Origin of the sequence: Pandoraea commovens, assembly GCF_902459615.1 — a bacterium.
Classification (GTDB): Bacteria; Pseudomonadota; Gammaproteobacteria; order Burkholderiales; family Burkholderiaceae; genus Pandoraea; species Pandoraea commovens.
Map to the genome: position 1 here is coordinate 230,687 of NZ_CABPSA010000002.1, position 57,671 is coordinate 288,357.

The window sequence follows — 57,671 nt, forward strand, 5'->3', positions numbered from 1 at the left end:
TCGATGAGCACCTTGATTTCCTTCGCGGCGGCCGCGCTACGCTGTGCCAGCGTGCGCACTTCGCCTGCGACCACAGCGAAGCCACGTCCCTGCTCGCCCGCACGCGCCGCTTCCACGGCGGCGTTCAGCGCCAAAATGTTCGTCTGGAACGCAATGCCTTCGATCACGCTGATGATGTCGACGATCTTGTGCGAGCTCGTCGAGATGCCTTGCATCGTGTCGACGACGTTGCCCACCACCTGACCGCCACGTGCAGCGATCTCCGAGGCGTTCACGGCCATCGCGCTGGCCTGACGGGCGTTGTCGGCGTTCTGCTTGACGGTGGCCGTCAGCTGCTCCATCGACGACGCCGTCTGCTCCAGCGACGCCGCCTGTTGTTCGGTACGCGCCGACAGATCCGTGTTGCCTGCGGCGATTTCACGCGAGGCGATGTTGATCGATTCGATGCCTTCGCGCACATCGGAGACGATGGACAGCAGGCTGTTCTTCATGACCGACAGGCCGAACAGCAACTGGCCGATTTCGTCGCGGCCCACGCCTTCGGCCTTGCCGGTGAGGTCGCCCGCCGCGATCTGCTTCGACATACCGAGTGCGACGCGCAGCGGATGGTTGATCGCACGACGCAGGATGCTGCCCAGCAAGAACAGCACGACGATGCCGCCCAGCACTGCGACGACCGTCGCCGCACGCACGATCGTGTGTTCTTTCTGCGACTGCTGATACAGATCGGTCGCCTGCGTGAGTTCGAGACGCGTCAGCGCGTTCAGCTCGTCGCGCATCGGCCCGTAGGCCGGTTTCACTTTTTCGAGGTACGTCTGTTGTGCGCCTTCGGCCGAACCGACGCGCAGCATCTCGACCGTCTGCAACAAGCCGTCGGACGTAAAGCGCTGACGAATCACGTCGAAGCGCTCGGCTTGCGCACGCGTGCTGTCGTCGACCGTCTTCATGTACTCCGCCCACTGGCGGTTGATTTCGTCGAGGCTGCCCGCGATTTCGTCACCGGCGCGCTTCATCGCGTCGAGATTCGGACTGCCGACGGCTTCGGCGACCAGCAACACGTCGCGGTCGAGCTTCTGACCGATGACGCCGAGCGTGCTCACCGGCACCATGCCGTTGCGGTACACCTTCAACAGCTTGTCGTTGCTGCTCGACACGCCCCACAGCCCCAGGCCACCGACGATGGCGAGCAGGATCGCACCGAGCACGATGATGCCGGTCAGGCGTGCGCGCAGCGTGTCGAGACGCACACGGCGCGCGAGCGCTGCAATGCCGCCGCGCTCGACCTGACCGCCGCGAATGCGCAGATTGCCCGCCTGTCCGTTACGGAAGCGGGCGTAGATCGCTTCGGCCTGTGCCGTAGCACCCGCAGCCGGGCGCACGCGCACGGACGTGTAGCCGACGACGGCGTTGTTTTCGAGCGTCGGCGTGACGGTGGCCAGCACCCAGTAGAAGTCGCCGTTCTTGCGGCGGTTCTTGACCAGCCCGGTCCACGTGTCGCCGCGCTTGATCGTCTCCCACAGATCGCCGAACGCCTCGGAGGGCATGTCGGGATGTCGAACGATGTTGTGCGGCGCCCCCAGCAGTTCATCACGCGAATAGCCACTCACCTCCACGAAGGCGGGATTGGCATACGTGATCCGCCCCTTGAGATCCGTCCGAGAGATCAGATACTGATGCTCGCCGATGACGAATTCGTTTTGGGTGACGGGCTGGTTATCGCGCACGTGCTCGGTCTCCGTGGACTGGGTGAGTGGGTTATGTCTGTAAGGGTGACGCGGCGGGTGTCTCGGCCCCGCCTGCGGTTAGTACATGAGCAACTCTGCCGACATGGGCGACGTCGGCAATGTCGCAGCCGGGCTTAGCTCCCCAGACGCTCGATGAGCGCCATGTCGTCGCTGGTCATCAGCTTTTCGATGTCCATCAGGATCAGCATGCGGCCTTCGACCGTGCCCAGACCCGTGATGTATTCGGTCGCCAGTTGTGCGCCGAACTCCGGTGCGGGCTTGATCTCGCCGCGTGCGAGCGTAAGCACGTCCGACACGCCGTCGACCACCATGCCGACCACGCGGCCCGCTACGTTCAGAATGATCACGACCGTCTGCGTGTCGTACTCGACGCGGCCCAGACGGAACTTGATGCGCATGTCCACGATCGGCACGATGATGCCGCGCAGGTTGATCACGCCCTTGATGAACTCGGGCGCGTTCGCGATGCGGGTGACGGCGTCGTAGCCGCGAATTTCCTGCACCTTCAGGATGTCGATGCCGTATTCCTCTTCACCCAGCGTGAAGACGAGAAATTCCTGACCGTCGCCATCGGTCTGCATGGCGCCTGCGTGGCGCGACACGGCCTGCTCTTGCGAAAGGTTGTCCATCTAACGCGTCTCCGACTTCAGTTGAAGATGGTGGCAGCGGCCGAGCGCTGGCCGCGCTGGAGCGCCGCCACATCGACGATCAATGCCACACTGCCGTCACCCATGATGGTGGCGGCGGAAATACCGTGAATACGGCGGTAATTGGTTTCGAGGTTCTTCACCACGACTTGCTGCTGACCGACCAACTCGTCGACGAGCAGCGCGAAGCGGCGGCCTTCGGCCTGGAGGATCACGATGATGCCCTGCGTCGGATCGAGGCGCGCCTCGGGCACTTCGAACGCGCGGTACAGCTCGACGAGCGGCAGATACTCGCCGCGCACCAGCACGACCTGGCCTTCGCCCGTCACCGCGCGGATATCGTCGCGACGCGGTTGCAGCGACTCCATCACAAAGTTCAGCGGCAGGATGAAGATCTCCGGGCCGACCTTGACGGACATGCCGTCGAGAATCGCGAGCGTGAGCGGCAGCACGATGCGGATCGTGGTGCCCTTGCCGCGCGTGGACAGAATCTCCACGTGGCCGCCCATCTGCTGGATGTTTCGCTTCACGACGTCCATGCCCACGCCACGGCCCGACACGTCGGTCACGGCTTCGGCGGTAGAGAAGCCCGGCGCAAAGATCAGTTGCCACACTTCCTCGTCCGCCATCGACTCGGACACGTTCATGCCTTGCTGCTGCGCCTTGGCGAGAATCTTCTCGCGGCGCAGGCCTGCGCCGTCGTCGCTCACTTCGATCACGATGTTGCCGCCCTGATGCGCAGCCGACAGCACCAGCTGACCGACCGGGTCTTTGCCCGAAGCCAGACGCTGTTCCGTCGTTTCGATGCCGTGATCGAGACTGTTACGCACCAGGTGCGTGAGCGGATCGATGATGCGCTCGATCAGGCTCTTGTCGAGTTCGGTCGCCTGACCGAACGTCACGAGTTCGATCTGCTTGCCGAGCTTGGTCGCGAGATCGCGCACCAGACGCGGGAAGCGCGAGAACACGTAGTCCATCGGCATCATGCGGATGGACATCACCGCTTCTTGCAGGTCGCGCGCGTTGCGCTCCAGCTGACCCATGCCGTTGAACAGGCGGTCGTGGAGCATCGGGTCGAGGCTGCTTGCGGTCTGCGCGAGCATGGCCTGCGTAATCACCAGTTCGCCCACGAGGTTGATGAGCTGGTCGACCTTCTCCACGCCCACGCGAATCGAGCTGTTCTCGTGACCGGCAGCGCCGCCTGCGGCGGGTGCTGCGGCACGCTTCTCCGGCGGATGCTGCGCACCACCACCGCCCGAGGCGGCTTGCGGGACAGCAGGCGGAACGACGATCGGTTCGGCGGCGGCCGGCGGCACGACGGCTTGCGGTGCTGCCGGTGCGGCTGCGGCCGGGACTTCGATGGGTGCCGAAGCCGCCGGGGCCGGAGCGGGTGCCGGTTCGAAGATTTCGACGGTTTGAACTGGCGCGGCCGGAGCAGCCGGTGCAACCGCTGGCGCAGCTGGTGCGGCGGGTGCGGCAGCAACGGCGGACGCGTCCTGCACGTCGATCTGCGACGGTTCGATCACGAAGCAGCACACGGCGAGGATGTCGTCGGCGTCGCAGGTGGTGTCGAGCCACAGGTGCAGTGCGTCGCCCACGGTATTGCGACCGGCAACGGCGCCGAGGTTGCCCAGTTCTTCCGCGAGCAACGCCTGATCTTTTTCGCCCACACCGGAGAGCGTGACTTTCAAGCGCTTCTGACCCGGCGGGATGTCGCTGGTCGGCGCACCGCTGGCGTCGACGGCCGGGGCCGCTTCCGCTGTCGGCGCCGCAGGTGCGGGCGCAGGCGCCGCCGCCGGGGGCGGTGCGAAGGGCGAGGTCGGCGCGGCGGACACCGGCGCACCGTCGCCTTCGGCGGCGAGTTGCTGGAGCACGGCGCAGATGCGCTTCATGGCCTCGGCATCGGGTTCACTGGAGGCGCGGTAGGCATTCAACTGTTGATGCAACACGTCTTTGGTTTCCAGGAAGGTGTCGACCATCTCGGTGCGCAACTGCAATTCGCCGCGACGGGCGCGGTCGAGCAGGTTCTCCAGCAGGTGCGTGGTCTCGGTGAGCGCGGTGAAGCCGAACGTCGCGGCGCCGCCCTTGATCGAATGTGCGGCCCGGAAGATCGCGTTGAGTTGCTCGTTATCGGGCGCGCTTACATCGAGCGCAAGCAGGAGGTGCTCCATCTCTGCGAGCAACTCTTCCGCTTCATCGAAAAAGGTCTGGTAGAACTGGGTGATATCCACCGGTTTCCTCGTCCTAACTTGGTTGTGCCATCGACGCCATCGACTTCATCGTCATGCGCCTTCGCCGACGAGCGATGCGACCACGTCGACCAGTGCTTCGGGGTCGACCGGCTTGATCAGCCAGCCGCTGGCGCCCGCTTCGCGGGCCGCCGTCTTGTATGCGCCGTCGACTTCCGTCGTCAGCACCAGAATGGGGGTCTCGGCAAACGCGTCGAGCTCGCGCAGCGCGCGAATGAGCGACAAGCCGTCCATGCCGGGCATGTGCTGATCGGTCAGCACCAGATCGAAGACCGCGTTCGTGGCGAGCGTCAGCGCTTCCTGCCCGTCGCGGGCGGTCGTCACGGCGTAGCCGGCTTCATCGAGCGTGGCCGCCAGGATCTGACGCATCGACGCGGAATCGTCGACGGCGAGAATCGTGTTGCGAAGGGCCTGCATGCGTCTCCTCTTGTCGGTTATCGCGACGCGCCGGGCGCCGTCGGGGCCGCCGGAGGTGCTGGCAGCGGGGGCAATCCCGGCATGGCCGGCCCGCCAGACATCTCGCCACTCATGGCGGCACTCACCGCGTTGCTGCCTGCGCCGCGCGCGTTTGCGGCGTCGATCGTCGGCTGATCCACCTCGTGCTTGACCGACTGCTCTGCGCGGCGGTTGAGCACGACGATGCTGATGCGACGGTTGATCGGGTTGTAGGCGTCGTCGCGATCGAGCGGCACCGTGGAGGCCAGGCCCACCACGCGCAGCACCTTCTCGCCATCGAGCCCGCCTGCGATCAGTTCGCGACGCGACGCGTTCGCGCGGTCCGCCGACAGTTCCCAGTTGCTGTAGCTCTTGTCGCCCTGCGCGTACGCCGTAGCGTCGGTGTGGCCGGACAAGCTGATGCTGTTGGGCACACCGTTGAGCGACTTGCCGATTTCACGCAGGATGTCGCGCATATACGGCTGCACCTGCGCACTCGCATTGGCGAACATCGGCCGGTTCTGATCGTCCACGATCTGGATGCGCAGCCCCTCGGTCGTCACGTCGATCAGCAGTTGCTTGCGGAACTGTTTGAGCGTGGGGTTACTTTCGATCGCTTTCTCGATACGCGCTTTGAGATCGCGCAAACGTTGTGCATCGGCACGCTCGGCCATCTCGGCGGTGGTCGCCTGACGCGAGCGCGTCTGGTCGCCGCGCGACTTCTGACCGTCGGTGCGTGTGGTGTCGGTGCCGCCGCCGGGAATCACGCCGCTGTTGTCGGCGGCGTTACGCCCCCCCGTGAGCGCCACCTTGAGCGGCGTGCGGAAGTATTCGGCGATCCCCGTCAGTTCCTTGCTGGTCACCGAACTCAGCAACCACATCAGCAGGAAGAACGCCATCATGGCCGTCATGAAGTCGGCATAGGCAATCTTCCACGCACCGCCGTGGTGGCCGTGCCCGCCGGCTTTGCGGCGCTTGACGATAATGGGCCGCTCGTCTTTCTCGCTCATTTCTCGCGCCCGTCAACGTGCCTTGACCTGTCGCACGTGCTCTTCGAGCTCGGCGAACGACGGACGTACGGTGGAATAAAGCACCTTGCGGCCGAACTCGACCGACAGGGCCGGTGCGTAACCGTTCAGGCTGGCGAGCAGCGTGACCTTGATGCACTCGTAGAGCTTCACCGATTCGTTGATCCGGTGTTCGATGAGCTGCGCCAGCGGCGAGATAAAACCGTAGGCGAGCAGAATGCCGAGGAAGGTCCCTACGAGGGCCTGTGCGATCAGGGCACCGAGCACGGCCGGCGGCTGGTCGGCCGAAGCCATCGTGTGCACCACGCCCATCACGGCCGCCACGATACCGAAGGCCGGCATGGCGTCACCCGTTTTTTGCAGACAGTGCGCGGGCACTTCGCCCTCGTGACGGTACGTTTCGATTTCGTGATCCATCAGGTTCTCGATCTCGAATGCATTCATGTTGCCGCTGACCATCAGTCGCAGATAGTCAGTGAGGAATTCCATGATGCGCGGCTCGCCGAGAATGCGCGGGTATTGCGAGAACACCGGGCTCGATGCCGGATCTTCGACGTCTCCCTCGATGGCAAGCATGCCGTCCTTACGCGCTTTCGCGAGCAGCACGTACAGGAGCGCCATCAGCTCCATGTACAGCTCTTTGGTGTATTTCGAGCCCTTGAACAGCATCGGCAGCGCTTTCATCGTCGCTTTGATCGCCTTGCTGTTGTTGCCCACCACGAACGAGCCGACGCCCGCGCCACCGATGATCAGCAGCTCGGTCGGCTGAAACAGCGCGCCCAAGTGGCCCCCGCCAATGACGAAGCCGCCAAAGACCGATGCCAGAACGATGATGTAACCAATGACGACAAGCACTGCCGGATACCTCTCGCAAAAATACGTCTACGGAAAATTGTCCTTCCTGTTCAGAGGGCTTAACGGCAGACACGCAGGGAAACTGTAGGGGCGGGATTACCTCGATACGCTCGGTGAGGAAGGCTCCGTTCAGGCGGCTAACGGCGAAATCGCGGCATCCGGCTCACCCGACGCCACGGCGGGCGCGAGATCGGCGGCATGTGCGTGCTTCGCTTTCCGGGTCTTTCCGGCGCGCGACGGCGGCGCGCACAGTCCGCAAACGTACTGGCCATGCGGCTCGTGCGCGTGCGTGACGAAGTGGCCGCCGCAGCGGGTGCACGGCGTCATCTGCAGCATCTTGCTGTCGAAGAAGCGAACGAGCGTCCACGCGCGCGTGAATCCGAGCACCGCTTCCCAACCGTGCAACTCCACATGCTCCAGGTACAGGCGGTAAGCCTTGACGATGGCTTCGATGCCCTGGCATCCGCCGTATTGCACGAGGTGGCGGTAGATGTTGTGGAAAAGCGACGAGTGGATGTTCGGCAGCCACGTCACGAACCAGTCGGTCGAGAACGGCAGCATGCCCTTGGGCGGCGAAGCGCCTTTGAGCTCTTTGTAGAGTTTGATGAGTCGATCACGGCTCAGGCTCGTCTCCGCTTCCAGCAACTGGAGGCGGGCGCCGAGTTCGATCAGCTCGATGGCCAGCTGAATTTCGCGGGCCTCGAGGACGACGCTTTTGGTACGCATATACAGGCTTCCTGGCAAATCACGCCAAGCGCGGCCCCGATGACATCAGGCTGCGCGAGGCGTGCGTCGCGTATGTCGTACGCTCAGCCGATCTGCTCGACGGGCTGACCCGCGAGCAAAATCGAAGCGTGTGACTGCTGCATACCCACGTCTTTCGCACCGTGCGTAAGGGTCGAAAGAATCACGTGGTCGTCGAATCGAAATCGGCACAGAAGCTGGTTCGACCCCGCGAACTTTACGAGCTGAGCCAGTGTGAGACTGCCGAGCACGTCGGCAAGCTGGTCGCTGATGCCCAGGCGGAACATTGCCGCCGCGCGATCCTCACGGATCAGGCGCTGAGCCAGGACTAGGTAGGAGAGATTCAACTCACGAATCTCGTTCAGTGTTTCGCTGTTTCGCATGCGGCCCCCCGGCGCAATGGATGAATCTGGCGGTACTACTGTCTATTCCCTCGCATTGTGGACAAGGGCGAAAGATAAAGAAATCGGAGAAAAACTACAGAAAGGGGCGAGAAAAGCGGAAGTTTATTGTAGGAATTTTTCCTACATGAGCGGCGCGCAGGGATCCTACGACGCGCTCGGGGGGAACGTTCGATGACAGAGTGTGACGGCTTCATGAAGATGTCACGAAGCTGCGCTCTACTACTTGACTGTATTTCGGCGGACTTTTGCCGAACTTTAGGCATCCTTGCAAAAAATTTCAGGGGACTTATGCAAGGGATGTCTGGATCGTACTTTGCCTATCGAGCGGGCACCGGAACAGAGCAATTACAAAGTGTTACAGATGTAGTGCCGCTCGCCGAATCTCAGGTTTGGAAGCATTGTTCTGCTGCCGGTTCCCGTCGTCTCGCCGGAATCGGGAAGCGACATCTTACAAATCCTTCCCGAGGGGACTGTCCCGTTATCCCCAATTCCGTCGTTTCGACAGCCAATCTCAAACAGACGTCAGAAACCGCGCAACGTTCCCGACACTGCGAGAAATGTTACGCGTGATGCGTTTGGACGGCGTTCAGAAGGTGTTCGGGATGTCTTTGGCGCGTGTCGCTCAGGCCGCGTCTGCTGCGGGCGGCAGTGCGGGTTTAGCGCGTCGGATCAGCACCGTGTGGAAGCCCCACGACAGCACACCGCATATCGCCATGACGGCCGCCATCGGCACCGCCGAGCGGGCGTGCAGCAGGCCAACCGCCGCACCGGCGCTGGCGGCCGCGAGGAATTGCAGCGCGCCCAACAAGGCAGACGCCGCACCGGCACGCTGGTGCTGCCGGTTGAGTGCTTCGGCGATAGCGTTCGGCTGCGAGAAGCCGAGGCTCGTGACGAAAGCGAACAACGGCACCATCAATCCGATCAGCCCGCCAAGCCTGAGCGCCGCCACGGCAAGCATCAGCAGACCGAGAATCGCGACCAGATTGTTGGTACGACGCAACACGTCGGCCGGACGCCGCGTACGTAACAGATACGCGTTGATCTGCGAACCGCCGATGATCCCGCAGGCGTTCAGCCCGAACAGCCAGCCGTAATGGGCCGGATCAACGCCGTACAGATTGATGAAGACGAACGGCGAGCCCGTGATGTACGCGAACATGCCCGCCTGCGACACGCCGCCGGCCAGCGCATTGCCCATGAATTCGCGGTCGCGCAGCAAAGTGCCGTAGTTGTGCCACGCCGTCATCAGCCAGTTGCGCGCCTGCTTCGCGGCCTGACGCGTCTCCGGCAGCCAGTAGGCCGCCATGCCGAAGCACATCGCACCGAAGACCGTCAGCCCCCAGAAGATCCAGCGCCAGCCCACGAACATCAGCACCTGCCCGCCGATCAACGGGGCGAGGATAGGCGCGGCACCCATGATGAGCGTCATGCGCGACAGCACACGCGCCACCGTCGACGTATCGAACAGGTCGCGCGCCATGGCCCGGGCGATCACGAAACAGGCACATCCGCCAACCGCCTGGATGAAGCGGCTGACGATCAGCGTTTCGATGTTGGGGGCGAGCGCGCATCCGGCAGACGCGAGCGTGTAGAGCGCCAGTCCGGCGTAGAGCGGACGCTTGCGTCCGTACCGGTCGGCGAGCGGGCCGTGCAGCAACTGGCCGAGGCCGAGCCCGATGAAGAACGATGCGAGGGAGAATTGCGCCGCTGCATCCGTCGTGTTCAGTTCGCGCGCGATGCTCGGCAGCGCAGGCAGATACATGTCGATCGACAGCGAGCCGATGGCCGACAGAATGCCGAGGATGAAAACGGTACGGAAGGTGTGGGAGGGCGCGGACGCCGTGGCAGCGGACATTGGGCGAGGCCTAGGGTAATCCCGAATGATACGGCATTCGCCCCGAGTTCGCTTAAAAATTGGGCAGGGATATCGTCCGATCGATCCCCTGCCCTGATGCCTTCATTCGGCAGCGATGCCGTCAGGCCGTCTTCTCTTCGCGCAACCCAAGCGATTCGACCATCTTCTCGCGCATGATGAACTTCTGCACTTTGCCCGTCACCGTCATCGGCATTTCGTCGACAAAACGGATGTAACGCGGGATTTTGTAGTGCGCGATCTGATCTTTGCAGAAGGCGCGGATGTCGTCCTCCGTCGCGCTCTGCCCCGGTTTGAGCACGATCCAGGCGCAGACTTCCTCACCGTACTTCGCGTCGGGCACACCGAACACCTGCACCGCCTGCACCTTCGGGTGACGGAACAGAAACTCCTCAATTTCGCGCGGGTAGATGTTTTCGCCGCCACGAATGAGCATGTCCTTCACGCGGCCGACGATGTTGCAATAGCCGTCCTCGTCGAGCGTCGCTAGGTCGCCCGTGTGCATCCAGCCGTCGCGAATCGCTTCGCGCGTGCGTGGCTCATCGTCCCAGTAGCCCTGCATCACCGAGTAGCCCTTCGTGCACAGCTCGCCCTTCTCGCCGACCGGCACGATCTCGCCCGCGACATCGACCAGCTTTACTTCCAGGTGCGGCTGCACGCGGCCGACGGTCGTCACGCGCTTGTCCAGCGGGTCGGTCGTAGTGGTCTGGAACGACACCGGGCTCGTTTCCGTCATGCCGTAAGCGATCGTCACTTCGCTCATGTGCATCTGGTCGATCACGCGCTTCATCGTCTCGATGGGGCATGGCGAGCCAGCCATGATGCCGGTGCGCAGCGTGTCGAAGTGATAGTTGCCGAAGTCCGGATGATCGAGCTGCGCGATGAACATCGTCGGCACGCCGTGCAACGCGGTGCAGCTTTCCTCCGAGACGGCGGCCATCGTCGCCTTCGGATCGAACGCTTCGCCGGGGAAGACCATAGTCGCGCCCGTCGACACACAGGCGAGCACCGCCAGCACCATGCCGAAGCAGTGATAGAACGGCACCGGAATGCACAGGCTGTCGTGCTCCGAGAAGCGCATCGCCATGGCGATGTAACGACCGTTGTTGACGATGTTGTGGTGCGTGAGCGTGGCACCCTTCGGGTTGCCGGTCGTGCCGCTCGTGAACTGGATATTGATGGGGTCGAAGCAGTCGAGCGCGTCGGAGATCTTGCGCAGCGTGGCGAGGTCGGCGTCTGCACCGAGCGTCACCACGTCGCTGAAGTTCATCATGCCGGGCGTGTGCTCCATACCCATGCGAATGATGGTGCGCAGCGTCGGAAGTTTCTCCGACTTCAGCTGGCCGGGGGCGCACGCGACCAACTCGGGAGCCAGCACGTTGAGCATGTCGAGATAGCGCGACGACTTGAACGACTCGGCCGCGACCAGCACCTTGCAACCGACCTTGTTGAGCGCGTACTCCAGCTCGGCCAGCCGATAAGCCGGGTTGATGTTCACGAGAATCAGGCCCGCGCGCGCGGTGGCGAACTGCGTGACCAGCCATTCGACGCGATTGGGCGACCAGATGCCCACCCGGTCGCCCTTCTTCAACCCGAGCGCAATAAGGCCGGCGGCAAAGGTGTCGACATGCGCGATGAACTCACGCCACGTCCAGTCCACGCCCTGCTCGCGGAACACGACCGCCTGCCGTTCGGGAAACTTCGCCGCCGTCTCGGCAAGCAGTCCGAATACCGTCAACGTCGAAAGCGGTACGGTGGTCTCACCCTTCACATACGACAGTCCATTACGAGGTACAACGCCCGCACCTTCCCGGCTTTCCATGCTTTTGTCTCCTGAAGCAATGCTGAAGTGGTGAATGCTGTCGCGCGACGATGAACGGCTTCATATAACAATAGCGCGTCACGCTGGGTTGACGTTTACGTTAACGTAATTTGAGTGACGGATCGAGTGGGGATGGCCCTGAGTGAATGGTAAGACGCACGTCATTCGGCGCAAGCACGACGGCACGCAAGACCTCGACGCAAAACAAAAGCCCCACACATTCGCATGTATGGGGCTTTCGCAGACATTGCGCGGCGCGAGGCCAGCGCAACGCCGGTGTTACTTCGTGCGACGCAGCTTCTGGATTGCAGCGAGTTGGGCGATCGCTTCGGCCAGTTCGGCTTGAGCGGTTGCGTACTCGATGTTCGAATCCTTGTTCGACATTGCTTCTTCTGCACGACGCTTGGCTTCGTTAGCCTTCGCTTCGTCCAGATCCTTGCCGCGAATCGCGGTGTCGGCGAGCACAGTCACCGTGCCCGGCTGCACTTCGAGAATGCCGCCTGCGACGAAGACGAAGTCCTCGTTGCCTGCTTCGTCCTCGATGCGAACCGCACCCGGCTTGATGCGCGTGATCAGCGGCGTGTGGCCCGGCAGAATGCCGAGCTCGCCGGCTTCGCCGGGCAGCGCGACAAACTTCGCCTTACCCGAGAAGATCTGCTCTTCCGCGCTGACGACGTCTACGTGAATGGTTGCCATAATCGCTCCCGTTGAGTGTGATGAAGCGGCAGGCGCGCCAGTCCGGACGTTGCCGCCCTCGCCTCGCTACCCCGCCCCGCAACAGTCACCTGCCGAGCTGCGGTGGCGCCTCTTGCGAGACACCGCCGTCGCCCGGCACTCAACCGTTTACTGCATCTTCTTGGCTTTTTCGAACGCTTCGTCGATCGTGCCAACCATGTAGAACGCTTGTTCCGGCAGGTGGTCACATTCGCCGTCGACGATCATCTTGAAGCCGCGGATCGTTTCCTTGAGCGGAACGTACTTGCCCGGCGAGCCCGTGAACACTTCTGCCACGTGGAACGGCTGCGACAGGAAACGCTGGATCTTACGAGCGCGGGCCACGGCCAGCTTGTCGTCCGGCGACAGTTCGTCCATACCCAGAATCGCGATAATGTCGCGCAATTCCTTGTAACGCTGCAGCGTCGATTGCACACCACGGGTGACCGCGTAGTGCTCTTCGCCAATCACGTTCGGGTCGATCTGACGCGAGGTCGAGTCGAGCGGGTCGACTGCCGGGTAGATACCCAGCGAGGCGATGTCACGCGACAGAACGACGGTGGCGTCCAAGTGACCGAAGGTGGTTGCCGGCGACGGGTCGGTCAAGTCATCGGCAGGCACGTACACGGCTTGCACCGACGTGATCGAGCCGGTCTTGGTCGACGTAATACGCTCTTGCAGCTTACCCATTTCTTCAGCCAGCGTCGGCTGATAGCCCACGGCCGACGGCATACGGCCGAGCAGTGCCGACACTTCGGTACCGGCCAGCGTGAAACGGTAGATGTTGTCCACGAAGAACAGCACGTCGCGACCTTCGTCACGGAAGTGCTCGGCCATCGTCAGACCGGTCAGTGCGACGCGCAGACGGTTGCCCGGCGGCTCGTTCATCTGGCCGTAGACCAGTGCGACCTTGTCCAGAACGTTCGAGTCCTTCATTTCGTGGTAGAAGTCGTTCCCTTCACGGGTACGCTCGCCCACACCGGCAAACACCGAATAACCGCCGTGTTCCTTGGCAATGTTATTGATGAGTTCCATCATGTTCACGGTCTTGCCCACACCGGCGCCACCGAACAGACCCACCTTACCGCCCTTGGCGAACGGGCAGATCAAGTCGATAACCTTGATACCGGTTTCGAGCAGTTCCGTCGACGGCGACAGCTCGTCGAATGCCGGAGCCTTCTGGTGAATCGAACGGGTGTTTTCCTGGGCGATCGGACCGGCTTCGTCGATCGGACGGCCAAGCACGTCCATAATGCGGCCCAGCGTCGGCTTACCGACCGGCACCGTGATCGGCTTACCCGAGTTTTGCACCGTCATACCGCGGCGCAGGCCTTCGGAGGAACCCAGACAGATGGTGCGAACCACACCGTCGCCCAGCTGTTGCTGGACTTCGAGCGTCAGTTCCGAACCTTCCATGGTGAGCGCGTCGTAGATCTTCGGCATGCTTTCGCGCGGGAATTCCACGTCGATAACGGCGCCGATGCACTGTACGATTTTGCCTTCAATCAAAGCAGTACTCATCGCTTTTCCTTTAGATACTCAAATTCATTTCGCCTTGCGGCGCATCGGCCCGTGCCACCGCTTAAACTGCGGCGGCGCCACCCACGATTTCGGACAGTTCCTTCGTAATCGCTGCTTGACGGCCCTTGTTGTAGACCATCTGCAATTCACCGATCACGGTCTTTGCATTGTCCGACGCGGCCTTCATGGCCACCATGCGGGCGGACTGTTCCGACGCCATGTTCTCTGCGACTGCCTGATACACGACAGCTTCGACGTAACGCACCAGCAGGGCATCGACGACCGTCTTCGCGTCCGGTTCGTAGATGTAGTCCCACGAGTGCTGCGCCGGCACGGCGCTCGCGTCGTCCGACTCGCCTTCGAACTTCTCGGGCAGCGGCAGCAGCTGTTCGACCACGGCTTCCTGCTTCATCGTGTTGACGAAGCGGTTGTAAGCCAGATAAACGGCGTCGAGCTTGCCTTCGGCATACGCGTCGAGCTGCAGCTTCACAGCACCGATCAGCTTGTCCAGATGCGGCGTGTCGCCCAGTTGCACAACGTGCGATACCACCTTCGCGCCGATACGGTTCATGAAGCCGAAGCCCTTACCGCCGATAGCGGTGGCCTCGATCTTCAGGCCCTGTGCTTCGATTTGCTTCATCTTGCTCACCACGGCACGCAGCACGTTGGTGTTCAAGCCGCCGCACAGGCCCTTGTCCGTCGTCACCACGATGATGCCGGCCGCTTTCGCGTCCGCATGCTTCACCATGAACGGGTGGTGGTATTCCGGATTCGCCTGGCCCATATGCGCGGCGATCTGGCGCACCTTGTCAGCGTACGGCCGGGCATGACGCATGCGTTCCTGCGCCTTGCGCATCTTCGACGCGGCCACCATTTCCATGGCCTTGGTGATCTTGCGCGTGTTTTGCACGCTCTTGATCTTGCCGCGAATTTCCTTCATTCCAGCCATTGCTTACTCCTTGTCTCGGCGCGACGTTCGTTGCTGCCTGAACATCGCGCCTTCCCGGGTCCGTTGAATAGTTGCCGATTCAACCGGATTAGTAAGCGCCGGTCTTCTTGAAGTCCTTGATCGCAGCGTGCAGAGCAGCGTCGTCGTCCTTCGAGAGATCTTTGGTCTCTTCGATGCGGCCGATGAGCGCGCCATGGCTCGTCTTCAGAACTTCGCGCAGACCCTTTTCGAACGGCAGAACCTGAGCGATGTCGAGATCGTCCAGATAGCCGTTGTTGGCGGCGAACAGCGACACAGCCAGTTCCCACACTTGCAGCGGCGCGTATTGCGGCTGCTTGAGCAGTTCCGTCACGCGGCGGCCGCGCTCGAGCTGCTTGCGGGTAGCTTCGTCCAGGTCCGAGGCGAACTGCGCGAACGCAGCCAGCTCACGGTACTGTGCGAGGTCGGTACGGATACCGCCCGACAGCTTCTTGATGACCTTGGTCTGAGCAGCACCACCCACACGCGACACCGAGATACCGGCGTTGATTGCGGGGCGGATACCGGCGTTGAACAGGTCGGTTTCCAGGAAGATCTGGCCGTCGGTAATCGAGATCACGTTCGTCGGAACGAATGCGGTCACGTCACCGGCTTGCGTTTCAATGATCGGCAGTGCCGTCAGCGAGCCGCTTTGGCCCTTGACTGCGCCGTTCGTGAACTTCTCGACGTACTCTTCCGAGACGCGGGCAGCACGCTCAAGCAGACGCGAGTGGAGATAGAACACGTCACCCGGGTAAGCTTCGCGGCCCGGCGGGCGGCGCAGCAGCAGCGAGATCTGACGATAGGCCCAGGCTTGCTTGGTCAAGTCGTCATAAATGATCAGCGCGTCTTCGCCGCGATCGCGGAAGTATTCGCCCATCGTGCAACCGGAGTACGGTGCGATGAACTGCATGGCGGCCGAGTCCGAAGCGGTGGCGGTCACGATGATCGTGTATTCCATCGCGCCGTGCTCTTCGAGCTTGCGCACCACGTTCATGATCGACGAAGCCTTCTGGCCGATCGCGACGTAGACGCAGGTCACGCCCTTGCCCTTCTGCGAAATGATCGTGTCGATGGCGACAGCGGTCTTACCCGTCTGACGGTCACCAATGATCAGCTCACGCTGGCCGCGGCCGATCGGCACCATGGCGTCGATAGCCTTCGTACCGGTTTGCAGCGGCTGCGAGACCGACTTACGCCAGATCACGCCCGGGGCAATCTTTTCGATTGCGTCGGTTTCCTTCGCGTTGATCGGACCCTTGCCGTCGATCGGCAGGCCCAGTGCGTCAACGACGCGGCCCTTCAGTTCCGGGCCGACCGGCACTTCCAGAATGCGGCCCGTGCACTTGACGGTGTCGCCTTCGGAGATGTGCTCGTATTCGCCCAAAATCACGGCGCCGACGGAGTCGCGCTCGAGGTTCAGTGCCAGACCGAACGTATTGCCCGGGAATTCCAGCATTTCGCCCTGCATCACGTCCGACAGGCCGTGAATGCGGCAGATGCCGTCAGTCACCGAGATCACGGTGCCTTCGTTACGGACTTCGGCGCCGCTATCGAGACCTTGAATCCGGCTCTTGATCAGTTCGCTGATTTCAGAGGGATTGAGTTGCATATGTGCTCCTGATATTCAATTCTTCGCAGGCGTTTCGCGCCGGCCTCAGGCCGTCAGCGACGTCCGCATAGCCGCCAGGCGGGCGCGCACCGAAGTGTCCAGCACCTCGTCGCCAACCACCACACGCACGCCGCCGATCAGCGACGGGTCTACCGTCACGCTCGGGTTGAGCTTGCAGCCGAACTTGTGCTCGAGGCCCTTGACCAGCGAGGTCAATTGCTCGCCTTCGAGCGGGAAGGCGCTTTCGATCGTGGCGTCTGCCGAACCGGCAGCAGCGTTCTTCAACGCTTCGAACTGTTCGGCGATTTCCGGCATGGCAACCAGACGACCGTTTTCGACCACAGCGGCGACGAAGTTGCGCACTTCGGCGTCGGTCGATTTCACGGCAGTGGTCAGCACGTCGACAACTTGCGACGGCGTCACTTTCGGATCGTCGGCCAGGTTGGCCACTTCGGGCAGCGCTGCCACTTGCGACAGTTCACGCACGAGCTGCGCCCAGCGATTCAGATCGCCGGACTTGGCCACGCGGAACAACGCTTCGGCATACGGACGAGCGATGGTTGCGAGTTCGGCCATGATCAGAGCTCTGCCTTGAGTTGGTTCAGCAGGTCGGCGTGTGCCTTGGCGTCGACTTCACGCTTCAGGATCTGCTCGGCGCCCTTCACTGCCAGACCAGCCACGTCTTCGCGCAGCGATTCACGGACCTTGACGGCCTGATTCTCGGCTTCTGCTTTGGCGTTGGCGATGATACGAGCCGCTTCGGCTTGCGCCTGCGTCTTGATCTCTTCGGCCACGGCCTGAGCGCGCTTCTCGGCGTCGGCAATACGCTTCGCGCCTTCGTCGCGGGCTTCCGCGAGGGCTTGCGTGGAGCGCTTGTTGGCGGCTTCCAGTTCAGCCTTGCCCTTATCGGCAGCGGCCAGACCGTCAGCGATTTTCTTCGCGCGTTCGTCGATAGCCTTGATCAGCGGCGGCCACACGAACTTCATCGTGAACCACGCCAGGATCAGAAACACGACGGTTTGCGCGAACAGAGTTGCGTTAATGTTCACGGTGTTTCCTTTCGGTGATGCGAATCGATTGGCAAAACAGCGCGCCCCATTATGCCTGCTGGCTTGGGCGCGCCGTTCATGTCCAGTTGGCCGCGCGGGTCATGGCGCGACCGGCCGAAAGTAACTTAAGCGAGCTTCGACAGCAGCGGGTTCGCGAAGGCGAACAGCATGGCAACGCCCACGCCGATCAGGAATGCAGCGTCGATCAGGCCGGCCAGCAGGAACATCTTCGTTTGCAGCGGGTTCATCAGTTCAGGCTGACGTGCGCATGCTTCGATGTACTTGCCGCCCATCAGTGCGATACCCAGGCAGGCACCGATAGCACCCAGACCGATGATGATACCGATACCGATAGCGGTCAGACCCTGGATGTTGGCGATGAAAGCTTGCATGATTACTCCTTATGGATAGAGACTTAAAACTTGAAAATTTGAAAAACTAAACTTGGAAAACTCGTAACTACCGCATCGACCGATCAGTGATGGTCGTGCGCCTGGCCGATATACACCAACGTCAACATCATCATGATGAACGCCTGGAGCAACACGATCAGGATGTGGAAAATCGCCCATGCGGTGCCGGCAATGATGTGACCGACAAAACCCAGCACCGACGCATCTGCGCCAAAGCTCCAGATACCGCCCAGCAGAGCGATCAGCAGGAACACCAGTTCGCCGGCGTACATATTGCCGAACAGTCGCATACCGAGCGACACGGTCTTGGCACAGAATTCGATGATGTTGAGCAGCAGGTTCGGGATCCACAGGAGGAAGTGGTTACCGAACGGTGCGGTGAACAGCTCGTGCATGAAGCCGCCGGCGCCCTTGATCTTGAAGCTGTAGTACAGCATCAGAATGAGCACGCCGACCGCGATACCGAGCGTGCCGTTAAGGTCGGCCGTCGGAACGATACGGTGATGCGTGATGATGGAATCCAGACCCACCCAGCCGATCACCTTCGACGGCAGATCGACCGGCAGCAGGTCCAGCGAGTTCATGAGCGCGACCCAGACGAACACGGTCAGCGCGAGCGGGGCGATGAAGGCACGATTGCCGTGCACGATGCTCTTCGACTGGTCTTCGACCATTTCGACGAGCATTTCGACCGCAGCCTGGAAACGGCCCGGCACGCCCGAGGTTGCCTTGCGTGCTGCCATCCACAGAATGAAGCAGCCCAGAACGCCCATCGCGATCGACCAGAACATGGTGTCCCAGTTGATGATCGAGAAATCGACGATGCTAGTCTGAGTCGAGCTCGCAAGGTTCTGCAGGTGGTGCGAAATGTACTCCGACGGGTTCGGAGCGTGGCCGGCTTCTACTGACATAGCGATCAAACACCCAATTATGAAAATCCGCACACGGTAGCGTGTCGACGCGTGAGCGGTTTCTCACCGCTACTTCAGTGCCATCGCCAGCCAATAGGCCTTGAGCGTAAGCACGAAGGTGACCAGGAACGCTACCCACTGCACACCGGGGTAACCGAACGCTACTGCCACCAACAACGCGATCGTCGTAACTACCTTGACCGCTTCTCCCATCACTAACGAACCGACGGAGAGGCGATCACCTGACATTCTTAACCGCAGCGCAAACAATGCGCCCGGTATCCATCCAATCATTCCGCCCAGCCATGCAGACACCGCCGCGTCTCGTGGCGATGCCGAGAGCAACCACCAGGCCAGTGTCGCTATCAGCGACAACAGCACCTGGGCTCCCACCACCCTGAATGGAGTCACACGGGATGCGCGCCCCACATCGGGACCGAACAGGCGCTCGGCCTGCGCACGCGTGAGCGGAACGATAGTTTCTTGCTCCTGCTCGTCGTCCCAAGCCTCTGTTGCATGCGCCGGCGCTTGCGGTTTCGGTTCCAAGTTCGACCGGTTTTGATCGGTCATCTCGTAGCCTCCCCGCCCGACTCGTGCAAACGAATGGGCTCTTCAAGCAGTTAAACCCGCGAGATTTTACGGGAAATTACGAAGGCCAGTCAATCTAAACGCGCAACAAATTCGCCGAAACTGCACAGTGCATGCTTCGATTTGGCGGCAACTCTCACGGAGTGCAATTTTCCTCATGGTGCAGCGCGGTATTACGCGCAAAGGCCGCACATTCCCCGCAACTGGGCTACGTTCCGTGCGCGTTCAAACCCATTTCAGAGCAACAAAGCCGATGAGCAGTGCCACCAGATAAAACGGTATCGAAAGGTAATGAAAGTGCCACCAGATCTTCTGCGATTTCGCCATGCGCAATGCAATCAGGTTCGCGAGCGACCCCACAGCGAGCCCGAAACCACCGACCGCGACGCCATGCGCCAACGCAGGCCAGTTCTGCGTGTATTCGGCAAGCAGAATCGCTGCAGGCACGTTACTGATGAATTGTGACAACACCGCAGCCCCGCCGTAGGCCATCGCATTGCCAGTGAAGTCGAAATGCCCGAGCGCCGTACGAACGTCCGGCAAACCGGCCACACCGCGCAACACCACGAACATCAGCACGAAGATCGCCAGCAGCAGCCAGTCGATGCCCAGCACTGCATTGCGACGCGCAATCAGTAGCACCGCCGCAACGCCCGCGCATGCCCACGCGGCGAACCCATGATCGGCCATCGCCACGAAAGCGACGAACAAAGCGAGCGCGATCCATAGCAACGGCCAGCGCACATCGTGTGCGGGACCACGTCGCTGAAAGTGCAGCGCGCGCGAATCGAAGGCGAAAGCGCAAACGACGAGCAACAAGGCCATGAGCCCGAGCGTCACGGGCGTCATCATGACGACATAGGCACCGAAGCCCATACCGCTGTGTTGCCAGAGGAAGAGGTTCTGCGGGTTGCCGAGCGGCGTGAGACTTGAACCGGCATTGACGGCCAGTGCGAGGAAAATGATCAGTCGCTCGATGCGCACGGGGGCGATCCGTGCGAGCGACTGCGCGAGCGGCACCACGGCGAAGAGCGCGACGTCGTTGGTCAGCAGCGTCGACAGTGCCGCAGCGAAGGTGACCATCAACAATGCAAGACGACGTTCAGTGCGAAACGCGCGCAGCAATCGTTGTGCGAGCCAATCGAGAAACCCGCTCTGATCGATGGCCCGCGTGAGCATCAGCAAACCGGCGAGCGTCAGAATCGTGTGCTGGTCGATGCGCGCGAACAGCTCGCCAACGCTTGCGGGCTTCGCGATCTGAAGCACGACGAAGGCGATCAGCAGGATGAGCAGCACGCGATCGCTTCGCACGCGCTCAAACGTCGCATGCAAAACATGCCTGACTCGCACAACACCTGATGCGACGTGCGGGTGCGGTGCCGCACTCGACGTCCCTTCCGACGCCGCTAGCGGATCATCGGACGGATCGCTCACGAGAGTATAGTCAGGATACCGAAATTACTCGGCACGAATGCGCGCGAGGATACCGTCGAGTGCATCGAGACTGCCGAACTCGATCGTCAATTGTCCGGCCCCTTTGCGGCCGACCTTGATCTTGACGTTCGACGCGAGCAGATCCGAGAGTTCCTCTTCGAGGCGTGTCACATCGCGACCGCCCTCTTCTGCCGAGCGGCGACGAATGCCATCGCCCTGCGGCTTGAGCGATGCGTTCACGATGCGTTCCGTGTCGCGCACCGACAGACGCTTGTTCACCACCTGGTTGGCGAGCGTGATCTGCGTGGCCGCGTCGACGGCGAGCAGCGCGCGCGCATGGCCCATGTCGAGATCGCCAGCGAGCAGCATCGTTTGCACGGGATTCGCGAGGTTCAGCAGACGCAGCAGGTTCGACACTGCGCTGCGCGAACGTCCCAGCGATTCGGCGGCTTGCTCGTGGGTGTAATTGAATTCGCCGAGCAGACGTTGAATGCCCTGCGCTTCTTCGAGCGGATTCAGATCTTCGCGTTGAATGTTCTCGATGAGCGCCATCGCGGCGGCGGCTTCATCGGGAACATCGCGCACGAGCACCGGCACTTCGGAAAGGCCAGCGAGACGTGCAGCGCGAAAACGTCGCTCGCCCGCAATAATTTCGTACTTCTCACCATCGACACGACGCACCAGAATCGGCTGCATCAGACCTTGCGCGCGAATGCTCGCGGCGAGTTCCTGCAGCGCGCCTTCGTCCATGCGCGTACGCGGTTGATACTTGCCTGCCTGAAGGCGATCGAGCGCCATCACCGACGGCGCGCCTTCGGCACTCGCCTCGGTCGCGCCGTTGTGGTTATCGGCGTGAGCGCCCAGCAGCGCTTCGAGGCCGCGGCCCAGGCCCTTTTTTTTCAGTGCGTTGGTCTTGGTCGCCATGACAATGCGTTCCTGCGCGAATGCGCCTTACATAGTTTGAATGCGCGCGATCATTTCCGCGCCGAATTGCAGATACGCCTTCGCGCCGCGCGAAGCGGGATCGAAGACGACACCCGGCATGCCGTAACTCGGCGCTTCGGCGAGTCGCACATTGCGCGGGATGATCGCGTTGAAAACCTTGTCGCCGAAGTGCTCCTTGAGCTGCTCCGAGACTTGTTGCTGAAGCGTGATACGCGGATCGAACATCACGCGCAAAAGGCCGATCACCTTCAGGTCGCGGTTCAGATTCGCGTGCACCTGCTTGATCGTGTTGACAAGATCGGACAGCCCTTCGAGCGCGAAATATTCGCACTGCATCGGAATGATCACGCCGTGCGCGGCGCACAGGCCGTTGAGCGTAAGCAGCGAGAGCGTCGGCGGGCAATCGATGAGGACGAAATCGTAGGCGTCGTCGACCTTCTCAAGCGCCTGCTTCAGGCGCGTATCGCGATTTTCGAGCGACACGAGCTCCACGTCGGCACCGGCCAGTTCACGGTTCGCAGGCACCACATCGTAGTTGCCGGACTCCGAACGCTGGCAGCTCGCGCTCACGTCGATGCCGTCAACCAGCACTTCATAGATACTCGTCTCGAGCGCGGCCTTGTCGATGCCACTACCCATCGTCGCATTGCCCTGGGGGTCCAGATCGACCAACAAGACACGCTGCCCGTGCGACGCCAGTCCGGCAGCGAGGTTCACCGTGGTGGTCGTCTTGCCGACGCCGCCCTTCTGATTGGCCACGCAGAAAATTTTCGCCATGCCGATGTAGTCCTCCGATTGCTGCCGTGTTGATGCGATTGATGCAGATGGTGCCGGGATGCAAGTCCGGGCGCGAACGCTTCATGCTGCCCGTAGCGGATGCATCCCGCTAATTCGATTATCTGAGCAAAGCTCAGTTATTGCCGAAGGTGCTCAGGGTGCACTGGCCTTTTGCGGCGTCAACACCAGTTTGTCGGTGTCGTAGCCTTGCTTGCGCAACTGGGCACGCATTTGATTCAGCGTGTCGTCGTCGATCTTTGGCGAGCGCGAAAGGATCCAAAGATACTCCCGCCCTGGCTCTCCGACAGCGGCATACTGATAGTCACCGTCGAGCACGATAACCCAGTAGTTGGCCCAAAGCCAGGGAATCCAGCGCAACCAGTCCGGTGCAAACGTCACTTTGAAGCGTGCGGTGCCTGTGCCCTGCCCATCCGTACGTGCCAGACCGGTATCGCTCACCCAGGTGCCATCTTCCTTACGACACTTGTTGGTGACTTCGATCTTGCCGTCCGGACGCGCCACGTATTCTGCGGTCACGTCCGACACACATTTTCGCTCGAAGAAATTCGGGTAGCGTGCTATTTCGTACCAGGTGCCGACATAGCGCGCCTTATCGATCTTTTGCACGGGACGCACGCGCGTCGTGAGCGATTCCTGCCCGGATTGCGCCCAGGCCACGGCAGCCACCACCGACAATCCGACCATCACAGCGCCGGTCCAACGTGTCACGCGGGTCATGCCGCCACCTTCACGCGGAGCAGATGACGCTCGGCGTCGAGAAATGGCACGTTCAGCGCCAGCCGTTCGACCAGCGCGTAGCCATCAGGCAACGTCAGTTCGCTTTCGGCCGCCACGCCCTTCATCGCCCAGAAGCTGCCACCGGGGGCCAGCAAGTTACGGCCGAGCGTGACGAAGTCGTTCAATTCGGCGAAGGCGCGCGAGACGATGGCATCGAACGGTGCGGGCACTTCTTTGCCGACGACGAGCGACTCAACCCGGCCGGTCACGACCGTCAGATTGGTCAGCTTGAACGTGGCACGGGCTTGCGTCAGAAAGGCGGTTTTCTTGTGAACGATGTCGTTCACCGTCACTTGCCAGTCCGGACGCACAATCGCCAGCACCACACCGGGCAGGCCGCCGCCCGAACCGACATCCAACACACGTGAAATCGGCTCACAATCCAGTCGCGGCAGAATCGAGAGCGAATCGAGCAAATGCTTGACGACCATCTGTCGCGGATCGCGGATCGAGGTCATTTGCAGCGAGGCATTCCACTTCGCCAGCAGCATCTGATAGTCGAGCAGGCGTGCTTGTTGCTCGGCACCGATCGTCAGACCGAGCTGTTCGATGCCGTCAGCCAACAAAGTAGCGAGTTCGTTGCCGCCTTGTGCGGCATTACGCGGAGCAGTCATGAGGTCTCCGCGTCAGGCAGCGTGCTGACCGCCGGTGTCGCCATCAGTGGCAACATCGGTGTCCGCCGTCGCTTCCCCTGACGCGCGACGGCGTCCGAGTCCCTTCTTCAGGTGGATCATGAGCAGCGAGATCGCCGCGGGCGTAACGCCGGAAATGCGCGAGGCCTGACCCAGCGTTTCCGGTCGTTGTGCGTTCAGCTTCTGACGCACCTCGATCGACAGGCCGCGAACGTCGTTGTAATCGATGCTGGCGGGCAGCACCGTGTTCTCGTTCGCTTCCTTGCGCACGATCTCGTCGGCCTGACGGTCAATGTAGCCCTGATACTTGACCGCAATCTCGATCTGCTCGCGAATCTGGTTGGCTTGCAGTACGTCGTCCGACAGCGCGGCCTCGGGCGCGAGACGACCGCCCTGCACTGCCATCAGCGCGTCGTAGCCGACTTCCGGACGGCGGAGCAGGTCGGCCAGCGAATACTCATGATCGATGGCTTTACCGAGCAGCGGCACCGCATCTTCCGCCGGGAACGTCTTCGGATTCACCCACGTCGATTTGAGACGTTCTGTTTCACGTGAAACAGCATCGCGCTTGCGACAGAACGCTTCCCACCGAATATCGTCGACAACGCCTAATTCGCGGCCCACTTCCGTCAGACGCATATCCGCGTTGTCTTCACGCAGCGACAGGCGATATTCCGCGCGGCTGGTGAACATGCGATACGGCTCGGACACGCCTCGAGTGATCAGATCGTCGACCAGCACACCAAGGTAGGCCTGATCGCGACGCGGACACCAGGCTTCGCGGCCCTGCACTTGCAGTGCGGCGTTGATACCAGCGAGCAGCCCCTGTGCGGCGGCTTCTTCGTAGCCGGTGGTGCCATTGATCTGTCCGGCAAAGAACAGTCCCGAAATCACGCGGGTTTCCAGCGAACTGCGCAGACCGCGCGGATCGAAGTAGTCGTACTCGATGGCGTAGCCGGGACGCAGAATGTAGGCGTTCTCCATCCCCTTCATCGAGCGGACGAGTTCCAGTTGCACATCGAAAGGCAGGCTGGTGGAGATACCGTTCGGGTAGTACTCGTTGGTCGTCAGACCTTCCGGTTCGAGATAGATCTGATGGGACGTCTTATCGGCAAAGCGATGGATCTTATCTTCGATGGACGGGCAATAGCGCGGCCCGACGCCTTCGATGACGCCCGTGTACATCGGCGAACGATCGAGGCCGCCACGGATGATGTCGTGCGTCCGTTCGTTGGTATGTGTGACCCAGCACGGTACTTGGCGCGGGTGCTGTTCGGGGCGTCCGAGGAACGAGAAAACCGGCACCGGATCCAGGTCACCTGGTTGTGCTTCGAGGACGGAAAAATCGATGGAACGTCCGTCGATACGCGGCGGCGTACCCGTCTTCAACCGACCTTGCGGCAACTTCAACTCTTTCAGGCGCGCGGAGAGGCTGATGGCAGCGGGATCACCGGCACGGCCGCCGACGTAGTTGTTCAGACCGACGTGAATCTTGCCGTCGAGGAAAGTCCCTGCGGTGAGCACCACAGCACGGGCGCGGAAGCGCAGTCCGACTTGCGTGATCGCCCCGACAACGCGGTCGCCTTCGACAATAAGATCTTCCACGGCTTGTTGGAAGAGCCATAAATTCGGCTGATTCTCGAGGCGATGGCGGATGGCTTGCTTGTAGAGAAGCCGGTCGGCCTGAGCACGGGTCGCACGAACGGCGGGCCCTTTGGACGAATTTAGAATACGAAACTGAATCCCGCCCTCGTCGGTAGCGGCAGCCATCGCGCCGCCGAGCGCATCCACCTCTTTGACGAGGTGGCCTTTGCCGATCCCACCGATGGAGGGATTGCAGCTCATCTGGCCGAGCGTCTCGATATTGTGGGTGAGTAGAAGTGTCTTACAGCCCATGCGGGCCGAGGCGAGCGCAGCCTCGGTACCGGCATGGCCGCCACCCACCACGATCACGTCAAACTCGGTCGGATAAAGCATCGCAATATTGCCGCTGACGGCAAACTCTCTGGATTCGGTAATTGCGGAATTATAGCGGTATTGCGATGCATCATTTGTAACTGCACTCGTGTTTCACGTGGAACGTTGATGTCTTTTGATGCTTCGACGGGGAGTTGACCGTTCTTCAGGCGAGAAAAAACCCTGCGGTGCGAGCACCTCGTCGCACCCACAAGCTTCCGGGCAGTGGGGATCGGGGGCACTCGGCTGTGCTCCACTTAAAAGTCGCTTCGCCAGAATGCCCCCGATCCCCACCACTCAATTGCCCAGGGCCAGCCGCCCCCGCGATGATCGTGGCACTGTTTCACGTGAAACATCGAAGCGGTCGGTCGATTCGAGCCGACTATTCAGCACTCCGCCAGACCTCCAATATCAGTCCCTGCCCTCGCTCGTATGAATGCTATGTGCGGCATGCTAAAACCACTGGGTGCCAACATCGCGCCGTCCTCTCGACCATCCGGGCAGTGGGAATCGGTGGCACTCGGCTGTGCTCCACCTGAAAGTCGCTTCGCCAAGAGTGCCCCCGATCCCCACCACTCAATTGCCCGGGGCCAGCCGCCCGCGCGATGATCGTGACACTGTTTCACGTGAAACATCGAAGCGGTCGGTGAACTAGCGCCGACGATTCACCGCTCCGCCGGGATTCCCAATTCGGCCCCTGCCCTCGCTCGTATGAATGCTATGTGGGGCATGCTAAAACCACTGGGTGCCAACATCGCGCCGTCCTCTCGACCATCCGGGCAGTGGGAATCGGTGGCACTCGGCTGTGCTCCACCTGAAAGTCGCTTCGCCAAGAGTGCCCCCGATCCCCACCACTCAATTGCCCGGGGCCAGCCGCCCGCGCGATGATCGTGACACTGTTTCACGTGAAACATCGAAGCGGTCGGTGAACTAGCGCCGACGATTCACCGCTCCGCCGGGATTCCCAAATTGGCCCCTGCCCTCACTCGTATGAATGCTATGTGGGGCACGCCAAAACCACTGGGTGCCAACATCGCGCCGTCCTCTCGACCATCCGGGCAGTGGGGATCGGCGGCACTCGGCTGTGCTCCACCTGAAAGTCGCTTCGCCAGAGTGCCCCCGATCCCCACCACTCAATTGCCCGGGGCAGCGGGTGTGGAAGTGGCGATGTCGGTTTCACGTGAAACGATAGGGCGTTGGTTGCCGACATATCTCGGGCTTACCGTTCCTCGTTAACCAAATCGCCGATCCTCGAACGACTTCCCCTCCCCCGCCTCTAGTTCCGAGAAAACCGTTCGCGGATCTGATCGGGCGTATCGGCAACCACTGCAGGGGCTGGCTGCCAGCAAGTTCACCGGAATGTTTCACGTGAAACGCCACGAAACCTAACCGGGTAGATCACGGGGCTATAGCTTGTTTCTCCGTAGAGGCCTCGGCTCTTTGGATAACTCCGCCCTATTCCACTTCTCTGACATGGCATATCGAACGCGTGGCGTCGGCTCGGCCTGTGCGAACCACCACCTCTGCCCTTTCTCCTTTACACGCCGTGAGGGCTAGCTGACCCATGACATTTGCCTAGTGACATTCAAACCAGACAACTGGCGCCTCTCATCCAAAGCAACACCGTTCCACGTGAAACCAACTTCGCATGAGCACGTGAGGGTGGAGTCGGGCAATTGAGGGGTGGGGATTGGGGGCACTCTGGCGAAGCGACTTTCAGGTGGAGCACAGCCGAGTGCCTCCGATCCCCACTGCCCGGAAGCGTTTGAGGGCGACACGGTCATAGCACCAAGCGGTTCGTCTAACGGTGGCGAGCACAACTTCCAGATCGGAAGCGAAGAGATTACGCCGACCAAGCTAGTGTCAGCGACAACCGTAGTCAAAGAATGATCGGGAGATTGAGGGGTGGGGATCGGGGGCGCTCTGGCGAAGCGACTTTCAGGTGGAGCACAGCCGAGTGCCTCCGATCCCCACTGCCCGGAGGCCAACAAGAACAATGCCGCGATAGCACCCGACGGTTTTCAGAAAGGCATGCATCCTACTTGTATGGAGCGAACTCCACGTGTCACCCCACTTCGCCACATTTAGCCGAAAGGCCGAACCGAGACGAAGTCTCCGGGAATATGAGAGGTGGGGATCGACGGTACTCTGGCGAAGCGACTTTCAAGTGGAGCACAGCCGAGTACCGTCGATCCCCACTGCCCGGAAATGAGGGAGAACGGCACCGTCTTAGCGGGACGTGGTGTTAAGACCCCCCCCCAACCCCACCCTCGTTCCACGTGAAACCAAGAACCGAAAATAGCCAAACAAAGCTGAAAGCAAACACCACCGCCGTCTTGGCAGCGATCATTTATCCGCGTTATCCACATCCGGGCGCCAAACACAAAAATCCGCCGTAGGAATTTGCTTTTCTGTGGATAACCTCAACAGCGAATTCCACAAGAATTTCGAGAAAATCTCGCAACCCCTTATTGCGGCAGTGCGCCATAGATTTGAGTTACCCACACATATCCACAAGCAACTGTGAATAAGTGACTTAGCATGGTTTGACGCGAAGCCCCGGTGTCGACCAAAAAAATTAGGGACGGATAGTGCCATCGAACGACCGTTCAGATTGCATCTCCGGCTAAAGCGAACACCCCATCGCCCGCGCCAGAAACGAAAAAGGCCCGCTAAACCGGCGGGCCTTCTCAACGTATGTCGAACTACATACCGACAGCAAACGACCGTCAGGCAGCCTTTTTAGCCAGCCCCAGATACGTCTCAATCACCTTGGGATTGGTAGCCAGCTCCTGCGCCGGTCCTTCAAGGGCCAGCTCGCCCGTCTCAATCACGTAGGCGTAATCGGCGACCTGCAACGCCGCGCGTGCGTTCTGCTCGATCAGCAGCGTGGCAACGCCCGTCTTACGCAAGTCGTTGATGATGTGAAAGATTTCCTTCACGATCAGCGGCGCCAGACCCAGGCTAGGCTCATCCAGCATCAGCAATTGCGGCTTGGCCATCAACGCACGGCCCACCGCAAGCATCTGACGCTCCCCGCCCGACAGCGTCCCCGCCTGCTGCACGCGACGCTCCTTCAGACGCGGAAAAAGCTCATAGACCACGTCCATCTGATCGAGGAAGTTCTTCTCCCCCGCCTTCTTGCGACGGTAAGCGCCGAGCAGCAGATTGTCCTCAACGGTCATCGTCGAGAACAGCTCACGCTTCTCCGGCACCAGACACATGCCGCGCGACACACGGGCCTCAATCGTCAGCGCCGACATCTCCTGACCGAGATAGGCCACGCTGCCCTTGCTCGACCCGTTGTGCGGCAGTGCGCCCATGATCGCGTTGAGCATCGACGACTTGCCCGCACCGTTCGGACCGATCACGGTGACGATCTGCCCCGCCCCGACACGAAGATGCGCACCATGCACCGCCTCGACTTTGCCGTATGCGACGGCGAGGTCCTTAACCTCCAGAATTGCGTCGGCCATCACTCCACTCCTCCCAGGTACGCTTCGAGCACCGCCGGGTTCTTCTGCACGTCTTCCGGCAGCCCCTCGGCGATCTTGGTGCCGAACTCCATCACCACCAGGTGATCGGTCAGATTCATCACGAAGTCCATGTCGTGCTCGACCAGCAACACGCTCATGCCCTCGTCCTTGAGCTTCTTGAGCAGATCGCCCAGCGCCTGCTTTTCCTTGTAGCGCAGGCCCGCAGCCGGTTCGTCGAGCAACAGCAGCGTCGGATCGCACGCCAGTGCACGCGCGATTTCCAGAATACGTTGCTGACCCAGCGCCAGACTGCCCGCCTCGTCGTACATGTGCGCACCAAGACCCACACGCTCGATCTGCTGCTTGGCTTCGTGCAGCAGCATCGCTTCTTCGTGACGATCCAGACGCAGCACGCTCGACCACACGCCACCCTGCGGACGACGACGCAGGCCGTTCTTGTCGCGCAGATACGCGCCGATAGCGACGTTCTCGAGCACGCTCATGTGCGGCATCAGACGCACGTGCTGGAAGGTCCGGCCGATACCGCGCTTGACGATCTCACGCGACGGCAGACGGTCGATGCGCTCGCCGAGGAACGAAATCTCGCCACGCGTTGCCTGCAATACACCGGTCACCAGGTTGAACGTCGTCGACTTGCCCGCACCGTTCGGACCGATCAGGCCGACGATCTCGCCCGCCTTCACTTCGAACGACACGTCGTTCACCGCAACCAGGCCGCCAAACTCCTTGCGTGCCTTCTCAAGCTTGAGCACCACCTCGCCGACTGCTGGCTTGGGACGGTGTCCCAACGGCTCAGCCTGCTCAGGCGCCTTCGCGACACGTCGGGCCGGGAAGATCTTCCCGAAGAACGGCCACACGCCATCGCGCGCATATTGCAGCAACAACACCAGCAAGATGCCGAAGACGATGGTTTCGAAGTTGCCGTTCGCGCCCAGCAGCACCGGCAGAATGTTCTGCAGGTAGTCCTTGAGCACCGTCAGAATCGCCGCACCCAGCACCGCACCCCACACGTGGGACACGCCGCCGACCACCGCCATGAACAGATACTCGATGCCGTGGTTCAGGTTGAACGGCGTCGGGTTCACGGCACGCTGCAAGTGCGCGTACAGCCAGCCCGAAATCGCAGCGAGTACCGCCGCGTAGACGAACACGACCACCTTCATCCACGCCGTGTTCACGCCCATCGCTTCGGCCATCACGCCACCGCCCTTGAGCGCGCGAATCGCACGGCCCGGACGCGAATCCAGCAGGTTCTTGATCGACACCACCGCCAGCACCACCACGATCCAGATCAGGTAGTACATCTGACGCCCGCTCGCCAGCTCCAGGCCGAACAGGTTGATCGTCGGAATGTCGTTCAGGCCGTCGTACTTGCCCAAGAACTCCAGGTTGCCGAACAGGTAATACAGCGCCAGACCCCAGGCGATCGTGCCCAGCGGCAGGAAGTGGCCCGACAGACGCATCGTGATCGCACCGATGACCAGCGCCGCAGCCGCCGTAATCGCCACGCCGACGATCAGACCGAGCCACGGCGATGCGCCGTAAGCCGTCGTCAGATACGCCGTCGCGTAGGCACCCAGACCGACGAACGCCGCCTGTCCGAACGAGGTCATGCCCGCCACGCCCGTGAGCAACACGAGACCGATGGCGACAATGCTGTACAAGCCGATGTAGTTAAGCAGCGTCACCCAGTATTCAGGCAAACGCACCGGCGCTGGCAGTACCGGCAACACCGCCAGCAGCACCAGGAAAATCAGGAAGTATTTGTTTTTCATTCTGTGGTCCGCCCCGGCTTATTCCTCGTCTTCTTCAACGTGCTTGCTCGTGAGCGACAGCCACAGCAGCACCGGAAGAATCAGCGTGAAGACGATGACCTCCTTGTACGCACTCGCCCAGAACGACGAATACGACTCCAGCAGGCCCACGAGAATGGCGCCGAGCGCCGCGACCGGGTAACTCACCAGACCGCCGATAATCGCGCCCACGAAGCCCTTCAGCCCGATCAGGAAGCCCGATTCGTAATAGATGGTCGTGATCGGTGCGATCAGAATGCCGCACAGCACACCCAGCACCGCCGCCAGCGTGAACGCCAGTCGGCCAGCCTGCACCGTGCCGATGCCCACCAGACGCGCGCCCAGACGGTTCACGGCCGTCGCGCGCAACGCCTTGCCCGACAGCGAACGGTCGAAGTAGAAGTACAGCGCCAGAATCATCACGACCGACACGCCCACCACCCACAGACTCTGTCCGGACACCATCACCGAGCCAATGTTGAAGCTCGCGTCCGAGAACGCCTGCGTGCGCGAACCCTCGGCACCGAACATCACCAGTCCCAGGCCCGTGAGCGCAAAGTGCACGCCGACCGAGACGATCAGCAGCAACAGCGTGCTCGCCTCCGCCAGCGGCTGATAAGCCAGGCGATAGAGCATCGGCCCCATCGGCACAACCAGCAACAGCGTGACGGCAATCTGCACGAGCATCGGCAAGGTCATCGGCGAGATCGCCTTGACCACGAAGAACACGGCGATCGGAAACACGAGATATTTACCCGCGAACACCGGCACCAGGCGGCCCGCCAGCTTGCGCCGCTCACTGTGACGCAAGACGCTTGCCGTCTCCACGATGAACGTGCAAATGCCCATCGCCACGAGCAGCCAGCTCGTCAGCGGAAACTTCTGGGTCTGGATGGCCGCGAGCGTGAGCGCGCCGTACGACACGAACTCGCCCTGCGGAATGAAGATGACGCGGGTGACGGAGAACACCAACACGAGCGCCAATGCCAGCAAGGCATAAATCGCACCCGTGGTGATGCCGTCCTGCGCCAGGATGGCTGCAATCGAAAGATCCATGCTCCTCTCACTTCGTTTGAGTACTTCTTGAACCGGCTGGCGAGACAGCCGGTGTGATGCACGGTGCAGCGCGCTGCCACCCCGTTCCCCTTCAACTTCGGCGCACCCCGCACGATCCCCGTGTCGCAGCGCAGCGAATTATGAATTGTATAAACCGTTATGCATTGGTAAAACCCGGGTGACTACTGAGATGACGACATCTCAACCCGTTTTTCGACGTCGGCGGGGCTTGGTCGGCAACGACGGCGCGTCGGCCAGCACCTCCGGCGGCAGGGCTTCGCGCACGACATCCATCAGCCGGTAGATCTCGGCGAGCGTGTCACGTCCCACTTTGTCTTCCAGATAGCGGTAGCGCTCCTCGACCAGCGGGCCGAGCTTCTTGCACAGCGCCCGGCTCGATGGCGTCAGCGAGACCATCACGCGACGCTGATCCGCCGCCACGCGACGGCGCATGATCAGACCCGACGCCTCCATGCGTTCGAGCATGCCCGACAGGCTCGGGCTGAGAATGCAGCACTCGCGCGCCACCTGCCCGATCTCCATTTCCCCGGATTCGCTATCGTTGACGGCGCGTATGACACGCCATTGTTGTTCCGTGATGTCGTAGCAATTGAGTAACGGCCGGAACAGGCCCATTACCGCTTCACGCGATTGCAGCAACAACAGGGATAGGTTGCGGTGTTCGAATTCACCCGTCATGGATTTACGCTCGAAAGGATCGGCCGTTCAGCCCCCCGGCTGCGGCGATCAGGTTGGGACAATGCGGCCTCTCATGTGCCGCTCGCAAATGCATGTCCTGCCGTCTCTTTGCGATGCGCGAAACTACCACGCTCAAAAAAAACGGGCGCGAACGCCCGTTCTTTAGGCCCGGCTGGTCAAACCGGGCACTTTTACCGCAGATGTTTCCGATGGAACAGCGGGGCATGCCTGCATGCTATAGGCAGCCCCGATGCGCATCAGTTCGCCAATTTCCACTTGCCATCGACGATTTGCACCATCACACGCGAGCGCTGATCCAAACCGTTGTGGTCGTTCTTGCTCATGTTGAAGATGCCTGCCGTGCCCGGCATGTCCTTCACGTTCTCCAGCGCCTCGCGCAGGGCTGCGCGGAACTCCGGCGTGCCCGGCTTGGCCTTCTTCAGTGCCACCGGAATCGTGGCTTGCAGCAGCAGGCCGCCGTCCCAGGCGTGACCGCCGAAGGTCGAGATCGAACCGGCGCCATACGCCTTTTCATAAGCAGCCTTGTACGCGGCCGCCGACTTCTTCACCGGGTTGTCGTTCGGCAGTTGCTCGACGACGAGCAGCGGACCGGCCGGCAGATACGTGCCTTCGCAGTCCTTGCCGCAAACGCGCAGGAAGTCGTTGTTCGCCACACCGTGGGTCTGATACAGCTTGCCCTTGTAGCCGCGCTCCTTGAGCGTGCGCTGCGGCAGTGCTGCCGGCGTGCCCGAACCAGCGATCAGCACGGCATCCGGGTTCGCGCCCATGACCTTGAGGGCCTGACCGGTCACCGACGTGTCGGCACGGTTAAAGCGCTCGTTCGCCACGACCTTGATCTTGTTCAGATCGGCAGCCTTCTGGAATTCCTTGTACCAGCCTTCGCCGTACGCATCAGCAAAGCCGATAAACGCTGCGGTCTTCACACCGTGATCGGCCATGTGCTTGGCGATAGCGGTGGCCATCAGAATGTCGTTCTGCGGGGTCTTGAAGGCCCACGTGCGCTTCGCGTCGACCGGCTCGACGATGGCAGCACCGGCGGCCATCGAGATCATCGGAGTCTGCGTTTCGGCTGCGACGTCGACCATGGCCAGCGAGTTCGGCGTGACAGTCGAGCCGAGCACGGCGTCGACGTGGTCTTCGCTGATCAGCTTGCGCATATTCTTGACGGCGGTCGTGGTGTCGGTCGCATCGTCGAGCACGATGTACTGCACCGTCTGGCCAGCAATCGTCTTGGGCATCAGAGCGATCGTGTTCTTCTCGGGAATGCCCAGCGAAGCCGCCGGACCGGTCGCCGACAGCGACACGCCAATCTTCACCTGAGCGTTCGCCACGCCCGCGACGAGCATCATGGCCGATGCCATGCACAGCAACTTCAGTTTCATTTGGGTCTCCTCACAAAAATTTCGAATTCGATTTTTGACGCATTTTTTTGACATTAACCGACCGCGCAGTCGGGAAATTGTCGCCCATCTTACGGGCACGGATGCCGTTTCGTAAAGTGCGGTTTCCCCACCTGTGGCATCTGCCACAGCGGTTTTGCCACTAGCCGCGCAAAAACGCGTCGTAGCCCGTTTTCACGATCAGCACCGCAAGCACGCCCAGAAACATGCGCCGCACGAAGCCAACACCGTGCTTGAGCGCGAGGCGGCTGCCCACCAGACTGCCCACCACGTTCATGATCGCCATGCCCGCGCCGACCAGCCACAGTACATGCCCGCTCATGCCGAACAGCAGCAGCGCGGCCAGATTCGTCGCGACGTTCACGATCTTCGAAGACGCCGACGCATTCACGAAGTCCTGCCCGAACAGCCGCACAAACAGAAACACCAGAAAGCTGCCCGCACCGGGGCCGAAGAAACCGTCGTAGAAGCCGATGACGCCGCCCACGGCGATCGCCATGAGCGTCACCCCTGCCCCGCCCTTCACAGGCGCGTGGACCGTCCCGAAATCCTTCTTGCGCAGGGTGTAGATCGCCACGGCAACCAGCACGAACGGCAGCACCTTGCGCAGAATGTCGGCCGGGACATGGGTGACAGCGTAGGCGCCGCAGAACGAGAAGACGAACGCTGCGACAGTGGCAGGCAACACAAGGGCCCAGCGCAGCTCGATACCGCGCGAGTAGCGCATTGCCGCCGAGGCCGTGCCCCAGATGCCAGCCATCTTGTTGGTGCCGAACAGCAGCGGCGGTGCAGCATTGGGGAAAACGGCGAAGAGCGTCGGCACCGAGATGAGGCCGCCGCCACCGACCACGGCATCGACCAGCCCTGCGAGAAACGCCCCGCCAGCGAGCATCAGCAAATCGGTCAGCGACCAACCCATCAACATACATTCCCCATACACAACACCTCAGTCGCTGCGCAACTGGAAGCCAGCCGGACGAAAACGCCGAGCATAGCGTCTTTATTCCGCATTGCGCGTACTTATTGCGGTAGAAATCGGTGCAATTCTCGCAATGTGGCGTAAAGACGGCTGAAATTGCGGATGGGGTGCGGCAAAACCCGCAAAAAATGTAATGCAGTGCGCGAGAGCCGCGCGAGAAAGCGTCATGACCGTTGAATATGGCATGGCTGACGAAGGCCTGGCACAGCGCAATGCGGCGCCATGCGGAAGGTGAAGCACAATATAAAAAGCGCTGTCGGAGTCTTCTCCGACAGCGCTTTCTTTTTTGGCGGTGCGCGTTATCGCGCTTGTTGTCTCCTCGTTCCTCGCCCCTATATCCTGCTGTGACGCGAACTGAGGGAGAGAATAAAGGAGCACCCAATGCACCACAAGTCAGCATTTACCCCTACGAATTAGGTTTTTTCTGACATTCGTGCGCCAGAGTGACGAGCGGACGCGCCACACAGGTGCATCCGCCGACATTCCAGCTTCCACGAATCGCTCAATTTACGCACTTACCACGCACTTACCACGCACTCACGACGCCTGCGACATCGACCGGAAGAACCGGCTGCGCGCAATAAACTCGCCCACGAGACCGCGTCGGAACGCCAGCACGCAGATGATGAAGATCGCACCGATCACGATGGTCACGGATTCGCCGAGCGTCTGAAACCACGTCACGCCGGTCGCCGTCGCGAGCCAGTTGCCGATATCGCCGAGCTTGTTCTCGAGCACGATGATCACTACCGCCCCCACCACCGGCCCGAGCATCGTGCCGAGCCCGCCCACCAGCGTCATCAGAATCACCATGCCCGACATCGTCCAGTGAACGTCGGTGAGGGTCTCGAAGCCCAGCACCACCGTCTTGGTCGAACCGGCGAGCGCAGCGAGTGTGGCCGACAGCACGAACGCCAGCAGCTTGAAGCGGTCGACGTCGTAACCCAGCGAGATCGCGCGGGGCTCGTTCTCCTTGATCGCCTTGAGCACCTGACCGAACGGCGAGTGCACGATGCGCATGATCAGCAAGAAACCCAGCGCGCAAATCGCGAGCACCACGTAGTACAGCGTGAGATCCGAGTCGAGCGGCAGCAGACCGAAGAGCGAACCGCGCGGCACGCCTTGCAGGCCGTCTTCCCCGCCGGTAAACGGCGCTTGCAGACAGAAGAAGTAAAGCATCTGCGCGAGCGCCAGCGTGATCATGGCGAAGTAGATGCCCTGCCGCCGGATCGCCAGCAAGCCGATCACCAGCCCCAGCACCGCCCCCGCCACCACGCCCGCAAGAATGCCGATCTCCGGCGTAAAGCCGAGGTTGCGAATCGCATAGCCCGTCACATAACCGGCGCTACCGAAGAACGCAGCGTGACCGAACGACAGAAGGCCCGTGAAGCCGAGCAGCAAGTTGAAGGCGGCGGCGAACAGTGCGAAGCACAGCACCTTCATGACGAAGACCGGATACGCGCCGACAAACGGCGCGACGATCAGCGCCAACAGCAGCAGGGAATACAGCACGCGTTGTTGCATCTGTTGTTGCATGGTTTCGTCCCTTACTTTTGTTTGCCGAACAGCCCCGCAGGGCGCAGCAGCAACACGATCACCATGATGAAGAACACCACGGTCGCCGACGCTTCCGGGTAGAACACCTTGGTGAAGCCTTCGATCACGCCGAGCATCAGCCCGGTGACGATCGAGCCCATGATGGAGCCCATTCCGCCGATCACCACCACCGCGAACACGGTGATGATCATCGACTGGCCCATGAGCGGCGAGATCTGAATGACGGGCGCGGCGAGCACACCGGCGAACGCCGCCAGCGCCACGCCGAAGCCGTACGTCAGCGTGATCATGAGGGGCACGTTCACGCCGAACGCTTCCACGAGCTTCGGGTTCTCCGTACCCGCGCGCAGATACGCGCCGATCTTCGTCTTCTCGATGATGAACCACGTCGCGAAGCAGACGATGAGCGATGCCACCACCACCCACGCGCGATAGTTCGGCATGAACATGAAGCCGAGGTTGGTCGCACCGGACAGCGCGTCGGGCGCATCGAACGGCTGCCCGGACACACCGTATATCGAGCGGAACACGCCTTCGAGCACGAGCGTGATGCCGAACGTCAGCAGCAGCCCGTAAAGATGATCGAGCTTGTAGATCCAGCGCAGCATGGTGCGCTCGATCACGATGCCGATGATGCCCACCACGACGGGGGCGAGGATCAGCATGACCCAGTAATTGAGGCCGAGATAGTTGCCGCCCATCCAGGCGAGCATGGCCCCCAGCATGAACAACGCGCCGTGCGCGAAGTTGATCACGTTGAGCAGACCGAAAATCACCGCCAGGCCGAGACTCAGCATGGCGTAAAACGAGCCGTTCACCAGTCCCAGCAGCAGTTGGCTCAACAGCGCCGGCAGGGGGATGCCTAGAAAGTCCATCGAAATCGATTCTCTGGGAGAAACCTTGGAGAAAGGTCGCGACGGGACACGCGTCCCGTCGCTATCCGTGCATCGCTTACTAAAGAAGTGCTGCGCTTACTTCAGCTTGCAGGTCGATTCGGCTTCGGTGGTGAAGGCCTTCTCGCCCGGGATCGTCGCGACTACCTTGTAGTAGTCCCACGGCTCCTTCGATTCCTTCTTCGACTTCACTTGCATCAGGTACATGTCATGGACCATCGTGCCGTCCTTCCGGATGTAGCCCTTGCTGAACATGTCGTCGATCTTGATCTTGTGCAACTGCTCCATGACCTTGTCGGCATCCGTCGTACCGGCGGCCTGAACGGCCTTGAGGTACGTCATCGTGGCCGAGTAGTCGCCTGCTTGCAGGCTCGACGGCATCTTCTTCATCTTGCTGAAGTAGCGCTTGGCGAATTCACGCGACTTGGCGTCCTTGTCCCAGTACCAGCTGTCGGTCAGGTACATGCCTTCGGTGTTATCCAGACCGAGCGAGTGAATATCGTTGATGAACACGAGCAGACCGGCGATCTGCATCTTGCCCTTGATACCGAATTCCTTCGCCGCCTTGATCGCGTTGATGGTGTCGCCACCGGCGTTCGCCAGACCCAGCACCTGCGCCTTGGACGCCTGCGCCTGCAACAGGTACGACGAGAAGTCCGAAGCGGACAGCGGGTGACGCACCTGCCCCACCACCGTGCCGCCGTTGGCCTTCACCACGTCGGACGTGGACTTCTCCAGCGCGTGGCCGAAGGCATAGTCGGCGGTCAGGAAGAACCACGACTTGCCGCCCGCCTTCACCACGGCCGAACCCGTGCCGCGTGCGAGCGCGACGGTGTCGTACGCGTAGTGCACGCCGTACGGCTGGCACTGGTCGTTGGTCAGTGCATCGGAGCCTGCGCCCACGTTGATGTAGACCTTCTTCTTCTCGGCGGAGACCTTGTTCATCGCCAGGCCGGTGCCCGAGTTGGTGCCGCCGATGAGCATGTCCACGCCACCACGGTCGAACCATTCGCGCGCCTTCGACGCCGCGACGTCCGCCTTGTTCTGGTGGTCGGCCGTGACCAGTTCGACCGGCTTGCCGAGGACCTTGCCGCCGAAGTCGGCGATGGCCATCTTGATGGCTTCCGCGCCGCCCTGTCCGTCGATGTCGGTGTACAGACCCGACATATCGGTAATGAAACCGATCTTCACCGTGTTGCCATCGGCGTGGGCCTGCGAGGCCATTGCCGCAAAACCAAACGCAGCCGCAACGGCCAACGCCTTCATCCGCATCGTCATCTTCGTCTCCTTCGTGGATTTGATCGCCTGGGTCCATCGCCCGGCACGCGTACACGCCGGGTAGCTCACCTCATACGCCCAACAACTCGTGCAGCACCGGCATCTTCGTCTCCAGCTCCGGAGCGCCGAAGCGCTCCACGATCTTGCCGTGCTCCATGACATAGAAGCGATCGGCCAGCGGAGCCGCAAAACGGAAATTCTGTTCCACCATCACGATGGTGTAGCCACGCGCTTTGAGCGTGGTGATCATGCGCGCAAGCGTCTGCACGATCACCGGCGCGAGGCCTTCGGAAATCTCGTCGAGCAACAACAGATTCGCACCCGTGCGCAGAATGCGCGCCACCGCGAGCATCTGTTGTTCGCCACCCGACAGGCGCGTGCCCTGACTGTGACGGCGCTCTTTCAGGTTCGGGAACATGTCGTAGATCTCGTCGAGCGACATGCCGCGCCCGCCATCGTCGCGACGATTGCCACTCATGCCGATATACGGCGGCAGCAGCAGGTTTTCCTCACACGACAAGCTCGCGAAAATGCCGCGCTCTTCAGGGCAATACCCCACGCCGTGATGCGCGACCTTATACGTCGGCAGATGAATCGTTTCTTCACCGGCAATGCGAATCGATCCCTGACGCTGACCGGTCAGGCCCATGATTGCGCGCAGCGTCGTGGTGCGCCCGGCCCCGTTGCGGCCAAGCAGCGTGACGACTTCGCCACGCCCGACCGTCAGGTCCACACCGTGCAGGATGTGCGACTCGCCGTACCACGCCTGAAGCCCTTCGACTTCCAGTGCGGGCACGTTGCCGCCGCTCTTGCCACCCTGGTTGTTGCCGCCGTTACCGTACATAGCCGTCCTCACCCGTGGGCTCCCTGCATTTCGCCGTCCGCCGTGCCCATGTAGGCTTCCATCACCTGCGGATTCTTCGAGACTTCGTGATACGGCCCTTCGGCGAGCACCTCGCCGCGCTGAAGCACGGTGATGGTGTCGGAGATGCCCGCAATCACGTTCATGTTGTGCTCCACCATCAGAATCGTGCGTCCGGCCGACACTTTCTTGATGAGTGCCGTGACGCGATCGACGTCTTCGTGACCCATGCCTTGCGTGGGTTCGTCGAGCAACATTAGTTCGGGTTCCATAGCAAGTGTGGTGGCGATTTCGAGCGCGCGTTTGCGGCCGTACGGCAACTCCACGGTGAGCGTATGGGCGAATTCAGTGAGGCCGACTTCCGCGAGCAACTCCATGGCACGCGCGTCGAGCTGGCGCAGCGTACGACTGCTGCTCCAGAAGTGGAACGCCGTGCCGAGATTGCGTTGCAGACCGATGCGCACGTTCTCGAGCACGGTGAGGTGCGGGAACACGGCAGAGATCTGGAACGAGCGGATGATGCCGCGTCGTGCGATTTGCGCAGGCGCTTCACGGGTGATGTCTTCCCCGTTGAAGGTGATGGAGCCAGCACTGGGCACAAGGAATTTCGTGAGCAGGTTGAAGCAGGTGGTCTTGCCTGCACCGTTCGGCCCGATCAGCGCATGAATGGTGCCGCGCGCGACGCGCAGGTCGACCCCGTTCACGGCGGTGAAGCCACGGAACTCTTTGGTGAGCCCGCGGGTTTCGAGAATGTAATCGTTGTTCGCCATGTCTCCTGCCACATTCCTGGTTGGCGGTGCGAAACGTCGTGCGCGCTTCAGACACCATCGTCTGTGACAACCGCAAGGCAGGCGGGTAACGCTATGGTTGGCGTCGCCGGCAAAGTGCCCCGCGTCCCAAAGGAAGCGCCGAATTCTTGGTTCGATCACTCATAGGGAAACGTTATTGTGTGTGGTTTGCTGCAACGCGATCATTGGGATTTGCACTTAGCTTCGCACCCCTCGAAACGCGCATGCTCACACGCGTTGCAGAACGTTCGGTCACATGGGACGAGACGATGCACCGCCCTTGTGCGACAAGGCTTTTGCGGCACATGCAAATGTGCAGGCGATAGCGAATATCGATGAGATACCGCACCGGGCACTCATCGATATTGCGCGACATTAGGTATTACTACGTAAGTTTTGTAAAACCGAGGGAAAAGCCGTTACCTGACGCCAACCTTACGCGCAGCGCGAATCATGTCGCTGGCGCGCTCCGCGATCATGATCGTCGGCGAGTTGGTGTTACCTGACGTGATCGTCGGCATGACGGACGCATCCACCACACGCAACCCCTGTACGCCGCGCACACGCAACTGCGGATCGACGACTGCGTCGGGGTCGTCGTGACGCCCCATGCGACACGTGCCGACCGGATGAAAGATTGTCGTACCGATGTCGCCCGCGGCGCGCTTCAGGTCGTCGTCGCTCTGGTACGACGGTCCCGGCAGATACTCCCGCGGCTCGTAACGGGCGAACGCCGGCGCGCCCACAATGCGGCGCGTGAGCTTGATGGCGTCGGCGGCGACTCGCAAGTCCGCTTCCGTCGAGAGATATTGCGGCGCGATGTTCGGTGCCACGCGCGCATCGGGCGACGTGAGATGCACGTGGCCGCGCGACGTCGGTCGCAGATTGCACACTGACGCCGTGAACGCGTTGAACTTGTGCAGCGGCTCGCCGAACTTCTCCAGCGACAGCGGCTGGACGTGATACTCCAGATCGGGACGCGTCACGTCTTCGCGACTGCGCGCAAACGCACCGAGCTGCGACGGCGCCATGCTCATCGGCCCACGCTGCGTGAACGCGTATTGCATGCCGATCGACAGTTTGCCCAGCAGACTGTTCGCGGTGAGGTTGAGCGTCTTCGCGCCGCGCAGTTTGTACACGGTGCGCAATTGCAGATGGTCCTGCAAGTTCTCGCCGACAGCGGGCACATGCGACACGACATCGATGCCGAGATTGCGCAACCGTTCACCGTCGCCAATGCCGGACACTTCGAGCAGATGCGGCGAATTCACTGCGCCCGCCGCGAGAATCGTCTCGACGTTCGCCAGCGCCACGAAGTCTTCATTGCCACCGCGATATGCGACACCCGTGCAGCGCGTGCCGTCGAACGTCAGACGGCTCACGCTCGCGCCGGTAATCACCGTCAGATTCGGACGTTGCGACGCCGGTCGCAAAAACCCCTTCGCCGCACTCCAGCGCACACCGCGCCGCTGATTCACTTCGAAGTAGCCGATGCCGAAGTTGTCGCCGCGATTGAAGTCATCGGTTTTGGGAATGCCGATCTGCTCGGCAGCATCGGCGAACGAATCGAGCACGCGCCATGACAGCCGCTGCTTCTCGACGCGCCATTCGCCACCGCTGCCGTGAAACTCGGAGTTTCCGTTGTAGTGATCTTCGCTGCGCTTGAACAGCGGCAGCACGTTGTCCCAGCGCCAGCCCTCGTCGCCGGTCGCATCGGCCCACACGTCGTAATCTTCACGCTGACCGCGCATGTAGATCATGCCGTTGATCGACGAACTGCCACCCAGCACCCGCCCGCGTGGATAGGCAAGCGAGCGACCGTTCAGCCCGGCCTCCTCTTGCGTGCGATACAGCCAGTCCGTGCGCGGGTTACCGATGCAGTAGAGATAGCCGACGGGGATGTGAATCCAGTGATAGTCGTCCTTCCCGCCAGCTTCGAGCAGCAGCACGGTGACGTCCGGGTCTTGCGTGAGACGGTTCGCCAGCACACAGCCCGCTGACCCGGCCCCGACGATGATGTAATCGAAGCGCTCCTGCTTGTCGCTATGCTTGTCCGTCTGCTTGCTCATTCCCGCATGTCTCCGTCGTTGGCGCGGCACTCGCCATAGTGCGGTGCCGACACTGGTGCGGCACCCGAGTGGGGTGGACTGCCGCCACCCTCACCGGGTTCATTTTTGTCGTTGTGTTGTTTGCCGCGTCGCGATTTACTTCGCCACCGGCATCGTGAACTCCGCGCCCTTACCGATGCTGTCGGGCCAGCGCTGCATCACGCTCTTGAAGCGCGTGTAGAAGCGAATGCCCTCTTCGCCATAAGCGTGATGATCGCCGAACAGCGAACGCTTCCATCCGCCGAACGACTGCCACGCCATCGGCACCGGAATCGGCACATTGATGCCCACCATGCCGATCTTCACCTGACGCGAGAACGCGCGTGCCACGCCACCGTCGCTCGTGAAACACGATACGCCGTTGCCGAACTCGTGGGCGTTGATCAGCTCGATGGCCGAGGCCAGATCGGGCACGCGCACAACGGCCAGCACCGGCCCGAAGATTTCGTCGCGATAGATCGTCATCTCGGTCGTCACATGATCGAACAGCGTGCCGCCAAGGAAGAAGCCCTGCGCGTGCCCCGGGACTTGCAGGCCGCGACCGTCAACCAGCAGCGTCGCCCCGGCACTCACACCTTCCGCAATATAGCCCTCGATCTTCGCCTTGTGGGCGGCGGTCACGACCGGGCCCATCTCCGACGCGTCGTCCGCGCCCGGCCCGACGCGCAGCGCCTTCACGCGCGGCACCAGCGCGTCGACGAGACGATCTGCCACCTGCCCCACCGCGACCGCCACCGAGATCGCCATGCAGCGCTCGCCCGCCGAGCCGTAGGCCGCGCCGATCAGCGCATCGACGGCCTGATCGAGATTCGCGTCGGGCATCACCACGAGATGGTTCTTCGCGCCGCCCAGCGCCTGCACGCGCTTGCCGCGTCGCGTGCCTTCCGTATAGATGTACTCGGCTATCGGCGTCGACCCGACGAACGACAGGGCTTCGACGTCCGGGTGATCGAGCAGCGCGTCCACGGCGACCTTGTCACCCTGCACCACGTTGAACACGCCGTCCGGCAGCCCGGCTTCGCGCAGCAGGTCGGCAATCAGCAGACTCGCCGACGGATCGCGCTCCGAGGGCTTGAGCACGAACGTATTGCCGCAGGCGAGTGCGATCGGGAACATCCACATCGGCACCATCACCGGGAAGTTGAACGGCGTGATCCCCGCGCAGACGCCGACCGGCTGACGCAGATGCCAGTTGTCGATGCCGCCGCCGATGTTGTCGCTGTGCTTGCCCATCAGCAAATTCGGCGCCCCGCAGGCGTACTCGACAATCTCGATGCCGCGCGTGACTTCGCCGCGCGCGTCGGAGAACACCTTGCCGTGTTCGCGGGTAATGATGCGGGCGAGCTCGTCCTGATGCTCGTCGAGCAGTGCCTTGAACTTGAACAGCACACGGGCGCGCTTGAGCGGTGCCGTTTCCGACCACGACGGCAGCGCCGCTTTCGCCGCCGCCACCGCCGCATTCACGTCCTTCACGCTGGCCAGCGCCACGCGGGCGCTCACCGCCCCCTCGGCCGGATTGAAGACGTCGGCGAAGCGCTCGCCCTCACCCGCCACACGTTGGCCACCGATGAAGTGCTGGACGGTCGGAATATCAGCGTTGCTCATGTTCGTTTCCTGTGGATTTCAAGGCATCGGCGCTGGTGTTTCCCTGCTCAGCGCCACGAGTAGCCCCAAGCGTACTGCCGCGAGGGGCGGCAATCCAATGAGAAAAAATCAAAAGCAATATAAGATCCGCTTATATTGCCCCGGTGAAATGCCTGCTTTCGTCCTCCCTCCATGGAACTCGCTCATCTTCGCGCCTTTGTCGCCATCGCCCGTGAGGGCAATCTCACGCGTGCCGCCCAACGTCTGCATCTGACGCAGCCCGCCGTGAGCCTTCAGGTGAAGGCCCTGCAAGAGACGCTGCGACTCACCCTCTTCACGCGTACCGCGCAGGGGCTGGCGCTCACGCGGGACGGTCAGGCGCTGCTGCCGCTCGCCGAGCGCATGCTGACGGCGCTGACCGACCTTCAACAGGCCGCCGGTGCGCTGCGCGATACCGTGCGCGGACGCCTGCGCATCGGCACCATCCTCGATCCCGAATTCACGCGTCTGGGCGCGTTTCTCAAACGTCTGGTGGAGTCGTATCCGCAGATCGAGACGGCCCTGCGCCACAGCATGTCGGGCGACGTGCTGCAACGGCTTGAGCGCAGCGAGCTGGACGTCGGCTTCTATATCGGCAGTCCCGACCCGACGCGCTTTCACGCGATTACCCTCACACCCTTCTCCTATCAGGTGCTGGCACCCGCTGGCTGGCGCGAACGTGTGTCCCGGCGCGGCTGGCGCGAACTCGCCGCCCTGCCGTGGATCTGGACACCGCCCGAATCGGCGCATAACCGTCTGCTGTCGGCGGTCTTCGGCGAAGCCGGGGTATCGCCCGTCAAAGTGGCGGAAGTGGATCAGGAGCCGTCGATGCTCGATCTGGTGAAGTCGGGCATCGGTCTGTCGCTGGTGCGCGACTCGATCGCGCTGCGCGAGGCGCGTGCGCACGGCCTGGTGATCGCCGACAGCGTGTCGGTGCCCACGGAACTCACGTTCGTCACCCTCGCCTCGCGGCGCGAGGAGCCCGCCATTGCCGCTGCACTGCAACTGGTCACGGCGGTGTGGGCCTGAGCCGACTTTCGGGCCAGAACGCACGCATTTCACCCCGTCTCGCGACACCCTCGCTTCGCAATTCCGGCGCATAATCCATGCCTGCTCAGGCCTTCACGCTCAAGACATTCGAAAAGGCCCATCTCCCCGCAATTCATTCCCACGACATGGCACGTCCCCCAACGGCCTGCCATGCCGGATCCTTTCTAAAGCTCTAGAATTTAATTCTCTCTTCGAGGAGTCGATCATGTCTGATGTGCGAATGGAACGCGATACCTTCGGCGAAATTGCCGTGCCTGCCGACCGTCTGTGGGGTGCGCAAACCCAGCGCTCGTTGCAAAACTTCAAGATTTCCACCGAGAAAATGCCGCGTGAACTCGTGCGCGCGCTCGCTCGTGTGAAGCGCGCGGCAGCCGAGGTCAACAAGGATCTGGGCGTGCTGGACGCAAAGAAGGCCGACGCAATCATCAAGGCTGCCGACGAAGTCGTCGACGGCAAGCATGACGACGAATTCCCGCTCGCCGTGTGGCAGACCGGCTCGGGCACGCAGTCGAACATGAACATGAACGAAGTGCTCGCGAACCGCGCCAGCGAACTGCTCGGCGGCGTGCGTGGCGAAGAGCGCGTCGTGCATCCGAACGATGACGTGAACAAGGGCCAGTCGTCGAACGACGTCTTCCCGACCGCCATGAGCGTGGCCGCCCTCGACGCCCTCGTGAACCACCTCAAGCCCAGCGTGGGCCAGCTGCGCGACACGCTGCACGCAAAAGCGCGCGCCTACGACGACATCGTCAAGATCGGCCGCACGCATTTGCAGGACGCCACGCCGCTCACGCTCGGTCAGGAAATCTCCGGCTGGGTGGCGCAGATCGACCACGGCCTGAAGCACGTCGACAACGCGCTGCCCCACGTCGCCGAACTCGCCCTCGGCGGCACCGCCGTCGGCACGGGCTTGAACGCGCACCCCGAATTCGCGAAGAAAGTGGCCGACGCGCTCGCCCGCGACACCGGCCTGCCGTTCGTCACCGCACCGAACAAGTTCGAAGCGCTGGCAGCCAACGACGCCATCGTCAACGCCCACGGCACGCTCAAGACGCTGGCCGCCAGCTTCATGAAGATCGCCAACGACGTGCGCTGGCTGGCCAGCGGCCCGCGTTGCGGCATCGGCGAGTTGCAGATTCCGGAAAACGAACCGGGCAGCTCGATCATGCCGGGCAAGGTCAACCCGACACAATGCGAAGCCATGACGATGCTGTGCTGTCAGGTGCTGGGCAACGACGTCGCGATCAATATCGGCGGTTCGATGGGTAACTTCGAGCTGAACGTGTTCAAGCCGATGCTCATCCACAACTTCCTGCAAAGCGTGCGCGTGCTCGCCGACGGTGCGGTCAGCTTCAACGATAACTGCGCGATCGGGATCGAGCCGAATCGCGAACGCATCGGCACGCTGCTCGAAGAGTCGCTCATGCTCGTGACCGCGCTCAACCCGCACATCGGTTACGACAAGGCCGCGCAGATCGCGAAGAAGGCACACAAGGAAGGCACGACGCTCAAGGCATCTGCCCTCGCGTTGGGCCACGTCACGGCCGAGCAGTTCGACGCCTGGGTTCGCCCGGAGCAGATGGTCGGCAAGCGTTAAGCCTCCTTCCCCGCTCCCGACCCGTACCCAGCATTAACCGTCACCGCGCATGCCGATTTCGCCCCTGCCGCCGCTGCACTGTCTGATTGCGTTCGATGCCGCCGTGCGGCATGCGAACTTCACCCGGGCCGCTGCGGAACTCAACCTCACGCAAAGCGCCGTGAGCCGGCAGATCGCGCAGCTCGAAGAGTTTCTCGGGCGCGCGCTGTTCACACGCGAACATCGCACGCTGCGGCTGACGGTGGCCGGACAACGCTACGCCGAGCAGATTCAGCGTCTGCTCGGCGAATGCGCCGAAGCCACGGCCGACCTCATGAAACGACGCGGCGATCTGGAACTCACGGTCGCGTGTTCGTCCGGCGTGGCCGTGCTCTGGATGACGCCGCAACTCATGCGCTTTCGCGCAGCCCACCCCGACGTCAAGATTCGCGTGATCGTGAAGGACGGCATCACGTCGCTGTCCGCGTCCGAATTCGATCTCGGTGTGTACTACGTGCGTAACGACCTGCCGCCCGATTTCGCCGGACGCCGTCTGTTCGACGAGGAAGTCTTCCCCGTCTGCTCCCCAAGCTATCTCGACGGACGCCAGCTCACCCCCGCCGATCTCGTGAGCGAAACGTTGCTCTTCATCGAAGACGGTCAGCGCAAGTGGATGTCGTGGCCCGACTGGTTCGAGCTGCAAGGCGTGAATGCGCCGAAATTCCCGCGCATGGTGAGCGCCAATTACTACCCGCTGCTCGTGCAGATGGCTATCGAAGGCGGCGGACTCGTGATGGGCTGGCGTCACATGATCGACCCATGTCTCGACGCCGGTCTGCTCGTCCCTGCGTGCGACGCATCGGCCAGCCTGGGTGGCGGCTACTACCTCGTATGGCCTGCCGAGCGCCATGAGCATGCCGCAGCACGAATTTTCCGCAACTGGATCTACTCAGAAACTCGTTTCCCATCATAGGGGTTACGCGTGTTTAGAAAAGTTGCCATGCGCTACACGCATGGCAACATGCAGAATTATCGTTTTGCCTGTCATTTTGTCTGAACTACTTTCTGTCTTATCCGCGCACGTCCGGTAGCGGCATGGAATTCCCATTGCCTGCGAACGAACGTGATCCGACAAAAAAGCAGGCGTATTACCGGCATGACGTGACAGCAAGACACGCAACGGACGCCACCCATCCTCCGGGAGACCCAGATGCAGGCGACCTACGCAGTGCCTCAAGACAACCTGGCCCGCCAGCGCCGTCACGCGATCGTGGCGACGGTGATCGGCAACGGGCTTGAATGGTTCGACTTCACCGTCTATAGCTTCTTCGCTGCGATCATCGCGAAGCAGTTCTTCCCTACGGGCGACGACCTCTCGTCGTTCCTGCTGGCCGTGGCCACCTTCGGCGTGGGCTTCTTCATGCGCCCGGTCGGCGGCATCGTGCTCGGCATCTACTCCGACCGCGTGGGCCGCAAAGCCGCGCTCTCGCTCACCATCCTGTTGATGGCAGCGGGCACGGCCATGATCGGTCTGGCGCCGACGTACGACCAGATCGGGCTCGCCGCACCGCTCATCATCGTGTTGGCCCGTTTGCTGCAAGGCTTCTCCGCTGGCGGTGAAATGGGCGGTGCAACGGCATTCCTGACGGAATACGCACCGGCCAATCAACGCGCTTACTACTCGGCATGGATTCAATCGAGCATCGGCTTTGCCGTGCTGCTCGGTGCGGCCGTGGGCACGTTCGTGACGACCGAACTCGACAAGGCGTCGCTCGAATCGTGGGGCTGGCGTGTGCCGTTCATCGTCGGCATGCTGATCGGCCCGGTCGGTTTCTACATCCGTAACAAGATCGAAGAAACGCCGACGTTCCAGAGTGCGGAGAAGTCCGACACGCCGCTGCGCGACGTCTTCTCGCAATACCCCAAGGAAACGCTCGCGAGCTTCTCCATGGTCGTGCTGTGGACGATCTGCACCTACGTGCTGTTGTTCTACATGCCGACGTATGCCCAGCGCGTGCTGCATCTGCCCGCGTCGAACGGCTTCACCGCCGGTATGGTCGGCGGCGCGATGATCCTCGTGTTCGCTCCGGTCGTGGGACGTCTGGCGGACCGTCTCGGCCGTCGCCCCTTCCTGACAGGTTCGGCACTTCTGATTCTGGTGCTCGCCTGGCCGATGTTCACGTACCTGAACGTGTCGCCGGGTCTGCAATCGCTGCTCACGTTCCAGATCGTGTTCGGCCTGCTGATCGCCTGCTACACCGGCCCGATTCTCGCCGCGTTCTCCGAGCTGTTCCCGGCGAAGGTGCTCTCGACCGGCCTGTCGGTGGCGTACAACTTCGCGGTGACGATCTTCGGCGGCTTCGCTGCGCTGATCATCACGTGGCTGATTGCCCGCACGGGCAGCAACATGGCCCCGGCGATCTATGTGATCGTGGCTGCCGCCATCAGTCTGGTCGGCACGTGCTTCGTCAAGCCGCTGCCAAAGACCGGCAAGGTCTGAGTTTCCCCTAAACAAGGCGCGCCCTGACCCGGCGCGCCTTGTGCTTTTTCCAAGGAATTCCCCCATGTCCTCTACGACCGCTACTTTGCTTCGCGGCGGCAATGTGCTCGACGCAGCCACTGGCCGCCTGCTCGAACGACACGATGTGGCCATCGTTGGCAATCGCATTACGGCGGTGAGCGCCACGCCGCTCGACATCGCCGACGCCACGGTGATCGACGTCACCGGCAAGACCGTCATGCCCGGCATGATCGACTGCCACGTGCACGTGCTCGCCTCGCATCCGAACCTCGGCACCAACGCGAGCCAGCCGAACGTGCTGACCGTGCTCAAGTCCCTGCCGATCATGCAAGGCATGCTCAACCGCGGCTTCACCACCGTGCGCGACGCAGGCGGTGCCGACTGGGCGCTGCAACAGGCCATTGAACAAGGCGTGATCCCGGGCCCGCGAATTTTCCCGTCGGGCAAGGCGTTGTCGCAGACCGGCGGCCACGGCGACTTCCGTCCGCGCAGCGACGTGCTTGAGCCGTGCTCGTGCGCGTTTCGTGCGGGCGCCATCGGCCGCGTGGTCGACGGCGTCGACCCGATTCGTCTCGCTGTGCGCGAAGAGATTCAGAAGGGCGCAACGCAGATCAAGCTGATGGCATCGGGTGGCGTTGCTTCGCCGGTCGATCCCATCGCCAACACGCAGTACTCGGAAGACGAAATCCGCGCGGCCGTAGCGGAAGCGGAAGCGGCACAGACTTACGTGATGGCGCACGCGTACACGCCGAAGACCATCGCGCGCGCTGTGCGTTGCGGCGTGCGCACCATCGAGCACGGCAATCTGTGCGACGCCGAGACGGCGAAGCTCATGGCCGAGAAAGGCGCTTACGTGGTGCCTACGCTCGTCACCTACGACGCCCTCGCCAAAGACGGTGAATCGCTGGGCCTGCCGCCGGAATCCGTCGCCAAGGTGGAAAGCGTGCAACGCGCCGGTCGCGAATCGCTCGCGATCTACCGTGATGCTGGCGTGAAAATGGGCTTCGGCTCGGACCTGCTCGGCGACATGCACAAGTATCAGTCCGACGAACTGACGATTCGCGCCGACGTGCTGGGCGCAGCCGACACGCTGCGCTCGGCAACGGTGATCGGCGCGGAAATTCTGAATCGCGCAGGTGAGCTGGGCGTGATCGCGCCGGGCGCGCTCGCCGACGTGCTGGTCGTCGATGGGAATCCGCTCGAATCGATCGATGTGCTGACAGGTCAGGGCGAGGCCATTCGCTGGGTCTTCAAGGACGGCAAGGTCGCGAAGCAACCGTAATCGCATGACCGCTTCGTAGGAACAAGAAACGCCGCGACGGGCATGATGTCGCGGCGTTTTTGCTTTCGACGCACGCGCCAGCCCGACACCAGAGCAAAAAGTAAAAGCGGCACGCAAGTTGGGGGTCTAGTCTCATCTCATAAACGTAAAGAACAAGGTCCCCCCATGACAATCGTTCTGACGCCCAAACCGCAGTCCATACCACCGTCCTTCCTGCGCCAGCTTTCGACGTCCAGCACGAGAAGCAACGCCTCGCGGTCCTTCGTCGGTGACTGGATCGTCAGCGTCACGCAGCAAAACGTCATGTCATTGGAGGAGGCCTGTGAAGCGCATTCGCTGGAGACGCTCCGAACGTCTATTACCGACGGGCTACGCGCGATCAGCAACGCGTGGAACGAGATCGAGAGCATGGTGAAGGTCGATGCCGACGACGTACCGCTGTCGAAGGAATTTGCGCCGATCAACGCACTCGTCGAGCGCGTGAGCGCGGCCTCACGCCATTACGGCGACGGTCTCGTCGCCGTCGAACCTTTGATCAAAGGTCTGGAAAAAGCAATCTCGCGCATCTACCGTTCGCGCCAGGTGCCGTGGGGCTCATGGCGAACGATCGGCTCACAAAAGACCCTTCCTGCGTGCAATGGGCTCACCCTCAATGCCACCGCTGCCTTCACGGTCTTCTATCACTTCGAACATGCCGTGAATGACATCCTGGCGACATTACTCGCCGTTCGGTGTGTGGAAGCGCGAAGCGCTCCGATTCCGTTCGAGTCACTGCAATACAGCAACGACACGGCAACCGGCGATCTGCCAAAAGACGAGGATCTGATCAAAGCGCAACGGCTCGCCGTTGCCACTCGAAGGGCAGGACGCGCGCTGGACAAGATGCGGCCGATCATCGACAACGCGCTGCATCAGGCCTCGGCCGCCATGCCGCCTGAACGACGTCGATGGAAGCTAAGAATCGCCATTCTTGTCGGCCTTTTCGTGCTGTCGGCCACGCTCATCGTCGCGACGATATTGCTGCCGCAGATGTTTCCGGCACTCGTGATCATCGGTGTCGCGCTGAAAATCGCGTCAGGGCTTCTCAGCGGTCTCAGTCTCGTCAACAGCGTGTTCACCCTTGTCGCCTACCCGCGTAATCGAGGTTGGGACGATATGTCGTCGTGCATCGTGAAAGTGCGGAATCTCTACGGATCGATGAACTTGCGAATTAGAGAACAACAGGACGCCGTGTGCGAGCGCGAAGAGGAAATGATGAATCGAAGGATCAGATATTGCGGCACCCAGATTGGGCTTGCCGCAGGCAAACACAAGGACCTCATGAGCGAGATCGATCGTCTCAACGACGCGATGGCACACGCGTCAGTTTGATCGCAACGCTGCCGTCCGTTTCACTCACCGTTTTACCTTTTGGATAAGCGACGTCATGCCAGAGATTTCCAACCAGAACCCGCCTCCTCATCAATACGCAACGTGTTCGCTGCCAGGCACCGCAGGACCAACAGCGGCCTCAATCGTCAGACGTGGGACGCTGTCGTACCGCAACAATCAACTGCGGCTGCAAATGGCTCAGGTCAAGCAGCTTCTTGCGAGTCAGGACTACGCGTTGCAGATACTTAACCGACTCGAAGCACGGGCTCAGCACCTGATGAGTCGAGGCGACTCGTCACACAAAGAAAGCGCGCGCACGACATCCCGCGCAGACTTTCGAGCGGAGATCGAGCGCTGCCAGACAGCATTAGGTATGGACCAAAAATAACGGCCCCCGGGCATTGGAGACATCTCCAATCCTCCGGGGGCCGATGCGTCACACGTCAGTTATCGACGCGCAACGCGTGACTCACTTCTTCCAGCCCGGCGTGACGAATACCGAGCGTACGTCGTCGAGCGTCTGCGAGACCGTCTCGCGGGCGCGTTCGGTGCCTGCGCGCAGCATGTCCCACACATAGTCGGGATTCTTCGCGTATTCCTCGCGACGCTCGCGCATCGGACGCAGCATTTCCTGCAGCCGCTCTTCCAGACGCGCCTTCACCTTCGAGTCGGCCAGACCGCCGCGCACGTAGTGATCCTTGAGCGCTTGCAGGCCTTCCTTGTCTTCGTCGAAGGCGTCGAGATAGGCGAATGCGACGTTGCCTTCCAGATGCCCCGGGTCTTCGACCTTCAGGTGCAGCGGGTCGGTGTAGCACTTCTTCACGGCCGCGCGGATTTCGTCCGGCGAGGAGGAAATGTTGATGACGTTGCCGAGCGACTTGCTCATCTTCGCTTTGCCGTCGATGCCCGGCAGACGCCCGATCGGCGGCACGAGGGCCTTGGCTTCGGTGAGGATCTCGCGACCGGCCATGCGATTGAGACGACGTGCGATTTCGTTCGTCTGCTCGATCATCGGCAACTGGTCTTCGCCCACGGGGACGAGCGTGGCGCGAAACGCGGTGATGTCCGCTGCCTGGCTCACGGGATACGTTAGGAAACCGGCCGGAATGTCGCGCTCGAAGTTGCGCAGGGAGATTTCCTGCTTCACGGTCGGGTTGCGCTCCAGACGCGCGACCGTGACCAGATTCAGGTAGTAGAACGTGAGTTCGGTCAGTTCGGGCAGCCAGGTCTGCACGCAGATGGTCGTGACGTCCGGGTCGATGCCGACGGCCAGATAGTCGAGCGCCACCTCGGAGACGTTGCGATGGACCTTGTCGCGGCCCTTGCCTTCGTCGTCGGTGTTGTCGGTCAGCGCCTGAGCGTCGGCGACCAGAATGAATTGCTTGTACTCGTGTTGATACGCAACACGGTTCTTGAGACTACCGACGTAGTGGCCCAGATGCAGCGGGCCCGTCGGACGGTCACCCGTGAGGATCACCTTGCGATCCGCAGGCGCCTTCGAAACACTCATTTTCCTCTCCGTAATCAAGCGTCGTTCCCGAATGGTAGCGCGTCGGCCCGATGACGGTACAGAAACCCCTTCCCGCAACCCAATGACATGGCGACTGCCTCAGCAGCAGCGGCCCCATAAAAAGCTGGGGGACGAAGGCCGAAAACGAACAAGAAATTGGTCCCATCCGACGCCAGATGGGCTTAACCAGACACGTTCGCGAGCACCGAAAAGAGGCGTTCAAATCGAATAGCGGCGTCCGGCGACGGATATCAGAATTCGGCCTCCCGAGTGCCATCTGCACCGGGAAAACTCACTTAACGGAGAAAACCAGATGCAACTCATTCAGATCGAACCCACGTTGTCCAACCAGTCCAATGATGCCTACAACACGCCGCACACTGCACCGGCCAAGAACAGCTAAGCATTAGACCTTGCAACGGACGCTGGGCCCGGCGTCCGGTCTCAGGCACAGATATACCAATGACACCCACATTGTTCTTGAAAATTCTAGACGGGCGACTCGTTCTCTGGGACTACCAAAATCACAAGCAGTATCAGGTCGACACTGCGCATGTGACGAGACTTCTCGAATTGGCTACAGGCTCCGAACGTCGCGACGACGCAATCGATACCGAGATAACCGAGGCAGGCCTGCTATCCACATCCGACCCCAAAGCATGGGGATGGGACTGCTTGTCTAGGATGTTCCACGTGGGCACACAGGTACCCAGGAGCGAACAAGTCCCGGAAGCAATTCCATACTTGGGATACATCGAGCACTGCACTTCTGTATCCGACAAGATTCCCGACAACGAAGTACTTCGCGGCGGAACGATTACGGCGCTCCCAGCCCCGCGCAACATCGACGGCGCGGATTTGGATACAACATTGAAGGCACGATACACCTGCCGCGCCTTCATTAACCGTCCCGTATCGCTTCAGGATGTGGCAGATACGCTGTGGGCAACATTCGGTGCCGTCCATGGAAGCTCGCGCATGGACCTGTCCCAGTTAGGAATGCGCTCTGTCGGCTATCGGCGCACCTCGCCTTCTGGCGGATCCATGCAGCCCAGCGAACCATTTCTCGTCGCGCTCAACGTCTCCGGGCTTTCACCCGGCGTATACCACTATCGATCAATCCGCCACGAGCTCTCCTACGTCGGAGATGCGCCGAGTGTCGATACGGTTTGCCGATTGCTCTGCGGCCAGACGGTTGCAAAAGAGCTAGCGTATGGGGTGTTCGTGACCTCTCGCTTCGACAAGCTTTGGTGGAAATACCCCCACTCACGCGCTTACCGTGTTGCCCTAATGGATGTGGGATGCCTAGCGCAAACATTTCAATTGGTATCGACGGCACTAGGCATCCAGTCATGGGTCACCGGCTACTTTATCGATACTGACGTCAACGCACTTCTCGCGGTCGATGGCGTGAAAGAGTCGGCCCTCTTTTTTCTGGGTGCCGGCTACGGCGAAGGTGCAGTCGCGCGCGATGCGATTGAGGCGATGAAACATTTCTCCGAGAGGAAAAGTCAATGAAAATTCTCTCGTTCAAACCGGGACACGATGGCTGCTCGGCATTTGTCAGAGATGGGGTTCTGCAGTTCTCGCACGAAGCTGAAAAAGACTCTGCGGCCCGATATGCGGCACTTGATCCATCGTCGATGGTTGGCGCGTTGCAGGAGGTGAGTTCCGCTCCCGACGTCATCGCTATCAGCGGATGGGAGGAAAAGAGAGGAGGTGTCTCAAGATCGATTGGCAGCGGATACATTGGGCTTCAAGTGCCCCCCGCTACAGCAGTAACCATTTTCGATCAGTCAACCACGCTGTTCTCTTCGTCGCACGAGCGGTCGCACATTATGTGCGCATACGCCCTTTCACCTTTTCCTCAAGGAACCGCGTGTTATGCGTTGGTATGGGAGGGCCATATCGGCCGCTTCTATCACGTGGATGAGGCACTGAATATTCAGTTGCTACGCGATGTCATGTGGGGACCGGGAATTCGATATGCGTTCGCTTACGGCCTTATGGACCCGTCCTTCAAACTACAGCCTGGTGCAGTGAGATTATCCGACGCAGGAAAACTAATGGCACTGGCGGCCTACTGCGATCACATCAACCCGACCCCGGAAGAGCAACGGTTGGTCGATGTGTTGCTATCGCGCCCCGATGAGATCCCAAAGTTTGTAAAAGCCGATTTTCAGGAATTCTCGCAGCACAATTGCGGAGTGACGTCGAATGCAGGAAAGCGATTGGCGCGCCTTATTTCCGATGCAATCTACAAGCACTTTGAATCTGCAATTCGCGACTGTGTAATACAACGCGCACCTTTACTGATTTCTGGCGGATGCGGCCTGAACTGTGAATGGAATTCTGCTTTGGAAGATTCCGGAATGTTCTCGGACGTATTTGTTCCTCCTTGTGCGAACGATAGCGGTTCCGCCATCGGCACGGCTGCAGACGCACAGTTTCATTTGACTGGTTCGGCCAAGATAAAGTGGTCTGTATATTCCGGCCCCGCCTTCGTTCTGGATGAACTAGAGCATGCAGACTTCCATCTGACTCCCGCTACTCCATGTGAGATAGCCAAACATCTTCATGCCGGCGCGATCCTCGGATGGGCAAACGGAAACGCGGAAATCGGACCACGTGCACTGGGAAATCGCTCAATTCTCGCCAGCCCATCGAATCGGGGGACGCTCGAAAGAATTAATCGGCTGAAGCGACGTGAAGGATTCCGGCCAATTGCTCCCATTTGCCGCGAGGAAGAGGTCTCCGAACACTTCCTTCCTGCTACGCCAAGTCCTTATATGCTCCACTTCCGGCGCGTATTGGGTACTCACCTGCCCGCAGTCACCCACGTTGATGGCTCAGCCCGGGTCCAAACGTTATCGATTGAACAAAACCCCGCGCTTCATGAAGTTCTTTGCGAATTTCGCAAACTTTCGGGGTTTGGCGTCCTTTGCAACACGTCGCTGAATTTCAATGGAACAGGATTCATCAACAGAGCGTCGGATCTAGCCCGCTTTGCTTTGGACGTCGGGTTAGACGGCTTCGTCGTCGGAAGAAGCCTTTACATGCGTAAGCAGGATGCAACATTGACACCTAGAGATCAGCCTTGAAACACACCTCTCGCGCACAGAGCTATTCTCGTCTGCTAGCGTCCCGCGCGGTTGGAGCGTCGATCCTATGGATAGACTTCACATTGATTTTCGAGAGTCTCGCATTTCGCTGGGATGCCGATGCTGTAGTCATTGGACTAGCCATGACGTTTTACGGAGTTCCTGGCGTTCTCGCCGGTCCATGGATCGGTGCCTTCGTTGACCGTCATTGTCCCTGGGTCATGCTTCGTTGGAGCTATGTCGTTCGCGCGGTCACCGCGATAGCCCTTTTGCTCGCACCCACACTTCAACTATTCCTGATTTGCGTGGCGATGAAAGGGCTAGCCAATCTGGTTCCCGGCCCAGCCGAACAGCAGTTGTTTCGCCGCTTGCTTTCCAATGATGCGCTTGCCGGAAACACTAGCAAGGTTACCTTGATCGACCAGATGGCCAAGCTCTTCGCACCACTCGTTGCGGCGATGCTAGCAGCATGGCATTTGCCAGGATTCGCACTGTCCGCTGCACTTGGACTTGCGGGTGTCGTTCTGCTTCCAGGCCGCGAAGTGTCCACGAAGCCGGTCAGAGTCAACATCCACGGACGTCCTGTG

General features: G+C 61.3%; 48 protein-coding genes (2 of these 48 running past the window's edge). 9 read left to right on the plus strand and 39 right to left on the minus strand.

Translation table 11 applies throughout. From position 1 onward, the window contains the following. The 38 genes from PCO31010_RS27070 to PCO31010_RS07480 all read right to left on the minus strand — a co-directional run. Nucleotides 1-1,724, minus strand: partial view of a methyl-accepting chemotaxis protein gene (locus tag PCO31010_RS27070; protein ID WP_150663685.1) — the 5' portion only. Its footprint begins 670 nt before the window's first position; 1,724 of the gene's 2,394 nt are visible here — the first part of the coding sequence; the start codon lies at nt 1,722-1,724; its stop codon lies beyond the left edge, outside the window. A gap of 134 nt (nt 1,725-1,858) precedes the next feature. Then, nucleotides 1,859-2,374 (minus strand): chemotaxis protein CheW, encoded by a 516-nt coding sequence (locus tag PCO31010_RS07300; RefSeq protein ID WP_039394078.1) that lies wholly within the window; start codon nt 2,372-2,374, stop codon nt 1,859-1,861. A gap of 17 nt (nt 2,375-2,391) precedes the next feature. After that, a complete protein-coding gene (cheA, locus tag PCO31010_RS07305; protein WP_150663686.1) occupies nt 2,392-4,623 on the minus strand; it encodes a chemotaxis protein CheA in 2,232 nt (743 codons plus the stop codon). A gap of 51 nt (nt 4,624-4,674) precedes the next feature. Then, entirely contained in the window at nt 4,675-5,058 is a 384-nt protein-coding gene (locus PCO31010_RS07310) for a response regulator (protein ID WP_039394084.1), read from the minus strand. Between the two features lie 17 nt (nt 5,059-5,075). Beyond that, the gene (motB, locus tag PCO31010_RS07315; RefSeq protein WP_150663687.1) at nt 5,076-6,086 is read right to left on the minus strand and encodes a flagellar motor protein MotB; all 1,011 of its coding nucleotides are present in this window, start codon (nt 6,084-6,086) and stop codon (nt 5,076-5,078) included. Nucleotides 6,087-6,098: 12 nt separating this feature from the next. Continuing rightward, complete coding sequence (gene motA / locus PCO31010_RS07320) at nt 6,099-6,959, minus strand: flagellar motor stator protein MotA (RefSeq protein ID WP_023598342.1); 861 nt, start codon at nt 6,957-6,959, stop codon at nt 6,099-6,101. A gap of 129 nt (nt 6,960-7,088) precedes the next feature. Then, nucleotides 7,089-7,685, minus strand: a complete 597-nt coding sequence (gene flhC, locus PCO31010_RS07325; protein ID WP_150663688.1) for a flagellar transcriptional regulator FlhC — start codon at nt 7,683-7,685, stop codon at nt 7,089-7,091. Between the two features lie 83 nt (nt 7,686-7,768). Next, nucleotides 7,769-8,086, minus strand: coding sequence for a flagellar transcriptional regulator FlhD (flhD, locus tag PCO31010_RS07330; RefSeq protein WP_010807753.1), 318 nt, complete (start codon nt 8,084-8,086; stop codon nt 7,769-7,771). Between the two features lie 643 nt (nt 8,087-8,729). Then, on the minus strand, nt 8,730-9,962 hold the full coding sequence (locus PCO31010_RS07335) for a Bcr/CflA family multidrug efflux MFS transporter (RefSeq protein WP_150663689.1): 1,233 nt from the start codon (nt 9,960-9,962) through the stop codon (nt 8,730-8,732). Nucleotides 9,963-10,083: 121 nt separating this feature from the next. Beyond that, nucleotides 10,084-11,802, minus strand: a complete 1,719-nt coding sequence (locus PCO31010_RS07340; RefSeq protein ID WP_150663690.1) for an AMP-binding protein — start codon at nt 11,800-11,802, stop codon at nt 10,084-10,086. A gap of 279 nt (nt 11,803-12,081) precedes the next feature. Beyond that, the gene (locus tag PCO31010_RS07345) at nt 12,082-12,498 is read right to left on the minus strand and encodes a F0F1 ATP synthase subunit epsilon (RefSeq protein ID WP_039394093.1); all 417 of its coding nucleotides are present in this window, start codon (nt 12,496-12,498) and stop codon (nt 12,082-12,084) included. A 147-nt stretch (nt 12,499-12,645) separates the two neighbouring features. After that, a complete protein-coding gene (gene atpD / locus PCO31010_RS07350) occupies nt 12,646-14,037 on the minus strand; it encodes a F0F1 ATP synthase subunit beta (protein ID WP_150663691.1) in 1,392 nt (463 codons plus the stop codon). A 61-nt stretch (nt 14,038-14,098) separates the two neighbouring features. Then, nucleotides 14,099-14,986, minus strand: coding sequence for a F0F1 ATP synthase subunit gamma (atpG, locus tag PCO31010_RS07355; protein WP_150663692.1), 888 nt, complete (start codon nt 14,984-14,986; stop codon nt 14,099-14,101). A gap of 88 nt (nt 14,987-15,074) precedes the next feature. Continuing rightward, nucleotides 15,075-16,616 (minus strand): F0F1 ATP synthase subunit alpha, encoded by a 1,542-nt coding sequence (atpA, locus tag PCO31010_RS07360; protein ID WP_150578083.1) that lies wholly within the window; start codon nt 16,614-16,616, stop codon nt 15,075-15,077. 45 nt (nt 16,617-16,661) lie between these two features. Beyond that, complete coding sequence (locus PCO31010_RS07365) at nt 16,662-17,192, minus strand: F0F1 ATP synthase subunit delta (protein WP_150578084.1); 531 nt, start codon at nt 17,190-17,192, stop codon at nt 16,662-16,664. 2 nt (nt 17,193-17,194) lie between these two features. Next, nucleotides 17,195-17,665: a F0F1 ATP synthase subunit B gene (locus PCO31010_RS07370; RefSeq protein WP_039394107.1), complete on the minus strand. Its 471-nt coding sequence runs from the start codon at nt 17,663-17,665 to the stop codon at nt 17,195-17,197. A 125-nt stretch (nt 17,666-17,790) separates the two neighbouring features. Beyond that, on the minus strand, nt 17,791-18,057 hold the full coding sequence (gene atpE / locus PCO31010_RS07375) for a F0F1 ATP synthase subunit C (protein ID WP_010807762.1): 267 nt from the start codon (nt 18,055-18,057) through the stop codon (nt 17,791-17,793). 83 nt (nt 18,058-18,140) lie between these two features. After that, the gene (gene atpB, locus PCO31010_RS07380; RefSeq protein ID WP_150663693.1) at nt 18,141-18,989 is read right to left on the minus strand and encodes a F0F1 ATP synthase subunit A; all 849 of its coding nucleotides are present in this window, start codon (nt 18,987-18,989) and stop codon (nt 18,141-18,143) included. A gap of 69 nt (nt 18,990-19,058) precedes the next feature. After that, nucleotides 19,059-19,559, minus strand: a complete 501-nt coding sequence (locus PCO31010_RS07385) for an ATP synthase subunit I (protein ID WP_150663694.1) — start codon at nt 19,557-19,559, stop codon at nt 19,059-19,061. Nucleotides 19,560-19,802: 243 nt separating this feature from the next. Next, complete coding sequence (locus PCO31010_RS07390; RefSeq protein WP_246184498.1) at nt 19,803-20,888, minus strand: SLC13 family permease; 1,086 nt, start codon at nt 20,886-20,888, stop codon at nt 19,803-19,805. 147 nt (nt 20,889-21,035) lie between these two features. Then, nucleotides 21,036-21,935, minus strand: coding sequence for a ParB/RepB/Spo0J family partition protein (locus PCO31010_RS07395; protein WP_150663696.1), 900 nt, complete (start codon nt 21,933-21,935; stop codon nt 21,036-21,038). A gap of 27 nt (nt 21,936-21,962) precedes the next feature. Beyond that, on the minus strand, nt 21,963-22,733 hold the full coding sequence (locus tag PCO31010_RS07400; protein ID WP_150663697.1) for a ParA family protein: 771 nt from the start codon (nt 22,731-22,733) through the stop codon (nt 21,963-21,965). 153 nt (nt 22,734-22,886) lie between these two features. Then, entirely contained in the window at nt 22,887-23,471 is a 585-nt protein-coding gene (locus tag PCO31010_RS07405) for a lipocalin family protein (RefSeq protein WP_150663698.1), read from the minus strand. Then, complete coding sequence (rsmG, locus tag PCO31010_RS07410) at nt 23,468-24,145, minus strand: 16S rRNA (guanine(527)-N(7))-methyltransferase RsmG (protein WP_150663699.1); 678 nt, start codon at nt 24,143-24,145, stop codon at nt 23,468-23,470. Before rsmG ends, PCO31010_RS07405 begins: the two co-directional genes overlap by 4 nt. Nucleotides 24,146-24,157: 12 nt before the next feature. Next, a complete protein-coding gene (gene mnmG, locus PCO31010_RS07415; RefSeq protein ID WP_150663700.1) occupies nt 24,158-26,140 on the minus strand; it encodes a tRNA uridine-5-carboxymethylaminomethyl(34) synthesis enzyme MnmG in 1,983 nt (660 codons plus the stop codon). Nucleotides 26,141-28,848: 2,708 nt separating this feature from the next. Further along, nucleotides 28,849-29,595, minus strand: a complete 747-nt coding sequence (locus tag PCO31010_RS07420) for an ABC transporter ATP-binding protein (protein ID WP_039394132.1) — start codon at nt 29,593-29,595, stop codon at nt 28,849-28,851. Further along, nucleotides 29,595-31,391 (minus strand): branched-chain amino acid ABC transporter ATP-binding protein/permease, encoded by a 1,797-nt coding sequence (locus PCO31010_RS07425; RefSeq protein WP_150663701.1) that lies wholly within the window; start codon nt 31,389-31,391, stop codon nt 29,595-29,597. The genes PCO31010_RS07420 and PCO31010_RS07425 overlap by 1 nt, the downstream gene beginning before the upstream one ends. An 18-nt stretch (nt 31,392-31,409) precedes the next feature. Further along, a complete protein-coding gene (locus tag PCO31010_RS07430; RefSeq protein ID WP_150663702.1) occupies nt 31,410-32,465 on the minus strand; it encodes a branched-chain amino acid ABC transporter permease in 1,056 nt (351 codons plus the stop codon). Nucleotides 32,466-32,666: 201 nt separating this feature from the next. After that, nucleotides 32,667-33,164 carry a homoprotocatechuate degradation operon regulator HpaR gene (gene hpaR, locus PCO31010_RS07435; protein WP_039394138.1) on the minus strand — a complete coding sequence of 166 codons (498 nt, stop codon included), beginning with the start codon at nt 33,162-33,164 and terminating at the stop codon, nt 32,667-32,669. Nucleotides 33,165-33,421: 257 nt separating this feature from the next. Continuing rightward, nucleotides 33,422-34,567 carry an ABC transporter substrate-binding protein gene (locus PCO31010_RS07440; protein WP_150663703.1) on the minus strand — a complete coding sequence of 382 codons (1,146 nt, stop codon included), beginning with the start codon at nt 34,565-34,567 and terminating at the stop codon, nt 33,422-33,424. Between the two features lie 160 nt (nt 34,568-34,727). Continuing rightward, nucleotides 34,728-35,510, minus strand: a complete 783-nt coding sequence (locus PCO31010_RS07445; protein WP_150663704.1) for a sulfite exporter TauE/SafE family protein — start codon at nt 35,508-35,510, stop codon at nt 34,728-34,730. A 591-nt stretch (nt 35,511-36,101) separates the two neighbouring features. After that, complete coding sequence (locus tag PCO31010_RS07450; RefSeq protein ID WP_174984589.1) at nt 36,102-37,088, minus strand: branched-chain amino acid ABC transporter permease; 987 nt, start codon at nt 37,086-37,088, stop codon at nt 36,102-36,104. Between the two features lie 23 nt (nt 37,089-37,111). Then, on the minus strand, nt 37,112-37,996 hold the full coding sequence (locus PCO31010_RS07455) for a branched-chain amino acid ABC transporter permease (RefSeq protein WP_039394146.1): 885 nt from the start codon (nt 37,994-37,996) through the stop codon (nt 37,112-37,114). A gap of 96 nt (nt 37,997-38,092) precedes the next feature. Further along, nucleotides 38,093-39,286 carry an ABC transporter substrate-binding protein gene (locus PCO31010_RS07460; RefSeq protein ID WP_150664173.1) on the minus strand — a complete coding sequence of 398 codons (1,194 nt, stop codon included), beginning with the start codon at nt 39,284-39,286 and terminating at the stop codon, nt 38,093-38,095. Between the two features lie 76 nt (nt 39,287-39,362). After that, a complete protein-coding gene (locus PCO31010_RS07465) occupies nt 39,363-40,136 on the minus strand; it encodes an ABC transporter ATP-binding protein (protein ID WP_150663706.1) in 774 nt (257 codons plus the stop codon). Nucleotides 40,137-40,144: 8 nt separating this feature from the next. Then, nucleotides 40,145-40,924 carry an ABC transporter ATP-binding protein gene (locus tag PCO31010_RS07470; protein WP_046290222.1) on the minus strand — a complete coding sequence of 260 codons (780 nt, stop codon included), beginning with the start codon at nt 40,922-40,924 and terminating at the stop codon, nt 40,145-40,147. A 437-nt stretch (nt 40,925-41,361) separates the two neighbouring features. Next, nucleotides 41,362-43,011 (minus strand): GMC family oxidoreductase, encoded by a 1,650-nt coding sequence (locus PCO31010_RS07475; protein ID WP_150663707.1) that lies wholly within the window; start codon nt 43,009-43,011, stop codon nt 41,362-41,364. Between the two features lie 135 nt (nt 43,012-43,146). Beyond that, nucleotides 43,147-44,655 (minus strand): CoA-acylating methylmalonate-semialdehyde dehydrogenase, encoded by a 1,509-nt coding sequence (locus PCO31010_RS07480; protein WP_150663708.1) that lies wholly within the window; start codon nt 44,653-44,655, stop codon nt 43,147-43,149. A 171-nt stretch (nt 44,656-44,826) separates the two neighbouring features. Between PCO31010_RS07480 and PCO31010_RS07485 the strand changes: the two genes are divergently transcribed. From PCO31010_RS07485 to PCO31010_RS07510, 6 genes are all read left to right on the plus strand, one after another. Continuing rightward, nucleotides 44,827-45,702 (plus strand): LysR family transcriptional regulator, encoded by an 876-nt coding sequence (locus PCO31010_RS07485; RefSeq protein WP_150663709.1) that lies wholly within the window; start codon nt 44,827-44,829, stop codon nt 45,700-45,702. A gap of 223 nt (nt 45,703-45,925) precedes the next feature. After that, nucleotides 45,926-47,320 (plus strand): class II fumarate hydratase, encoded by a 1,395-nt coding sequence (fumC, locus tag PCO31010_RS07490; protein WP_150664174.1) that lies wholly within the window; start codon nt 45,926-45,928, stop codon nt 47,318-47,320. A gap of 49 nt (nt 47,321-47,369) precedes the next feature. Then, complete coding sequence (locus tag PCO31010_RS07495) at nt 47,370-48,272, plus strand: LysR substrate-binding domain-containing protein (RefSeq protein ID WP_039394163.1); 903 nt, start codon at nt 47,370-47,372, stop codon at nt 48,270-48,272. A 237-nt stretch (nt 48,273-48,509) separates the two neighbouring features. Further along, a complete protein-coding gene (locus PCO31010_RS07500) occupies nt 48,510-49,799 on the plus strand; it encodes an MFS transporter (RefSeq protein WP_150663710.1) in 1,290 nt (429 codons plus the stop codon). A 64-nt stretch (nt 49,800-49,863) separates the two neighbouring features. Continuing rightward, nucleotides 49,864-51,102: a metal-dependent hydrolase family protein gene (locus tag PCO31010_RS07505; protein WP_150663711.1), complete on the plus strand. Its 1,239-nt coding sequence runs from the start codon at nt 49,864-49,866 to the stop codon at nt 51,100-51,102. A gap of 42 nt (nt 51,103-51,144) precedes the next feature. Beyond that, nucleotides 51,145-52,473, plus strand: a complete 1,329-nt coding sequence (locus tag PCO31010_RS07510; RefSeq protein ID WP_150663712.1) for a hypothetical protein — start codon at nt 51,145-51,147, stop codon at nt 52,471-52,473. 469 nt (nt 52,474-52,942) lie between these two features. On the opposite strand, the gene trpS is transcribed toward PCO31010_RS07510, so the two are convergent. Next, the gene (gene trpS / locus PCO31010_RS07515; RefSeq protein WP_039394173.1) at nt 52,943-53,983 is read right to left on the minus strand and encodes a tryptophan--tRNA ligase; all 1,041 of its coding nucleotides are present in this window, start codon (nt 53,981-53,983) and stop codon (nt 52,943-52,945) included. Between the two features lie 462 nt (nt 53,984-54,445). Here trpS and PCO31010_RS07520 point away from each other — a divergent pair, with 462 nt between their 5' ends. The 3 genes in view from PCO31010_RS07520 to PCO31010_RS07530 are tightly spaced (each overlapping or abutting the next) and all read left to right on the plus strand, a layout consistent with a single transcriptional unit that may run on beyond the window. Then, a complete protein-coding gene (locus PCO31010_RS07520) occupies nt 54,446-55,501 on the plus strand; it encodes a SagB/ThcOx family dehydrogenase (RefSeq protein ID WP_150663713.1) in 1,056 nt (351 codons plus the stop codon). Further along, nucleotides 55,498-57,084, plus strand: coding sequence for a carbamoyltransferase C-terminal domain-containing protein (locus tag PCO31010_RS07525; protein ID WP_150663714.1), 1,587 nt, complete (start codon nt 55,498-55,500; stop codon nt 57,082-57,084). Before PCO31010_RS07520 ends, PCO31010_RS07525 begins: the two co-directional genes overlap by 4 nt. After that, on the plus strand, nt 57,081-57,671 hold the 5' portion of the coding sequence (locus tag PCO31010_RS07530) for an MFS transporter (protein WP_150663715.1). 606 nt of this gene lie beyond the right edge of the window; 591 of the gene's 1,197 nt are visible here — the first part of the coding sequence; it begins with the start codon at nt 57,081-57,083; its stop codon lies beyond the right edge, outside the window. The genes PCO31010_RS07525 and PCO31010_RS07530 overlap by 4 nt, the downstream gene beginning before the upstream one ends.

Bases quoted from the DNA above. Each gene is read 5' to 3' on its own strand.
- PCO31010_RS07300 (WP_039394078.1), bottom strand. From the start codon at position 2,374: ATGGACAACCTTTCGCAAGAGCAGGCCGTGTCGCGCCACGCAGGCGCC.
- PCO31010_RS07310 (WP_039394084.1), bottom strand. From the start codon at position 5,058: ATGCAGGCCCTTCGCAACACGATTCTCGCCGTCGACGATTCCGCGTCG.
- motB (WP_150663687.1), bottom strand. From the start codon at position 6,086: ATGAGCGAGAAAGACGAGCGGCCCATTATCGTCAAGCGCCGCAAAGCC.
- flhC (WP_150663688.1), bottom strand. From the start codon at position 7,685: ATGCGTACCAAAAGCGTCGTCCTCGAGGCCCGCGAAATTCAGCTGGCC.
- flhD (WP_010807753.1), bottom strand. From the start codon at position 8,086: ATGCGAAACAGCGAAACACTGAACGAGATTCGTGAGTTGAATCTCTCC.
- PCO31010_RS07335 (WP_150663689.1), bottom strand. From the start codon at position 9,962: ATGTCCGCTGCCACGGCGTCCGCGCCCTCCCACACCTTCCGTACCGTT.
- PCO31010_RS07340 (WP_150663690.1), bottom strand. From the start codon at position 11,802: ATGGAAAGCCGGGAAGGTGCGGGCGTTGTACCTCGTAATGGACTGTCG.
- PCO31010_RS07345 (WP_039394093.1), bottom strand. From the start codon at position 12,498: ATGGCAACCATTCACGTAGACGTCGTCAGCGCGGAAGAGCAGATCTTC.
- atpD (WP_150663691.1), bottom strand. From the start codon at position 14,037: ATGAGTACTGCTTTGATTGAAGGCAAAATCGTACAGTGCATCGGCGCC.
- atpG (WP_150663692.1), bottom strand. From the start codon at position 14,986: ATGGCTGGAATGAAGGAAATTCGCGGCAAGATCAAGAGCGTGCAAAAC.
- atpA (WP_150578083.1), bottom strand. From the start codon at position 16,616: ATGCAACTCAATCCCTCTGAAATCAGCGAACTGATCAAGAGCCGGATT.
- PCO31010_RS07365 (WP_150578084.1), bottom strand. From the start codon at position 17,192: ATGGCCGAACTCGCAACCATCGCTCGTCCGTATGCCGAAGCGTTGTTC.
- atpE (WP_010807762.1), bottom strand. From the start codon at position 18,057: ATGCAAGCTTTCATCGCCAACATCCAGGGTCTGACCGCTATCGGTATC.
- atpB (WP_150663693.1), bottom strand. From the start codon at position 18,989: ATGTCAGTAGAAGCCGGCCACGCTCCGAACCCGTCGGAGTACATTTCG.
- PCO31010_RS07385 (WP_150663694.1), bottom strand. From the start codon at position 19,559: ATGACCGATCAAAACCGGTCGAACTTGGAACCGAAACCGCAAGCGCCG.
- PCO31010_RS07395 (WP_150663696.1), bottom strand. From the start codon at position 21,935: ATGGCGACCAAGACCAACGCACTGAAAAAAAAGGGCCTGGGCCGCGGC.
- PCO31010_RS07400 (WP_150663697.1), bottom strand. From the start codon at position 22,733: ATGGCGAAAATTTTCTGCGTGGCCAATCAGAAGGGCGGCGTCGGCAAG.
- PCO31010_RS07405 (WP_150663698.1), bottom strand. From the start codon at position 23,471: ATGACCCGCGTGACACGTTGGACCGGCGCTGTGATGGTCGGATTGTCG.
- rsmG (WP_150663699.1), bottom strand. From the start codon at position 24,145: ATGACTGCTCCGCGTAATGCCGCACAAGGCGGCAACGAACTCGCTACT.
- mnmG (WP_150663700.1), bottom strand. From the start codon at position 26,140: ATGCTTTATCCGACCGAGTTTGACGTGATCGTGGTGGGTGGCGGCCAT.
- PCO31010_RS07420 (WP_039394132.1), bottom strand. From the start codon at position 29,595: ATGGCCGACGCAATTCTGGAGGTTAAGGACCTCGCCGTCGCATACGGC.
- PCO31010_RS07425 (WP_150663701.1), bottom strand. From the start codon at position 31,391: ATGAAAAACAAATACTTCCTGATTTTCCTGGTGCTGCTGGCGGTGTTG.
- PCO31010_RS07430 (WP_150663702.1), bottom strand. From the start codon at position 32,465: ATGGATCTTTCGATTGCAGCCATCCTGGCGCAGGACGGCATCACCACG.
- hpaR (WP_039394138.1), bottom strand. From the start codon at position 33,164: ATGACGGGTGAATTCGAACACCGCAACCTATCCCTGTTGTTGCTGCAA.
- PCO31010_RS07440 (WP_150663703.1), bottom strand. From the start codon at position 34,567: ATGAAACTGAAGTTGCTGTGCATGGCATCGGCCATGATGCTCGTCGCG.
- PCO31010_RS07445 (WP_150663704.1), bottom strand. From the start codon at position 35,510: ATGTTGATGGGTTGGTCGCTGACCGATTTGCTGATGCTCGCTGGCGGG.
- PCO31010_RS07450 (WP_174984589.1), bottom strand. From the start codon at position 37,088: ATGCAACAACGCGTGCTGTATTCCCTGCTGCTGTTGGCGCTGATCGTC.
- PCO31010_RS07455 (WP_039394146.1), bottom strand. From the start codon at position 37,996: ATGGACTTTCTAGGCATCCCCCTGCCGGCGCTGTTGAGCCAACTGCTG.
- PCO31010_RS07460 (WP_150664173.1), bottom strand. From the start codon at position 39,286: ATGCGGATGAAGGCGTTGGCCGTTGCGGCTGCGTTTGGTTTTGCGGCA.
- PCO31010_RS07465 (WP_150663706.1), bottom strand. From the start codon at position 40,136: ATGTACGGTAACGGCGGCAACAACCAGGGTGGCAAGAGCGGCGGCAAC.
- PCO31010_RS07470 (WP_046290222.1), bottom strand. From the start codon at position 40,924: ATGGCGAACAACGATTACATTCTCGAAACCCGCGGGCTCACCAAAGAG.
- PCO31010_RS07475 (WP_150663707.1), bottom strand. From the start codon at position 43,011: ATGAGCAAGCAGACGGACAAGCATAGCGACAAGCAGGAGCGCTTCGAT.
- PCO31010_RS07480 (WP_150663708.1), bottom strand. From the start codon at position 44,655: ATGAGCAACGCTGATATTCCGACCGTCCAGCACTTCATCGGTGGCCAA.
- PCO31010_RS07485 (WP_150663709.1), top strand. From the start codon at position 44,827: ATGGAACTCGCTCATCTTCGCGCCTTTGTCGCCATCGCCCGTGAGGGC.
- PCO31010_RS07495 (WP_039394163.1), top strand. From the start codon at position 47,370: ATGCCGATTTCGCCCCTGCCGCCGCTGCACTGTCTGATTGCGTTCGAT.
- PCO31010_RS07500 (WP_150663710.1), top strand. From the start codon at position 48,510: ATGCAGGCGACCTACGCAGTGCCTCAAGACAACCTGGCCCGCCAGCGC.
- PCO31010_RS07505 (WP_150663711.1), top strand. From the start codon at position 49,864: ATGTCCTCTACGACCGCTACTTTGCTTCGCGGCGGCAATGTGCTCGAC.
- PCO31010_RS07510 (WP_150663712.1), top strand. From the start codon at position 51,145: ATGATGTCGCGGCGTTTTTGCTTTCGACGCACGCGCCAGCCCGACACC.
- trpS (WP_039394173.1), bottom strand. From the start codon at position 53,983: ATGAGTGTTTCGAAGGCGCCTGCGGATCGCAAGGTGATCCTCACGGGT.
- PCO31010_RS07520 (WP_150663713.1), top strand. From the start codon at position 54,446: ATGACACCCACATTGTTCTTGAAAATTCTAGACGGGCGACTCGTTCTC.
- PCO31010_RS07525 (WP_150663714.1), top strand. From the start codon at position 55,498: ATGAAAATTCTCTCGTTCAAACCGGGACACGATGGCTGCTCGGCATTT.